Annotated in this window: 42 protein-coding genes, 2 tRNA genes and 1 pseudogene; 28 read left to right on the plus strand and 17 right to left on the minus strand. The window is 56.7% G+C overall.

The window, feature by feature from the left end; genetic code table 11:
• Positions 1-1,263: S41 family peptidase (locus A1355_RS14015; RefSeq protein ID WP_064029178.1), on the plus strand; the 1,263-nt coding region annotated here is incomplete at its 5' end.
• A gap of 109 nt (positions 1,264-1,372) precedes the next feature.
• Here A1355_RS14015 and A1355_RS14020 read toward each other — a convergent pair.
• Both A1355_RS14020 and A1355_RS14025 read right to left on the minus strand, forming a co-directional pair.
• Positions 1,373-1,828, minus strand: coding sequence for a DUF934 domain-containing protein (locus A1355_RS14020; protein ID WP_064029180.1), 456 nt, complete (start codon positions 1,826-1,828; stop codon positions 1,373-1,375).
• Entirely contained in the window at positions 1,815-3,467 is a 1,653-nt protein-coding gene (locus tag A1355_RS14025; RefSeq protein ID WP_064029182.1) for a nitrite/sulfite reductase, read from the minus strand. The genes A1355_RS14020 and A1355_RS14025 overlap by 14 nt, the downstream gene beginning before the upstream one ends.
• 213 nt (positions 3,468-3,680) lie before the next feature.
• Between A1355_RS14025 and nhaD the strand changes: the two genes are divergently transcribed.
• On the plus strand, positions 3,681-4,988 hold the full coding sequence (gene nhaD / locus A1355_RS14030) for a sodium:proton antiporter NhaD (protein WP_175463725.1): 1,308 nt from the start codon (positions 3,681-3,683) through the stop codon (positions 4,986-4,988).
• 41 nt (positions 4,989-5,029) lie between these two features.
• Positions 5,030-6,373 (plus strand): AmpG family muropeptide MFS transporter, encoded by a 1,344-nt coding sequence (locus tag A1355_RS14035; protein ID WP_064029186.1) that lies wholly within the window; start codon positions 5,030-5,032, stop codon positions 6,371-6,373.
• Positions 6,374-6,548: 175 nt separating this feature from the next.
• On the opposite strand, the gene A1355_RS14040 is transcribed toward A1355_RS14035, so the two are convergent.
• The gene (locus A1355_RS14040) at positions 6,549-7,616 is read right to left on the minus strand and encodes a lytic transglycosylase domain-containing protein (protein ID WP_064029188.1); all 1,068 of its coding nucleotides are present in this window, start codon (positions 7,614-7,616) and stop codon (positions 6,549-6,551) included.
• A 279-nt stretch (positions 7,617-7,895) separates the two neighbouring features.
• On the opposite strand from A1355_RS14040, the gene A1355_RS14045 reads away from it, so the two are divergent.
• The 6 genes from A1355_RS14045 to A1355_RS14070 all read left to right on the plus strand — a co-directional run bounded on the left by A1355_RS14045 (position 7,896) and on the right by A1355_RS14070 (position 14,769).
• Positions 7,896-8,906 carry a hydrolase gene (locus A1355_RS14045; protein ID WP_064029191.1) on the plus strand — a complete coding sequence of 337 codons (1,011 nt, stop codon included), beginning with the start codon at positions 7,896-7,898 and terminating at the stop codon, positions 8,904-8,906.
• Positions 8,907-9,024: 118 nt separating this feature from the next.
• Positions 9,025-10,038, plus strand: coding sequence for a GTP 3',8-cyclase MoaA (gene moaA, locus A1355_RS14050; protein WP_064029194.1), 1,014 nt, complete (start codon positions 9,025-9,027; stop codon positions 10,036-10,038).
• A 15-nt stretch (positions 10,039-10,053) separates the two neighbouring features.
• Positions 10,054-10,413, plus strand: coding sequence for a YajD family HNH nuclease (locus tag A1355_RS14055; RefSeq protein WP_064029196.1), 360 nt, complete (start codon positions 10,054-10,056; stop codon positions 10,411-10,413).
• The gene (locus A1355_RS14060; RefSeq protein ID WP_064029198.1) at positions 10,413-10,988 is read left to right on the plus strand and encodes a DNA-3-methyladenine glycosylase I; all 576 of its coding nucleotides are present in this window, start codon (positions 10,413-10,415) and stop codon (positions 10,986-10,988) included. Before A1355_RS14055 ends, A1355_RS14060 begins: the two co-directional genes overlap by 1 nt.
• Positions 10,985-11,458, plus strand: a complete 474-nt coding sequence (locus tag A1355_RS14065; protein WP_064029200.1) for a HugZ family protein — start codon at positions 10,985-10,987, stop codon at positions 11,456-11,458. The genes A1355_RS14060 and A1355_RS14065 overlap by 4 nt, the downstream gene beginning before the upstream one ends.
• A 29-nt stretch (positions 11,459-11,487) precedes the next feature.
• Positions 11,488-14,769 carry an EAL domain-containing protein gene (locus tag A1355_RS14070; RefSeq protein ID WP_064029202.1) on the plus strand — a complete coding sequence of 1,094 codons (3,282 nt, stop codon included), beginning with the start codon at positions 11,488-11,490 and terminating at the stop codon, positions 14,767-14,769.
• Here the strand turns inward: A1355_RS14070 and A1355_RS14075 are convergent.
• Entirely contained in the window at positions 14,762-15,904 is a 1,143-nt protein-coding gene (locus A1355_RS14075) for a hypothetical protein (protein WP_064029204.1), read from the minus strand. The two genes, A1355_RS14070 and A1355_RS14075, sit on opposite strands and share 8 nt — an antisense overlap.
• A 193-nt stretch (positions 15,905-16,097) precedes the next feature.
• Here A1355_RS14075 and A1355_RS14080 point away from each other — a divergent pair, with 193 nt between their 5' ends.
• The 7 genes and pseudogenes from A1355_RS14080 to A1355_RS14100 all read left to right on the plus strand — a co-directional run bounded on the left by A1355_RS14080 (position 16,098) and on the right by A1355_RS14100 (position 20,631).
• Positions 16,098-17,063 carry an ABC transporter substrate-binding protein gene (locus A1355_RS14080; RefSeq protein ID WP_064029206.1) on the plus strand — a complete coding sequence of 322 codons (966 nt, stop codon included), beginning with the start codon at positions 16,098-16,100 and terminating at the stop codon, positions 17,061-17,063.
• Positions 17,064-17,065: 2 nt separating this feature from the next.
• Positions 17,066-17,824 carry an ABC transporter permease gene (locus A1355_RS14085; RefSeq protein ID WP_231883672.1) on the plus strand — a complete coding sequence of 253 codons (759 nt, stop codon included), beginning with the start codon at positions 17,066-17,068 and terminating at the stop codon, positions 17,822-17,824.
• The gene (locus A1355_RS14090) at positions 17,821-18,564 is read left to right on the plus strand and encodes an ABC transporter ATP-binding protein (protein WP_064029208.1); all 744 of its coding nucleotides are present in this window, start codon (positions 17,821-17,823) and stop codon (positions 18,562-18,564) included. Before A1355_RS14085 ends, A1355_RS14090 begins: the two co-directional genes overlap by 4 nt.
• Positions 18,491-18,712, plus strand: a pseudogene (locus A1355_RS26425) (hypothetical protein); the annotation flags it as partial. The gene A1355_RS14090 and the pseudogene A1355_RS26425, both read left to right, overlap by 74 nt.
• Positions 18,713-18,764: 52 nt before the next feature.
• Positions 18,765-19,130 carry an IMPACT family protein gene (locus A1355_RS26430; protein WP_269454759.1) on the plus strand — a complete coding sequence of 122 codons (366 nt, stop codon included), beginning with the start codon at positions 18,765-18,767 and terminating at the stop codon, positions 19,128-19,130.
• Positions 19,131-19,366: 236 nt separating this feature from the next.
• A complete protein-coding gene (locus A1355_RS25745) occupies positions 19,367-19,528 on the plus strand; it encodes a hypothetical protein (RefSeq protein ID WP_168028338.1) in 162 nt (53 codons plus the stop codon).
• Between the two features lie 203 nt (positions 19,529-19,731).
• Positions 19,732-20,631 carry a phosphoribosylaminoimidazolesuccinocarboxamide synthase gene (locus A1355_RS14100; RefSeq protein WP_064029210.1) on the plus strand — a complete coding sequence of 300 codons (900 nt, stop codon included), beginning with the start codon at positions 19,732-19,734 and terminating at the stop codon, positions 20,629-20,631.
• Positions 20,632-21,099: 468 nt separating this feature from the next.
• On the opposite strand, the gene A1355_RS14105 is transcribed toward A1355_RS14100, so the two are convergent.
• A tRNA-Ser gene (locus A1355_RS14105) sits at positions 21,100-21,169 on the minus strand.
• A 261-nt stretch (positions 21,170-21,430) separates the two neighbouring features.
• On the opposite strand from A1355_RS14105, the gene A1355_RS14110 reads away from it, so the two are divergent.
• The 8 genes from A1355_RS14110 to radC all read left to right on the plus strand — a co-directional run bounded on the left by A1355_RS14110 (position 21,431) and on the right by radC (position 28,873).
• Positions 21,431-22,546 (plus strand): site-specific integrase, encoded by a 1,116-nt coding sequence (locus tag A1355_RS14110; RefSeq protein ID WP_064029212.1) that lies wholly within the window; start codon positions 21,431-21,433, stop codon positions 22,544-22,546.
• Entirely contained in the window at positions 22,546-23,226 is a 681-nt protein-coding gene (locus tag A1355_RS14115; RefSeq protein ID WP_064029214.1) for a hypothetical protein, read from the plus strand. The genes A1355_RS14110 and A1355_RS14115 overlap by 1 nt, the downstream gene beginning before the upstream one ends.
• A gap of 135 nt (positions 23,227-23,361) precedes the next feature.
• Positions 23,362-23,634, plus strand: coding sequence for a hypothetical protein (locus A1355_RS14120; protein ID WP_064029216.1), 273 nt, complete (start codon positions 23,362-23,364; stop codon positions 23,632-23,634).
• Positions 23,634-23,954 carry a hypothetical protein gene (locus A1355_RS14125; RefSeq protein ID WP_064029217.1) on the plus strand — a complete coding sequence of 107 codons (321 nt, stop codon included), beginning with the start codon at positions 23,634-23,636 and terminating at the stop codon, positions 23,952-23,954. Before A1355_RS14120 ends, A1355_RS14125 begins: the two co-directional genes overlap by 1 nt.
• Entirely contained in the window at positions 23,951-24,892 is a 942-nt protein-coding gene (locus A1355_RS14130) for a toprim domain-containing protein (RefSeq protein WP_064029219.1), read from the plus strand. Before A1355_RS14125 ends, A1355_RS14130 begins: the two co-directional genes overlap by 4 nt.
• On the plus strand, positions 24,846-26,855 hold the full coding sequence (locus tag A1355_RS14135) for a cell wall-binding protein (RefSeq protein ID WP_231883673.1): 2,010 nt from the start codon (positions 24,846-24,848) through the stop codon (positions 26,853-26,855). Before A1355_RS14130 ends, A1355_RS14135 begins: the two co-directional genes overlap by 47 nt.
• Positions 26,856-28,037: 1,182 nt before the next feature.
• Positions 28,038-28,352, plus strand: coding sequence for a hypothetical protein (locus tag A1355_RS14140; RefSeq protein WP_064029221.1), 315 nt, complete (start codon positions 28,038-28,040; stop codon positions 28,350-28,352).
• Positions 28,349-28,873 (plus strand): RadC family protein, encoded by a 525-nt coding sequence (gene radC / locus A1355_RS14145; protein ID WP_082885551.1) that lies wholly within the window; start codon positions 28,349-28,351, stop codon positions 28,871-28,873. The genes A1355_RS14140 and radC overlap by 4 nt, the downstream gene beginning before the upstream one ends.
• Before the next feature lie 69 nt (positions 28,874-28,942).
• Here radC and A1355_RS14150 read toward each other — a convergent pair whose 3' ends face one another.
• Positions 28,943-29,500, minus strand: a complete 558-nt coding sequence (locus tag A1355_RS14150; protein WP_064029223.1) for a recombinase family protein — start codon at positions 29,498-29,500, stop codon at positions 28,943-28,945.
• 578 nt (positions 29,501-30,078) lie between these two features.
• On the opposite strand from A1355_RS14150, the gene A1355_RS14160 reads away from it, so the two are divergent.
• Complete coding sequence (locus A1355_RS14160; RefSeq protein WP_064029227.1) at positions 30,079-30,960, plus strand: SDH family Clp fold serine proteinase; 882 nt, start codon at positions 30,079-30,081, stop codon at positions 30,958-30,960.
• Between the two features lie 130 nt (positions 30,961-31,090).
• Here the strand turns inward: A1355_RS14160 and A1355_RS14165 are convergent.
• From A1355_RS14165 to moaB, 10 genes are all read right to left on the minus strand, one after another.
• Positions 31,091-31,166: transfer RNA gene (locus tag A1355_RS14165), tRNA-Thr, on the minus strand.
• A 10-nt stretch (positions 31,167-31,176) separates the two neighbouring features.
• The gene (gene hisI / locus A1355_RS14170) at positions 31,177-31,563 is read right to left on the minus strand and encodes a phosphoribosyl-AMP cyclohydrolase (RefSeq protein ID WP_064029229.1); all 387 of its coding nucleotides are present in this window, start codon (positions 31,561-31,563) and stop codon (positions 31,177-31,179) included.
• Complete coding sequence (gene hisF, locus A1355_RS14175) at positions 31,560-32,333, minus strand: imidazole glycerol phosphate synthase subunit HisF (protein ID WP_064029254.1); 774 nt, start codon at positions 32,331-32,333, stop codon at positions 31,560-31,562. Before hisF ends, hisI begins: the two co-directional genes overlap by 4 nt.
• A 10-nt stretch (positions 32,334-32,343) precedes the next feature.
• Positions 32,344-33,090 carry a 1-(5-phosphoribosyl)-5-[(5-phosphoribosylamino)methylideneamino]imidazole-4-carboxamide isomerase gene (gene hisA / locus A1355_RS14180; protein ID WP_064029231.1) on the minus strand — a complete coding sequence of 249 codons (747 nt, stop codon included), beginning with the start codon at positions 33,088-33,090 and terminating at the stop codon, positions 32,344-32,346.
• A gap of 54 nt (positions 33,091-33,144) precedes the next feature.
• Positions 33,145-33,786: an imidazole glycerol phosphate synthase subunit HisH gene (gene hisH, locus A1355_RS14185; protein ID WP_064029234.1), complete on the minus strand. Its 642-nt coding sequence runs from the start codon at positions 33,784-33,786 to the stop codon at positions 33,145-33,147.
• Between the two features lie 46 nt (positions 33,787-33,832).
• On the minus strand, positions 33,833-34,426 hold the full coding sequence (gene hisB, locus A1355_RS14190) for an imidazoleglycerol-phosphate dehydratase HisB (protein WP_064029236.1): 594 nt from the start codon (positions 34,424-34,426) through the stop codon (positions 33,833-33,835).
• Positions 34,427-34,474: 48 nt separating this feature from the next.
• A complete protein-coding gene (gene pepN, locus A1355_RS14195; RefSeq protein ID WP_064029237.1) occupies positions 34,475-37,111 on the minus strand; it encodes an aminopeptidase N in 2,637 nt (878 codons plus the stop codon).
• Between the two features lie 2 nt (positions 37,112-37,113).
• Complete coding sequence (locus A1355_RS14200; RefSeq protein ID WP_064029239.1) at positions 37,114-37,653, minus strand: phosphate-starvation-inducible PsiE family protein; 540 nt, start codon at positions 37,651-37,653, stop codon at positions 37,114-37,116.
• Complete coding sequence (locus A1355_RS14205) at positions 37,646-38,026, minus strand: DUF423 domain-containing protein (protein ID WP_064029241.1); 381 nt, start codon at positions 38,024-38,026, stop codon at positions 37,646-37,648. The genes A1355_RS14200 and A1355_RS14205 overlap by 8 nt, the downstream gene beginning before the upstream one ends.
• On the minus strand, positions 38,023-38,544 hold the full coding sequence (moaB, locus tag A1355_RS14210; protein ID WP_064029256.1) for a molybdenum cofactor biosynthesis protein B: 522 nt from the start codon (positions 38,542-38,544) through the stop codon (positions 38,023-38,025). Before moaB ends, A1355_RS14205 begins: the two co-directional genes overlap by 4 nt.
• 168 nt (positions 38,545-38,712) lie before the next feature.
• On the opposite strand from moaB, the gene A1355_RS14215 reads away from it, so the two are divergent.
• From A1355_RS14215 to trmB, 3 genes are all read left to right on the plus strand, one after another.
• On the plus strand, positions 38,713-39,810 hold the full coding sequence (locus A1355_RS14215; RefSeq protein ID WP_064029243.1) for an AI-2E family transporter: 1,098 nt from the start codon (positions 38,713-38,715) through the stop codon (positions 39,808-39,810).
• An 82-nt stretch (positions 39,811-39,892) separates the two neighbouring features.
• Positions 39,893-40,216, plus strand: coding sequence for a hypothetical protein (locus A1355_RS14220; protein ID WP_064029245.1), 324 nt, complete (start codon positions 39,893-39,895; stop codon positions 40,214-40,216).
• Positions 40,217-40,360: 144 nt separating this feature from the next.
• A complete protein-coding gene (gene trmB / locus A1355_RS14225) occupies positions 40,361-41,050 on the plus strand; it encodes a tRNA (guanosine(46)-N7)-methyltransferase TrmB (protein WP_064029247.1) in 690 nt (229 codons plus the stop codon).
• A 2-nt stretch (positions 41,051-41,052) separates the two neighbouring features.
• On the opposite strand, the gene A1355_RS14230 is transcribed toward trmB, so the two are convergent.
• Positions 41,053-41,541, minus strand: a 489-nt coding sequence (locus tag A1355_RS14230) for an amidohydrolase family protein (protein ID WP_157197892.1), incomplete at its 5' end; no start/stop codon positions are given.

Below are 41,541 nucleotides of genomic sequence, written 5' to 3' on the forward strand. Positions count from 1 at the left end.
GCGCCGGCGGCGGCCAAGGCCGACGACCTGCAATCGTTGCCGTTCGACGAGTTGAGAACCTTTACCGAGATTTTCGGGCGGATTAAACAGGATTACGTCGAACCGGTATCCGATAAAAAGTTACTGGAGGATGCGATTCGCGGCATGTTGTCCGGCCTCGATCCGCATTCGGCTTATCTGGCCAGCGAGGAATATAAAGAGCTGCAAGAGGGTACGACCGGTCAATTCGGTGGGCTGGGCATCGAAGTCGGGATGGAGAACGGATTCGTGAAAGTGGTTTCGCCGATCGACGATACGCCGGCTCAAAAGGCCGGCATCAAGGCTGGCGATTTGATCGTTCGCTTGGATGACAAGCCGGTCAAGGGAATGACGTTGGCGGATGCCGTGAAAGTGATGCGCGGCGAACCGGGCACCGACATCGTGCTAACGGTCATCCGTGAAGGAGAGGAAGCGCCGTTGAAATTTACGCTGACCCGCGACATTATCAAGGTTAAAAGCGTCAAAAACCGTTTGCTGGAGAAAAACTACGGCTACTTGCGGATCAGCAGTTTTCAATCGGGCACCGGCCAAGGCTTGCTGGACGCACTGGACGAATTGAAGAAAGAAAACGAAGGCCCGCTGAAAGGCTTGGTGTTGGATTTGCGCAATAACCCCGGCGGTGTATTGAACGCGGCGGTCGATGTCAGCGATGCCTTTATCGAGTCCGGTCTGATCGTCTATACCGAAGGCCGAATCAAGAATTCGGAAATGCGTTTTAATGCGACGCCGGATGACGTTATTAACGGCGCGCCCATCGTCGTGCTAATTAACGGCGGCTCGGCTTCGGCATCCGAAATTGTTGCAGGAGCGCTGCAAGACCATAAGCGCGCGATCATCATGGGCGAAAAATCGTTCGGCAAGGGTTCCGTGCAAACCATATTGCCTACCAGCAATGGCGCGGCGGTGAAGCTGACAACGGCCCGTTACTTCACGCCTTCGGGTCGGTCCATCCAGGCGGAAGGTATCGAACCCGACGTCACGCTGGCCCGCTTCAAGCTGGAGGCGTTGGATAAGGCCAAATTGGAGTCGATCAAGGAGGCTGATTTGACCCACCATTTGACCAACGGGAATGCGAAACCGGATAAAAAAGCGGATGAGGACGATAAAGAAGACGCCAAGGACGTATTGCAAAAAGACGGTAGCGACACTGAAACCGAAGTGCGTGACTATCCGTTGCATGAGGCGCTGAATTTGCTGAAAGGCATCGCCATCATCAAGAAGTAGGCGGCTGCGTAGTCGCATAAAAAACCCGGCTGGCCGAGAGGTCGCCGGGTTTTTGTTTGTTTACGGCGCGGCGTTTAAACGTCCGCCCCGAGTAGTGGTGTGGGTGGCTTCAACGAGCCGAGGGTTGATAGGTAACGCTAAAATCGTTAAACGCTGCCAAGGCGACTTGGGCTTGCGCTTCATCCGCTAGCGCGAAAGTGTCAACGCCCACGCGGGAAAGGTAAAAAACCTGATCCGCCGAAAATTGGCCGACAGCCCTGATTTCGCTCCTGTACCCGTATTTATCGCGCAACAACCGGACCAGGGAAAAGCCTCGGCCGTCCGTGAAGGTTGGGAAATCCACCTCGATCAGCGACAAATTGGGTAGGTCGCCGGCGAGGTCGCCGATATTGTCATCAGGCTCGATGCGCACGCCGGTTTGACCTGTCCGGCCGGAAAGGACGGCTTTGTCGTTCAGCCAGCGTTGAAGAGTCACGGTGACGTCGCTATCGCCGGGGATCTCGGCATCGTCAGCGAGAAACCGCCAGGCGTCCGTGGTTAATGTACGGTCTTTAATGATTTGCATAAACTTTTGCTTTGAATGGTTCCAGGCCAACGCGGTAGACGGTTTGCAGAAAAGCTTCGTTTTCCTGACGCAGTTGCAAGTAGACATCGAGTATCGTTGTGATCGCGGCCGTGATTTGGGCTTTGGCGATTGCCGGACCCAGGCGTTCGCCGATCGCCGCGTCATTTTCCGACGAGCCGCCGAGCGTGATTTGGTACCACTCTTCGCCATGCTTGTCGACGCCTAGAATGCCGATGTGGCCGACGCTTTGATGGGCGCAGCCGTTCATGCAGCCTGACATGTTGATCTTCAGGTCGCCGACGTCATGGATATAATCGATATCGTCCAGGGCTTCGTTGATTTCCTTGGCCACGCCGATCGATCCGGCGTTGGCCAGCGAGCAAAAGTCCAGTCCGGGGCAGCAGATCATGTCGGTGACGGTGCCGATATTCGGCGTGGCTAGCTTAAGCGCGTCCAATTGCCGCCAGAGTTGGTACAGACTGGCTTGCTCGACATCGGCCAGCACCAGATTTTGCCGGTGCGTGCTTCTGATTTCGCCGAAGCTGAAGCGATCGGCAAGCTCTGCCAATGCGTCTAGTTGTTCCGAGGTAATGTCGCCGGGTGGCGAATCCGGCGCTTTCAACGACACGTAAACCCCGCGATAGCCCGGGATTTTGTGCTCGACGGTATTGTGCTTCACCCACTTCGCAAAACGGCCGTCCTCGGCTTGTTTCGCCGAAAAGCCGGTATCGTCGCCGGTAAAGTCGCGGTAGGGTGGTGGCGCGAATTGGGCCTTGATTTCCTCGATACGCTCGTCGCCGAGCACCAAGGAATCGCGGATTCTGAGCCATTCCTCCTCGACCATCGCCGTAAATTTTTCCAATCCGGTTTCCTTGACCAGGATCTTGATGCGGGCCTTGTATTTGTTGTCGCGCCGACCAAACAAGTTGTAAATCCGCACAATGGCTTCCAGGTAGGACAGCAAATGCTTTTTCTCCAGAAAGCCTTTGACGGTTTGACCGATAATCGGCGTTCTGCCCAAGCCGCCACCCGCCAAAATTCTAAAGCCGGTTTCACCCTGCTCATTTTTTATCAGGTAGACCCCGATATCGTGGAATTGCACGGCGGCGCGATCATGACCGGCGCCGCTGACCGCGATCTTGAATTTACGTGGCAAATACGCGAACTCCGGGTGCAAGGTTGTCCATTGCCGAATAAGTTCGCAATAAGGGCGCGGATCTTCTATCTCGTCCCGGCATATGCCTGCCAAATGATCCGAGGTGGTGTTGCGCAGGCAGTTGCCGCTGGTTTGAATCGCATGCATTTGCACGGTCGCGAGCTCTGCGAGTAAATCGGGTACTCGGGAAAGTTCCGGCCAGTTGTATTGAACGTTTTGGCGTGTCGTAAAATGGCAATAGCCGCGATCATAGTCGCGTGCCACCGACGCAAGTTTGCGTAATTGTCGAGACGACAGTAATCCGTAAGGCACCGCGACACGCAACATTGGCGCGTGCGTTTGGATATAAAGGCCGTTCATTAGGCGTAGCGCGCGGAACTGATCGGGGTCCAATTCTCCGTTCAAAAATCGCTCGGTCTGCCCGCGGAACTGCCGGACTCGCTCTTCGATAAGTGTTTGATCTCTTTGATTGTATTGATACATTTAGGTGGGCGGATCGCTTTACTGACTAATTTGATAGGTAATTGAATATTATACTCGCTGGGATTAAATGACAAAGAATATTGTATGGTGGTACCATGCCCGGTTAGATTTTTCCGCTTTTGATAACGACTAGAACATATAGAGGATAAGGGGGCTATCTTGTTGCGCGCACTGTTGATTTTGGCCGGTTTGTTGTTCCTACCGGAACTCGCCATGGCCGAAGAATTTAAGAATCTGGGGCTGACCGGAACCGAGCGGGGCGTCTATACCGTTCTGATTTTCCTGGTTGCATACGGTTTCGTGATGGCCGAGGAATTTACTCATTTGCGCAAATCGAAACCGGTCATATTCGCGGCGGCGGTCATTTGGGCGCACGTGGCGATTTTGGCTCACGACGCCGGCGTATCCGGCGAAGAGCTGCACAGCGCATTCGAGCACGACCTCAAGGAATATGCCGAATTGATGCTGTTCCTGCTGGTGGCGATGACGTATATCAATACCATGGCCGAGCGCAACGTCTTCGAAGCGTTACGATCCTGGTTGATCAGAAAGCAGTTCGGCTACAAACAGCTGTTCTGGATCACCGGCATCATCACCTTTTTCCTGTCCTCGGTAGCCGACAACCTGACGTCTGCCTTGCTGGTCGGCGCCGTGGTCATGGCGGTCGGCGCGGATAACGAAAAATTCGTCTCTGTCGGTTTCGTCAATTTGGTGATTGCCGCGAATGCCGGCGGCGCGTTTTGCCCATTCGGCGACATTACGACCCTGATGGTTTGGCAAGCCGGTTATGCCGAATTTTTCGACTTCTTCAAGTTGTTCATTCCTTCGGTCGTGAATTTCGTGGTGCCGGCGTTTTTCATGGCGCAAGCGGTTCCAAGCGGGCAGCCTGAAGCAACCAACGAGGCCGCTGTTGAATTGAAGCCCGGTGGTTGGGTGGTGTGCGGTTTGTTTGGCGTTACCATCGGTTTGGCGGTTAGCTTCAAACAGTTTCTGCATTTGCCGCCGTTCATGGGCATGATGGCGGGTTTGTCCATCCTGATGCTATTCATTTATTACGTAAAGGTTCGTTTCTCCGCGGCTGATGAAGTGCGTCTCGATGTCTTTGATCGGGTAAAAGAAGCTGAGTGGGATACGTTGCTGTTTTTCTTCGGCGTGGTTTTCGCTGTCGGCGGTCTGGGTTACATCGGTTATCTGGAGTTGCTGTCTGCCGCGATGTACGACGGCTTGGGCCAAACCACCGCCAACATCCTGGTCGGTGTGATATCCGCCGTCGTCGATAACATTCCGGTGATGTTCGCGGTGCTGAACATGAATCTGGACATGGACTTGTACCAATGGTTGTTGGTGACATTGACGGCTGGCGTCGGCGGTTCGCTGTTTTCGGTCGGATCGGCCGCGGGTGTGGCGCTGATGGGGCAGTCCAATCATAAGTACACCTTCTTCAGTCACTTGAAATGGACGCCGGTTATCGCCGCCGGCTATGCGGCTAGTATTTTGACCCATTATCTGATCAACGGCTAAGCGCCGTCGGTCGGATTGTCGTTGTAAACCAAGGAAAGCGCGTGTCAAATACTTCTGGTAGTTGGCACAGCGCTTTTTTTGTTTATACCCGGCCGAGGGTCGCGGCGATGATCTTTCTGGGTTTTTCGGCCGGCCTGCCTTTTTCGTTGATTTCGACCACGCTCTCCGCTTGGCTGGCCGACGAACACGTCGATTTGTCGGTCATCGGCTACTTCAGCTTGGTCGGCGTCGCTTATTCCGTCAAAGTGTTGTGGGCGCCGGTGGTCGATCGTTTGCCGCTACCACTTTTGGATTCCTGGCTAGGGCGGCGGCGTAGTTGGATGCTGAGCGCGCAACTCGGCATCGCGGTTGGCCTGTGGGCGATCAGCGGTGCGGATGTGGTAGGTCACTTGGCGGATGTCGCATTGCTGGCCGTATTGGTGGCTTTTTGCTCGGCGACCCAGGATATCGCCATCGATGCCTATCGAATCGAGGCGGCCGCTGTCCGCTTTCAAGGCGCGATGGCCGCCATGTATGTATTTGGATATCGCTTGTCGTTATTGGCCGCCGGAGCCGGTGTTTTTTATATCGCCGAATTCGCCAGTTGGCGATTGGCTTACCAAGTCATGGCCGCGTCGATGTTGTTGGGCATCATCACGACGCTGTTGGTCAAAGAGCCGTCTCACAAGCAAGCGGCTGAAGAACGGCAGCTGGAAGCATCGCTTGAATCGGCGCTGGGTATTGCCGATTTGTCTTCGCCCCTCAAGCGCTTGACGGGTTGGCTGTCGGACGCGGTGCTTAGTCCGTTTGTCGAGTTTTTCCAGCGAAACGGCAGAACCGGGTTGCTGATATTGCTGCTGATCGCGGTTTACAAGATGAGCGACATCGCGATGGGCGTGATGGCAAACCCCTTTTATCTGGAACTGGGTTTCAGTAAAAAGGATATTGCCGACGTCAGCAAAATTTTCGGTTTTTTCATGACCATCCTCGGTACTTCGCTGGGTGGGGTTCTGGTGATGAAGTTCGGCATCATGCGACCGCTGTTGCTCGGGGCCGTGATTGTAGCCGCCACCAATTTGCTGTTCGCCGCATTGGCGGTCGTCGAGCCGGATACCCGCTTATTGGCCGGCGTAATCAGTGCCGACAACCTTAGCGGCGGCATTGCCTCGGCGGCTTTCATCGCCTATCTGTCCAGTCTGACCAATACGGCTTACACCGCCACCCAATACGCTTTGTTCAGCTCGTTGATGACCTTGCCGGCCAAATTGATCGGCAGTATATCCGGCGAAGTGGTCGCGCAGTTCGGTTACCATGCTTTTTTCGTGTATTCAGCCGTGATCGGCCTGCCTGGGGTAGTGTTGGTGCTTGTGCTGATGCGCTTGCCGACGGCCAGCCCGGACAAATAACAGCGGATATGGCGACATGCGATACAAGCTAACTTGCCTAACCCAGGTCCAAGATCGGCCAATGAGCGGTTATTGGCAACCCGAGAAATTCGAATATCGTAGATCTTCAAATCCGCGGAGTTTCCGCTGACCCATTTCAGCCGACTTCGCGCGGCTCGCGTTTAAGCCCTCGCGATCAAAACCCCGGTATGCCAAGCTGCTGGATTTTGACGGCATTATCGCCTTCTTCGTAGGCCAACAATTTGCCGTCCCGCTGCCACAGTTTGAAAGCCAGGGCGTAGGACAAAACCCGGATCGGATAATCGCGCGGCAAGGTTTGCAGATAGGGTTGCATCGTCACGAAATCGGTCGCGCCGTATTGCTGCATGATGAAGCGCAAACCACCGTTGCGCGGGCCGATGTTGTAAGCCAGCAAACCCAGAAACAAATCGCCGCGCATTTCCTCAAGATAGTGCTTTAACGTGGCGGCCGCCAGATAAGCGTTATGGCGCGGATCGTTCACTTGCGGCTCCGTCACATCGAGCAAATCGGCGGTTCGACGGGTGATGAACTGGGGGACGGCGGTAATCTGAAACAAGCCTTTACCGCCGTCATGACTGTCGCGCGGTAAAAACGACGATTCGGTGGCGGCTACCCCCAGCAACAGGTACTCGTCGACGCCGATGGCGTCGGCGGCTTCGCGGATCGCCGAACGGTAGGCGTCGGCGCGTTGCAGCAGTTTTTGCAGGCCGCCGATTTCGTGGCGACGGTAAGCGGCGTAAACCTGGTGAGCCAGCGTCACTCGCTCAGCCTCGGACTTGCCGCCAACCAACGTGCGAAAGTGGCCGAATACCGGGGTATAGCCGTCGTGAAACACAAACCACAGCATCCCCAGCGCCAGGCTCAGCGCCAGGCCGGCCGGCAGCTGCGCCAACCGCCGCGCCAATGGCACGCGCAATTGATACCAGCCGACCAACAACAAGGCCGCTGTCACGATCAACGCCACGACGCCGCCGGCAAACGGTAGCAAGCTGCTAAAAAATCCCGAGCCGGATAACCAGCTCGCTGAATAGCCCAGCACCACCATCGTCGCCAACACGGCGGCCAAGCCCAATCCGACGGCTTCGGCCGCCAGCAAACGCCAGTCGGATGGCGGGGCCGGCGGCGGTTTACGCCGAGGTTTGCGAGCGGATGGCCCCGCAGGCTTCGGTTTGCGAGCCGGCGCGGCGAGTTTCTTGGGCTTAACGGCAACGGGTCTGGACATCGTGAGCGAATCGGGTGCGGGTTCTGGCATTGTGGCCGGTAAATCGTCTATGCTCGTCGGTCAACGCAACCAGCTTGAGATGAGATCATGGTAACACCAGGCCGACCGGGCGGCGAATCGGCCGATTACCGAACGAATGTTTCAATGATGTCCTTACATTCCAAACTGACGGCCTCGGTTGAGCGGCTTGGTCCCGATTGGGTTCTTGGCCGCTCGGTTGGCGATTCTCGGGACGCCTCCGAACCGTTTCGCGGTTCGCCTGAAATGCCGCGGTAGTCAATGTCCAACGAATTCCGCCCAGCTTGGTGGCTGAACAACCGCCATTTGCAAACTATCTATCCAGCCTTGCTGCGCCGCGTCGAAGCACCGATCGACTTGCGGCGCGAGCGATTGGAGACGTCGGACGGCGATTTCGTCGATTTGGATTGGCTCTACGACCGGCAACCCACACTGGCGATCTTGCTGCACGGCCTAGCCGGCAGCAGCCGTTCGGGTTATATCGCCGGCGTGCAGCGGCGACTCCGTCAACTCGGCATCGGCAGCGTAGCCCTGAATTTTCGCGGTTGCGGCGGCGAGATGAATCGGCTGGCGCGCTGCTATCATTCCGGCGACACCGAGGATGTGGATTTTCTCTACCGCACGTTGCGTCGGCGCCTGCCGGATACCGCGCTGGCGGCCGTCGGATTTTCGCTGGGTGGCAACGTGTTGCTGAAGTGGTTGGGTGAACGGCACGATTCGATTGAGTTGCGCGGTGCCGTCGCGGTGTCCGTGCCGTTGATGCTGAATTTGTGCGCCGACCGCTTGGATAGCGGCCTATCCAGAATCTATCGAGATTATCTATTGCGCGAGCTAAAACAATACATCGTCGCCAAGCGCCGCCATCTGCACCGCCTGGGCCGTATCGAACAAGCCGGCTTGCTCGACGACTTGGGCGATCTGGCGCCGATCCGTTCGTTTTGGGAATACGACGACCGGGTGGTGGCGCGGCTGCACGGTTTCAGCGACGCGCACGATTACTACCGACGCTCCAGTTCGCGCCAATTTCTGGGACGAATCGAGGTTCCAACCTTGATTCTGCAGGCCGAGGACGACCCGTTCATGACGCCGGCGGTGCTACCGGCCGCCGCCGAGTTGGCGTCCGGCGTGACGTTGCAGGTTTGTGGCGGCGGCGGCCACGTCGGCTTCGTAGGCGGCCGTTTGCCGTGGCGGCCGGCATTTTGGCTGGAGCAACGAATCGGCGATTTTCTGCTCGCGCACTTACCGGAAAGTCGCCGCGAAACCGGTGGATAACTGAACCCATCCCGTCCACCAAGGTCTATCGCCGCACTTTCAGCCGAGCTTGGCCGCCGTAACTGGCCGCCGCGCGACTCTGTGGTAGAATTTTTGCCTCTTTTCCCGGACGATTTCGATGGGCTCCGTACAAGCGATTAGACCCTTCCAACTGACAGACCGCTTCGGGCGGGTCGTCAATTACCTTCGGGTATCGATTACCGACCGTTGCGACTTTCGTTGCGTGTACTGCATGGCCGAAGACATGACGTTTCTGCCGCGCAAGCAAATTCTCAGTCTGGAAGAAATCCAGTTCATTTGCGAAGCCTTCGTCGGCCTTGGCGTGAACAAGATTAGGGTCACCGGCGGCGAGCCGCTGGTGCGTAACGGCGCGTTGGATTTATTACGCAACATCGGCGCCATACCAGGCCTCAACGAATTGGTCTTGACCAGCAATGGCTCGCATCTGGCCGATATGGCCGGCGACTTGCGTGCCGCCGGCGTGAAACGCATCAACATCAGCCTGGACACCCTGGACCCGGTCAAATTCAAAGCCTTGACCCGTACCGGCGAACTTGGCCAAGTGCTGGCCGGCATCGAGGCCGCCCGCTCGGCGGGTTTCGAGCGCATCAAGCTGAATGCGGTCGTCATGAAGGATCGCAACCACGCGGAAGTCGGCGATCTGGTGCAATTCGCGGCCGATCGCGGTTTGGACATCAGTTTTATCGAGGAAATGCCGTTGGGCAAAGTCGATCAACACCGGCGCGGCGACAGTTATTATCCGAGCGAGGCGATCCGCGCCGACTTACGGCCGCGCTTCAAACTCGAAGCCATCGCCGACTCGACCGGCGGCCCGTCGGCGTATTTTCGGGTGGCCGGCAGTACCAGTCGGGTGGGCTTTATCTCGCCGCTTAGCGCCAATTTCTGCGCCGCTTGCAATCGGGTGCGCCTGACCGCCGAAGGCAGGCTATTGCTGTGTCTGGGCAACGAACATTCGGTCGATTTGAAGGCGGTGGTCCGCGAGCATCCGGGCGATTTGGCGGTCTTGCAACAGGCTATCGTCGCGGCGATGCGCATCAAGCCGGAAAAGCACGAATTCAACATCCATGAACAGCCGGTCATTCTGCGGCACATGAGCGCGACCGGCGGCTGACCCAGGAGTATCGACATGTCGGACAACAAAGCCTATCACATTATCGCCGAGGCTCGGCGTTACAAGGAAGAGCGCGAAAAAGGCTACCGCGAGCAAGCGCTGAAATTGTTTCCGTGGATTTGCGGCCGCTGCGCCCGCGAATTCGACCACAAGAACTTGCGCGAGTTGACGGTGCATCACGTCAACCACGATCACGACCACAATCCGCCGGACGGCAGCAACTGGGAATTGCTGTGCTTGTATTGCCACGACAACGAGCATCAACGCTATGAGGAGCAAGTGCGCTACGGTAGCAAGGGCAGCTCGGACGGCAAGTCGCCGACCGCTACCTTCAACCCCTTCGCGGATCTGAAAAAGCTGATGAACAAAGACTGATGGCCGGCAAATGCGTCTGGGCGCTGGCCAGCGCCAACGAAGAGCATTACCACGACCACGAATGGGGCGTGCCGCTACACGACGACCGGCGGCTGTTCGAGTTTTTGATTCTGGAAGGCGCCCAGGCCGGCTTGAGCTGGCGAACGATACTGGACAAGCGGCCGGCTTATCGTAGCGCCTTCGACGACTTCGATCCGCTGAAAATCGCCGCCTACGATCAGGGCAAAATCGACAGCCTGTTGCAAAATCCCGGCATCGTCCGCAACCGCCTGAAAATCCAGGCCGCCGTCGCCAACGCCAACACCTTCTTGGAGGTTAAGCAAGCCTATGGCAGTTTCGACCGCTATATTTGGGGTTTTGTCGATGGCCGGACCGTACAAAATCGCTGGCGCGCTCACGCCGAGATTCCGGCCTACACTGAAGCATCGGCGCGAATGAGCAAGGATCTGCAAAAGCGCGGCTTTAAATTCGTCGGCAAAACCATCTGCTATGCTTATATGCAGGCGGTCGGCATGGTCAACGACCACACCGTCGATTGCTTTCGCCACCCGCAACTTTCGCCCGCCCTTCAATGAATTCACCGCAACCGGACGCCGAATGCCTGGCCTTAATCGCGCGTCTGGATAGCTTGATGCTGGCGACCCGCTCCGAACAACATCACGCTGAAGCCAGTTACGCGCCGTTTCTGTTCGATCGCGGCGCGTTCCACATTTTCGTTAGCGCCTTGGCCAGTCATACCGGTAACCTGCTGACGCATCGTCGGGCCGGCGTTCTGCTGATCGAACCGGAAGCAGACGCCGCGAATCCCTTCGCCCGGCGCCGGGCCAGTTTCGAGTGTCGGGTCGCGGAAGTCGAGGCCGATAGTGGTGAATACGGCAGCGTGCTGGATTCGATGCAGCAACGCTTGGGCGCGACCGTGGCATTGCTGCGAAGCTTGCCCGATTTTCGGTTGCTGGCGCTGACCCCTATCCACGGCCGGTATATCGCCGGCTTTGGCCAGGCTTACGATTTGGATACCCGCCGTTTCGGCGAATCCGCTGATTAGAGGCTTTCGACCTAAACAGCGCCTCTATCATGCCTGCCGCACTGAAACTTATATTGGCGAATTTGACGGTGGCGCTGGCGTATTTCGTTGGCGGTTACCTGGGTGGCCTGCTAACGACGCCGCCCAACTACGCCAGCCCGGTGTGGCCGCCGGCCGGCATCGCCCTGGCCGTGACGCTGGTTTACGGCAAAACCATCCTGCCCGGATTGTTCCTCGGCGCTTTGGCCGCGCAGGTCCACGCCTTTTTAAACCCAACGCTATTCGAAGATAATCTGGCGCCATTGTGGTTGGGCGCTACCGCCGCGCTCGGCGCCTGTGGACAAGCCCTGCTGGGCGCTTTTTCGATCCGGCGCTGGCTAGGGCAATTCAATCCCTTGATGGATAGCCGGCACATCGTCAGTTTTTTTGCATTGGCCATCCTCAGTTGCCTGGTTTCCGCGACGGTCGGCTGTACCTACTTGTTCAGCAGGGGATTGGTCGCGCCGGCCGATCTGGCCTTCAATTGGGGCGTTTGGTGGGTCGGCGATTCGATAGGCACGGTGATTTTCACGCCGCTGTTGTTACCCTTCATTGCCGCGCCGCGCCACGTTTGGCGGCGTCGGCGGGTGTCGGTGGTGATGCCGCTCCTGGTATGCGTCGGTTTGGTCGCCGCCGCCTTCGAGTTTAACCGGCACCAAGAGATTCAACGTCTCCGGGATGGCTTCGGCAAGCAAACCGCATTGCTGAGCGCGACGCTGCGCCAACACATCGCCGATCACCTGTCAGTCAACCGCACGTTGCGGGCGCTATTCGACAGCAACAAATTCATCGGCCGCGAGCAATTCAATGTGTTCGGCAAAGCGCTGCTCGAGGCGCATCCCGAGTTTTTAGCGCTGGAATGGTTGCCGCTGGTGCGCGCCGAAGATCGACTGGGTTTCGAAGGCCAGTATCGCCTAGATGTACTCGAGTATTCCGCCGGCGGCTGGTTGGCCGCCGAACACCGCCCTTACTATTTTCCCCAACTCTATCGGGTCGGCGCCAGCCAGCCCGATGGCTTCGACGCCGCGAGCGAACCCGAGGCCGCCGCCGCGATTCTGGCGGCGGCGGGCAGCGGCGAATCGACATTGGCCCGCCGCGGAGATCGCGCTTGGGCGCTGTATACGCCGGTATACGCCAGCGGCGTCGGTCGGTCCGCGTCCGAACGCCGAGCCGGATTAATCGGTATGCTCGCCAGCGTGTTCACGTTGAGCGACGAAATCGCCCATCCGCGCGCGCTACTACCGGACAGTCGGCTGGTTCTGGCGATCAAGGAGGGCGAGACTCCGCTATTCGACAATCAAACCCAGAACCGCTTCGACAGTCTGCATTTGCCTGCTTTCGAAAAACGAGAAACCATCGCTTTTGCGGACCGTCTTTGGACCTTGATTTATCGGCCGGCGCCAGAGTTCTATGCGCTTCAGCACACCTGGGACGCGCGTTGGCTGCTGCTTGGCGGCTTCGTGTTCTCGGCGTTGACCGCGTTCGGTCTGATGCTGATCACCGGCCGTACCGCCAGGGTAGAGGAACTGGTGGCGCTGAAGACCCGCGACCTGCTACGCAGCAATCAAGCCCTGAACATCGAGATCGAGCGGCGCAAGCAGCAGGAGAACGAACTGCGCGTCGCCGCGACGACGTTTCAGTCCCACGAGGCCATCCTGATTGCCGATCCCCACGGCGCCGTCGTTCGGGTAAACGACGCCTTTACGGATATTACCGGTTATCCGGCCGAGGAAATCGTCGGTCGCCATGCCAGGCTGTTATTGAGCGGCACGCCGGCGCGCAAGATTGGCCGCGGGATTGTTCGCGCCCTGACGGACAAGAACCAATGGCAAGGCGAGTTTTGGAGCCGACATAAGGACGGCAAGCCCTTCCCCGGCTGGCTGACTGTGACCGGCGTCCGCGACGACCAAAACCGCTTGTTGAACTATGTGGCCATATTTTCGGACATCAGCGAACAAAAAGCCGCGGAACGGGAAATTCACGAGCTGGCGTTTTACGACCCGTTAACCGGCTTACCTAACCGCCGTTTGCTACTGGACAGGCTGAAACAAGAAATCGCCGCCGCCAAACGTCAGCAGACCTATGGCGCGCTATTTTTTCTGGATTTGGATCATTTCAAGCATTTGAACGATTCGCTCGGCCATAATGTCGGCGACGACTTGCTGACCCAGGTAGCTCGGCGCTTACGGAACATTATCCGCGAAGAAGATACCGCCTGCCGGCTGGGCGGGGACGAGTTCATCGTGATGGTGCCCGGCCGTTATCACTTGATGGAACAGGTCAGCGACCACGCCGCGATGCTGGCGGAAAAAATTCTGCAGACCATCAATCAACCGTTTCAAGTCTTTGGGGGCGAGCACCATTTTTCGACCAGCATCGGCGTCACGCTATTTCCGGAAGCGACCGACCAACCCGAGGCGGTTATCCAGCAAGCCGACACCGCGATGTACCGCGCCAAGGCCAACGGCCGCAACAGTATTAGCTTTTACCGGCCGTCGATGCAGCAGTCGGCCGATCGGCGCCTGACCTTGGAAAAGGAGTTGCGCCAAGCGTTGAAGTCCCACCAGTTTCTGTTGCATTACCAGCCCCAGGTCGATCACCTGGGCCGGGTGTTGAGCGTCGAGGCGTTGATTCGCTGGCAACATCCGGAAAAAGGCATGATTTCGCCGGCCGAATTCATACCGATCGCCGAGGAAACCCAGCTGATTCTGCCGATCGGCGAATGGGTCATCGAAGAGGCTTGCCGGCAAATCCGCCGCTGGGATCAACAAGCCGTGCCGGTACGCCATATCGCGGTCAATGTCAGCTCCCGGCAATTCCGCCATGCCGGCTTCGTCGCGCGCATTCGCCACATTCTGGCCGAAACCGGCATAGATGCCAGCCGCTTGGTCCTCGAATTGACCGAAGGTTGCGTCATCAGCGACATCGACGATACCGTCGAGAAAATGCGCGACCTGCAAGGCATGGGCATCCTGACCTCGATCGACGATTTCGGGGTAGGCTACTCATCGCTGTACTACCTGAAGAAGTTGCCGATTTCCCAATTGAAAATCGACCAAAGCTTTGTCCGCGACATCGCCGTCGATCCCAACGGCGCGGTGATTGTCGAAACCATCATCAACATGGCCAAGAATCTGGGCTTGAACGTGATTGCCGAAGGCGTCGAAACCCAGGAGCAAATCGAGTTTCTACAGGCCAAGGGCTGCTTGTCCTACCAAGGGTTTTATACCGGAAGACCGGCGTCCGCCGACAGCTTCGGCCGGCGAACGCATCCGGCCGCGCCGCTTACCTGACGCAAGTCGTGGTCGGCTTGGTCCGCAACCAATTGGCCAGGCGATTGGCGGCGCTTTGCATGGCGTCGTCCTTGAAACGCATGCCGCTATAGGCCAAGGCCCGCCAGACTTCGCGGGCATCCACCAATTTGTCGCCGCCCAAAATAGTTTCGCCGCTCCAGCACGTGCGGGTATTGCCGTCCGAGTGCAGCACGCCGTCGTCGCCGACTCGGGCGGCCAGCCACTGTGCGGCCAGCTTCAAGTCGGCTTGCAGGGTCTCAGTATGAACGCCGTCATAGCCCGCCATCAGCAGCTCATTGATCTGATTGATCGCTACGGCTTGATAGTGGGTATCCCAACCGGATTTCTCGATGAAATAGCCGGCGGTACCGTCGAATTTTTCCAAAGCGGTTTCCAAGTAACCTTCAACTAAATTCAGCGCGAATTCGTCTTCGAACAGGGAGCCGCAGGCTTGATAAGCCACGGCATCGAACAGCAAGCGATTTGCCGCGTAAAGGTCGGCGTTGTACAAGGATTCGTCTTGAGACTCCAACCAGGCCAGTGCCCTGGCCAGGGCGGCGCTGACCGCCTTGCGCTCGGCATCGCTTCCGACTTGGACCGCTGTTTCGCTCGGATATTGATTCAGCGCCTTAACCGCCAAACAGGACTCGCCGAGAAAAAAACTGGCCGCTTGAGCAACGATACCCGGCGTGATCGTGTAGCCTCGCATCGATTCGGGCAACTGGAACGGCACGCTGCCGTCGACGCCTATCGAATCGGCTCCCACTTTCATTGCCATGAAAGCCTTGCGGGCGTCGGCCAAGCGTCCGGCCGCCAACAAGGCCCGCGTGGCCTTGCCGCTATACAGTTGCCAACGCGGGCTGAACATGCCGTTCCATTGATAGTTCCGTCCCAGGAAGTAGTTGCCGGTCGGTGGAATACCCGGTGTAATGAAGGAAAGACTGTCTTTTAGGAATTTGCCGTAAACCGCTCCGTCCGAGGTTTTAGGTTCGATCGTCGCGCCGGCTGAAGGCGGCGAAGCTTGATTGAGTTGTTCGACCGATATATCCCATTCCGGTGGCACTAGCAGCCAGGCGATGGCTATCGTTAGAATCGCCAACAAGCCGCTCGCCCAAAGTATCCTAGTTTTATTCATACGTTCTCCTGATGTTTCGTTGTAATTGCATTTGGCTGCCGGGCTACTCCGGCGACGGCTGTCCCGAAACAGCGCGAAATTTAATGTTAGGCGCTCCAAATTCGCGTTTGTTGCATGCCCGCGCAACAAACCTTCTCCAATCGGCGGCGGCTGAGCTAAAATCCGCGCGACACAAAACTTACGACTTAAACCGATGAACGTCAAAAATTGTTTACTCAGCGTAGTGTTTTTATGCATTGGCAATGCGGCGTATGCCGATAAGACGCCCATTCGCCTGGGTACCATGGCGGCCGGTACCCTGAACTGGGAATTGGCGGCGATGCGCGACCAGGGCTTGCTGGAAAAAGCCGGCTTCAGCCTGGAAGCGGTGGCGATCGCCAATCAGCAGGCCGGCAAGGTGGCATTGCAAGCCGGCGCGGTCGACGTCATCGTCTCGGACTGGATTTGGACTTCCGCAATGCGCGCGGAAGGCCACGCCTACAGTTTTTATCCCTATGCCGATACCTCCGGCGTGTTGTTGGTCCCGGCGGATAGCCCGATCAAAACCCTAGCCGATTTGCCCGGTAAAAAACTCGGCGTGGCCGGCGGCGAGCTCGATAAGAACTGGCTGTTACTCCAAGCCTTGGGCAAGCAACAGCAACTCGACTTGAACGCCAGCGTCGAGAAAGTCTACGCCGCTCCGCCGTTGCTCGGCCAGCAATTGCAGAGCAAACGGCTGGACGCCTTGCTGACCTATTGGCAGTTCGCCGCGCATCTGGAGAGCCTCGGTTACCGAGCCTTGCTTAGCGGCGAAGACATCATCGCCAAACTCGGCATTACCGAAACCGTTCCCAGCCTGGGTTACGTGTTCAAACAGGACTGGGCTGATTCGCATAAGACCGATTTCTTGCAGTTTCTGACCTTGAGCCGGCAAGCTCGCGATACTTTGTGCAGCTCCGATGTCGCCTGGCAAAAAATACTACCGCTCACCGACGCCGCGACGCCGACCGAGCAAGACCGCTTGCGTCAGCGCTATTGCCAAGGCCGGGTGGAAGCCTGGGGCGCTCCGCAACAAGACGCTGCTCGGGCCATTTTCACGCTATTGCACGGCTTAAGCGGCAATAAGTTGACCGGCGGCGCCGATCGTCTCCAAGCCGGGACATTCTGGTCGACCGACTGACCGTGGCGGTACCATTTTGCTTGCCCCGCGTTGCGGTGCCTCTGGCCTCGCTGGCGCTCCTGATCGCGCTGTGGAGTCTGGTCGCCACGGCGGCGGCCAATCCCAGCCTACCGCCGCCCAGCCGTGTCGCTGTCACCCTTTACCGGGCAGTAGCTTCCGGCGAATTGCCTTATCACTTAGGCGTCACGCTACTACGCCTTTCGATCAGTTTTACGATCGCGATGTTGTTGGGCTGCGGACTGGGCTTGGTACTCGGTCGGCATAAAAAGCTGGATGCCTTTTTCGACAACTGGTTGGTGTTATTTTTGAACATCCCAGCCCTGGTCACCATCATCCTATGTTACGTCTGGTTCGGTCTGTCCGAATCCGCGGCGATCCTGGCGGTCGTCATCAACAAATTGCCCAACGTGGCGGTGACGATACGCGAGGGCACCCGCGCGCTGGACCGGGATTTATTGGACATGGCCCGCAGCTACGGTTTCAGTCCCGCCAAAACCCTGCGGCACGTCGTCTGGCCGCAACTGCATCCGTTCGTGATGAGCGCGACCCGCTCCGGTCTGGCGCTGATCTGGAAGATCATCCTGGTCGTCGAGTTGCTTGGCCGCGGCAACGGCATGGGCTATCAATTGCATCTGTTTTTCCAGTTGTTCGACGTCGCCAGCTTGTTGGCTTATACGATTGCGTTCGTCGCGGTGATTCAACTCTTGGAATGGCTGGTGCTCAGACCGCTGGATGCCAAGGCGCGACGGTGGCGGCGATGACCGATATAGAAATCAGCGTCCTCGACAAAACTTACCGACCCGAGCATGCCGCCGACCGCCAGCATAAGGCCATCGCCGATTTGCAGCTTCGGGTGGCGCGCGACCAGTTCGTCTGCCTGCTGGGACCGTCCGGCTGCGGCAAAACCACGCTGCTGAACATGATTGCCGGCCTGGACAGCCAGTACCAGGGCCAGATTCGCATCGGCCGCCTCGCGAGCCGGCCGAAAATCGGCTACGTATTTCAGAGTCCCAGATTGCTGCCGTGGTACGACGTGCGCCGCAACATCGAACTGGTCTTTCCCGCCAAACCGCCGACCGAATTGATCGACGCCTTGCTGGACGCGATGCAGCTCGGCGATGTTCAGCACGAATTTCCCGAGCGCCTGTCGCTCGGCATGCAACGTCGGGTGGCGATCATACGCGCCTTCGCGATCGATCCGGACTTGCTGTTGATGGACGAACCCTTCGTGTCGCTGGACGCGCCGAGTGCCCGTCAGGTCCGTAACCTGTTATACACGCTGTGGCAACAGCGCCCGCACACCGTGTTGTTCGTCAGCCACGATTTGCGCGAGGCCATCGCATTGGCCGACAGGCTGATTTTTTTATCCCCATCGCCGATGCGCATCGTCGCCGACATCGTGGTCGACATTCCCCGGCCGCTCCGAAATGACGAAGTTCAAATCGAAACCTTCCGGGGCACTTTGTATAGTCGGCATCCCCAGATCGCCGACCTGCTGTAACGTGAAAACCGTAGCCGCCGAATGGGCGGTCGAAGAACTCATCAAAAAATCGCGTTTCATCGGCGTCGTTTGCCCCTGCTCCCGGGAACGCGATGCGCTGCTGTTTATAGAGCGTTTGCGCGTCCAACATTCCGGCGCCAGTCACGTCGCGTTTGCCTACCGAGTTCTCGGAGCGGACGGACTGATCGGCCGCTGCAACGATGCCGGCGAACCCAGCGGGCACGGCCGGCAAGCCGATTTTTCAACACTTGGACGGCAAGCAATTAATCAACCTGTGCGTCGCGGTGGTGCGTTATTACGGGGGCGTCAAGCTTGGGGCCGGCGGTTTGACCCGCGCCTATGGCAGTCTCGCCAAGCAGGTCATCGACGCCGCGCAAATCGTTGAACATATCGAATTCGCCGAGTGCGAACTATCCCTGGATTACTCGCGTCTCCAAATGCTGGACTACCATTTGAAAAAGCTGGACGGCGTTATTGTCCACCAAGATTTCGCCGATTCGGTGACGTTGCGCGTCAAGCTACCCAAACACCAACTCGCCGCGCTTCAGGCGCTGATTCGGATTTAGCCCGTCAATCAAATGGCCACGCGTGGACGCCGGAATCATACCGGTCGCAACCTAACTTATTCTGTTGCGAATCATCAACATTCAATTTATATCTGGCACAGATGACAACTTGATGGCAACATTGTATCCAAATTTGAAACAAAGCATCTACGGATTGCTGTATTGTAAATAAAACGCTTGGGCCTTATAGTGAAGTCGTGTTCATTGCATTCGACTGTTTCAGTCTAGGAGTCCAAATGAAATCATCCAAAAACCTTTACCGTGACATTCTGACCGGCCTGTTTTTCACGACCGGCGTGTTTGGCTTTATGTCCGGCGAATTCGTGATTTCCACGATGCTGTTTGGAGCCGCCACGATCTCGAGCAACCTCGATTTCAACGGCTCGTTTCGCGCCTAGTTTTTAGTTGTACCTCCTCGTTGTTTTTTAAGCCGTTCGTTCCATAGCTCTGTGCTTGTCCGCTGCCCCTCACTCCGGGGCGGCGGGTCTTTTTCGTTACTCTCCCCACTGGTTTCTCTATTCGCCGCTCCAAGCCGGCGCTGCCTAGCTCCGTCGCTTGATGGTAAAATCTTCGAATATTCACTGCAGACCACGCCAAACCGATGACGACCGCCCCCGCCGCACTTTACGAATCTTACCTGCCTCATCTTAAACTGCTGGGTCGCGGCAAGGTCCGCGATATGTACGAAATCGACGCAGAACATTTGCTAATCGTCACGACCGATCGGATGTCGGCCTTCGATGTGATCATGCCCGACCCGATTCCGGGCAAGGGACAAGTCCTAACTCGGGTGTCCAACTTCTGGTTCGCCCGGATGCGCGACATCATTCCCAACCATTTGAGCGACGATTTGTCACTGGCCGACGTGATTCCGGACCCGGCCTTGCGGGTACCCGTCGAAGGCCGGGCGATCATCGTCAAACGGCTCAAACCATTGCCTATCGAGGCCATCGTCCGAGGCTATCTGATCGGCTCCGGCTGGAAAGACTACCAGCGCACCGGCCAGGTTTGCGGCATCGCGCTCCCTGCCGGCTTGCAACAAGCGCAGCAACTGCCCGAACCGATCTACACGCCCTCGAGCAAGGCCGAGGTCGGCGTTCACGACGAAAACATCAGCTTTGCCGATACCGTTAACCTGGTCGGCCGCGAAGTCGCCGACCAGATTCGCGATGTCAGTATCCGGCTTTACAGCAGCGCCGCCGAATACGCGCTGGCGCGCGGTATTATCATCGCCGACACCAAATTCGAATTTGGCCAGGACGACAGCGGCAAGGTCTATTTGATCGACGAAGCGCTGACGCCAGACTCGTCGCGCTTCTGGCCGGTCGAGCAATACCAAGTCGGTATTAGCCCTCCCAGCTTCGATAAGCAATATTTGCGCGATTACTTGGAAACCCTCGATTGGAACAAAACCGCCCCCGGCCCAAAACTCCCCGAGGAAGTCAGCCGCAAATGCGCCGAAAAGTACCGGGAAGCCGAGTTGAAGTTGGTCGGAATCTAGCAGGCCAATACTGCGGTCGGCGCGGCATATCGACGGGCCGACCGAGGTTTCAGGATTCGAATAGTTTGAGCTAGGGCGCGTATCATACGGATAGTCGAAAAACTACGATACTTCGCCGAAATAGCGCTTACACAACAGGTTACGGGTAAGCCAAGATGCAGCGCGGATTGTAAACCGGTTTTGACGCGGGCAAAAGCTGCCAGAAAGTTGACTGTTCCCATGCAAAAATGCTGGCTGATAACTGTCGATTACAACATTTGGAACTGGATATGTTCTGAAAGCGTTGAAGCAGTGGGGATGCGATGGCGGTCTCCTAATCAATGACGAGCCATTCGTGTGGGGAGTCATAGCCGGGCGGCACGATGGCATTTATTGTCTGTTATTGGGGTGTTTTATTCTGAACTGTCCCGACAATGTCCCAGGACTGATTCTAGCGGGCTCAAAGGCCTTATAACTTATTGACTTAAATGGTGCCGGCAATAGGAATCGAACCTACGACCTTCGCGTTACGAGTGCGATTGTTATAATAGTCGTCGGCAATCTACGGCAAGTATAAGTAATAAAAATCAATACCTTATGCTCTAATTGCTGTCGAGTCTTGCCGAGAAAAAACGACATCTTTTACCGGCTAGTGGATCATCAGTGGATCATTGAAATATAATCAAAGCCCACAAACAAAACGGGCCCGGCGGTGCTACCAACACCAACCAAGCCCTGACCGATTCACTTAACGCGACAGGTTAAGCAATGGCTGAAAGTATCATACCAAAACGCCGGTTGCTATCCCACGAGGGCAGCTATGGCAAGCATCACTAAACGCACCAGTGACGACGGCGACGTTTCCTATTTCGTCCGTGTTCGGCTTAAAGGTTACCCGTTACAAACTGCCACTTTCAAGCGCCTGACCGATGCCAAAAAATGGGCGGCATCCACCGAAAGCGCGATCAGGGAAGGCCGGCACTTCAAAACCAACGAAGCCAAACGGCACACCTTGGCGGAAGCCATCGAACGCTATACCCGCGAAATCCTGCCGACCGAATTTACCAACGTCGAACAAAGCAACCGCCGGCCTATTTTGGAATGGTGGGCTTCACAGATCGGCCATTGTGTTATGGCGGACCTATCCACCGCCACCTTTGCCGACTGCCGCAACACCTTAGCAACCAGCGGCGGACGGAAGGGGCGGCCATTGGCGGCGGCCACCATCAAAAAGCATTTTGTGGTAGCCACCGACGTTTTAAAGCGGTGTGTTAATGAGTGGCATTGGCTGGAGCAATCCCCGTTAAAGGACGGCGGTATAAAGTTGCCCGAGCTGCCGCGCGGAATCGTTCGCTTTTTGGACGATGACGAACTTAACCGGCTGACAGCCGCTTGTAAGGAATCGCCAAACCCTTTGCTGTATCCGGCCTTTGTACTGGCTATCTCAACCGGGATGAGGCAAAGCGAAACCATGAACCTGTATTGGCGGGAACCGGAAACGCCACCCAGCGAAACCGCGTGGGGTGTGGTCAATCTGGCGGAATCCTGCATCATCTTACACGAAACGAAGAACGGCGACCGGCGGCGGGTGCCGTTGGCAAGCCAAGCCCTAGCCGAACTGCAAAAGCTCAACAAGATTAGGCGGCTTGATTCTGCGCTAGTCTTTCCCAGCCCCACCCACCCAAGCCAGCCGATTGAGCTTAAAAAAGCCTGGCTGAACGCCTTGAAACGGGCCGAGGTCAATAACTTTCGCTGGCATGATTTGAGGCATTGCACCGCGTCTTATCTGGCGATGGGCGGCGCTTCAATGGTCGAAATCGCGGCGGTACTGGGCCACAAAACCTTAGACATGGTGAAGCGATATAGCCACCTATCGGACGTTCACATAGCCAACGTGGTCGAACGGATGAATAGCAAACTGTTTGGGGGCGGATAATGGGCATAAATGACAAGTATTTGTCGTTTGAAGAGAGAGTTGAACGAGGCGAAAAACTCGATGAACATTTAAATCTGGTTCAAATTGCAACACTTTGGAGCGGCGACCATAAAGAACGAAAGAAGCTGATGAATATTATGCGTTGGGAATTTATGGACGGGGCTTTAAAAGGCGTAGATATAACCGAACCAACTATCAAAATTGATGAAACATCAGACATGGCCACAAAAGCTTTTTGGGCGTTCGAAAAGCAAAAACTTGACCTACGTTTTTCCTGCTATAAGTTCGATCCTGATTACAGTTATTTAATTATTGAGGTTTCGAAAAACGACTTTTTATCTTGGCTTGAATCTAGCAATGAACCAAAACCTACCGGGTGTTTGTTGGAAAGATGGTGGAACGAAAACCGACCAAGCCACAAAACTATAAATACCTACGACAATGCAACAGATCAAGGCAGGCGGGATCGGCAAATAAAGGCTATCTGCGATAAGGCTAAACTTTTCGGCTATGACGTACTTAATATTCCAGAAGGCGGAAAGAAAGCAATAAGAACAGAATGCTTAAAAATTGAAAATGGACTGTTCACGCCAGACGGATTTAAGAAGGCATGGTCACAAGCCAGCACTAGCGGAAAAATCAGCATGGCAAACAAAGAAAAATATCTTTCAAAACAATAGTGGGCACAGTGGGCAGTAAAAAAAGCCCACATGCCCTGTATTTACTGCATACAGTCTAGGCATTTTCTAATTCACCCCGAGCCACGCCGAAAGAGCGCGGCAAACCTTGTTTAATCACAACAAATAGGGGTGAATATGACGCCAAACAACCAAACCAACACAGCCACGGCAGCCGCTGCGACAACTCAAGGCGAAGCCGTACAATCCGCCCGGCTCTATCTGACCGTTCAGCAATTCAACCAAAAGCACCCAGCCTTTCCGGTTGGCACATTACGCCACCAGATATTCAACGAGGAAACCAACGGCCTGAAAAAGTCCGGGGCCATTGTCCGCAATGGCCGACGGGTTTTAATCAATGAGCCTAAATACTTTGCGTGGCTGGAATCCCAAAACGAGAGGGCCGCGTAATGAATCAGATCATCCCCGCCAACCCCGGATTCAACGCGCTAACGTTCTTCATTAACGAGGCCGGAAAGCCCAGCTATTACCGTGAGGCGGTCATTGCTTGGCAGTTGCGGATTGCTGCCGCCGCGTCTGGCGTTACCGATGCCGATCGAGCAGGCGAAAGGCTTTGCCATTGGGCGACGCCGATTTTGCCGGGTGGAATCGGTAGCTTTGACGAATGGGACGCTATCGAAGACCCTAACGGCACGATTAGCACCAGCGACAATACCTTTCGTAGTATCGGCGACTGTCTGGAGCATTGGGCCAAAGCGAGGCGCCAATGAGTTTTCAGCACATCGAAGACGCCGCCCGCGCGGCGTTGGCCGACTGCGGCTTGGCTCCGCCCAAGCATTTTGCTTACGGCAAGTTTCTTGTTGTCGGCGAAATTGACGGCAAACCAGGCGACAACGCCGGCCGGGTAAAAGTCTTCACCGATGGCCTTGGCGGGTTTGTGCAGAACTGGCGCACCGGCGAAAAGCGGTCGTTTTTTCTGAATGCTGCCGGCGCCGATAGTCAGTTGTCGGAGGCCGAGCGCCAGCGTATCGACCGCGAGCGCAAACGCCGCCAGGCCGAGGAAATGGCGCGGATGGACCGGGCCGCCAAGCGTGCCGTGTCCATCTGGCAAGTGGCCGCACCGGCGCCGGCCGAGCATCCTTATCTGGTCGCCAAGCACATCCAGCCGCATTGCGCCCGTGTAGCAACCTGGCGGCGGGTTATCGATAACGAAGGCGCTAAGCAAACGGTATCGATCGAGAACGCGCTACTGGTGTCCATGATCGACGCAGCCGGCACCATTCGCAGTTTGCAGGCCATATTCCCCACCAATCATCCGTTGTTCGGCAATCGCAACAAAGACTTTTTGCCGGGCGGCGGCTTGGCCGGTCTGTTCGGTTTCATTGGGCGACGCACTGATAAGGTGCTGATTGCCGAGGGTTTCGCTACCGGCGCCACCCTGCACGAAGAAACCGGCTTGCGTGTTTACCTGGCGTTTACGGCCAACAATCTGTTGGCGGTCGGCCGGATCGTGCGAGACAAGCTACCGAATGTCGAGATTGTGTTTGCCGCCGACAACGATACCGAAACCGTCGGCAATCCTGGTCTGACCAAAGCCACCGAGGCGGCGACAGCCGTCGGCGGTTCGGTCATGGTGCCGCCGATTCCGGATAGCGACTTCAATGACTACGCCGCTTATCTGCGACAAGGCGGCGGCCATGTCGGATAAGTCAAAAACGCCGCCCATTCTGGAAGTTGTTGACGGCGCCAAAAAGCCCAAGCCTACAGCCAAAAAGCCGACCGGCAACGGTGGCGGCGGTCATGGTAGCGGCAGCGGCAAAGATGGCCGCTTTGGCGCCTATCGGGTCAATAACGGTGCGTTTTATCAAACCAAGACCAAAGATGACGGCTTCGACGAATGGCCGTTGTGCGACTTCACGTGCAAGATCGTCGAGGAAGTCACCGCCGAAGACGGCTTGAACGACGCCAGTTTCATCCGGATCGAGGGCCGGCGCCGCGACGGTTTGCCGTTGCCGTTGGTCGATGTACCGGCCAAGTCGTTTTTCAGCAATCAAGGCAACTGGATCAACGAAGCGTGGGGCAGCCGCGCGTTTGTCTATCCTGGCCAGTCGAAAAAAGACAATCTGCGTGCCTGCGTTCACCTGTATTCGACCTTGAACGGCGACATTCCGCGCCGCGTGGTTTACAAGTTCATCGGCTGGAAGTGTCTGGACGGCGCCTGGCATTACCTGCACGGCGGCGGCGCGATTGGTTCTGCCGGGCCGGTCGATGGGATTCAAGTCGATTTAGGGCCGGGCCACATGTCGCGCTATCAATTGCCGGCGCCGTTGGCCGGCGATGCCTTAAAGCACGCGGCAGCAGACGCCTTGCAATTGCTGGACGTGGCGCCGTCGCGGCCGCAAGTCGGCGCGGCCTTACTGGCCGCCGTGGCGCGGGCGCCGCTGGGCGAAACTCATTGCACCGACTTTGCGTTGTGGCTGCACGGCTTAACCGGCTCTCGCAAATCGGCGGTTGCCGCCATTGCCTTGGCGTTCTTCGGCGACTTCACCGCCCGCAACTTTCCGGCGAATTGGGCGGATTCGGTCAACGACGTGGAAGCCAAGGCCCACCAAGCCAAGGATGGCGTGTTTGTGGTCGATGACTTCAAACCGTCGGTCAATCGCGTGGAGGCCGAGAAACAGCACGCAATGGCCGAAAGGCTGGTACGCGGCACCGGCAACCAAAGCGGCCGGGGACGGCGTACCGCCAACATGCAGGCGCAAGCGGCGCCGTTTAACCGCTCCATGATGATCGTCACCGCCGAGGATTTGCCGCGCGGTGCGTCGTTGCTGGGCCGGTTGCTGGTTCTGGAAATCGGCCGGGATGACGTGAACAACGCGACCTTGACCAGACTACAGGAAGCCGCCCGCGCCGGCCGCTTCGCCGGCTTGATGGCCGCCTACCTGCAATGGCTGGCGCCGCGAATCGATCAATTCAAGGCGGAGCTACCGGCCGCCGTCGAACAATTCCGCAACGCCGCCCAGCGCGACGGCTTCGCCAGCAGCCACCCAAGGGCCGGCGACATTTACGGCAATCTGTTGGCCGGCGCCGAAACCTTTTTGGAATTTTTGCAGGACGCCGGCGCCGTCAGCAGCGAACAAAGCGACCTGTTGTTGATCGACCTGGAAACCAACCTGCAAGCCGCATTCAAAGAGCAAGGCGCTTACCAATCGGAACAGGACGAAGTGGAGCGTTTCCTTAATCTACTGCGGGCGGCGTTCATTGCCGGCGATTGCCACATAGCCAACCGCCTGGATCAAGGGCCGCCGAAGTCTAGGCCGCATGCTTGGGGCTGGCGCGAGAACGGTACCGATATTAGCGGGGAAAGACTCTACAACCCGCAAGGCGATTGTTGTGGCTGGCATGTAGACGGCAGCACCAACCCGCCGGCCGAAGTGTGGCTGGAACCCAATACCGCGTTCAAGATCGTGCAGGAATTCTCCCGGCGCCAGGGCGATGCCTTCTTATTGTCCGCTGCATCGTTGTGGCGTCGCATGGTCGAACGTGGCTTATTCCTCAAGGTCGAGCCAGATAGCAAGACCGGGCGAGTCAAGACGACAGTTAAGCGTACGGTCGCCGGGCGTTCGGTGCGGGTGTTGGTTTTGTCGGCTGAATTAGTGGAGTCCGGTTAATCCCCCTTCCCCTAGTCGATGACGCCATAGGGTGGCTGGTGGCCGTGTCGTATGGTCGATCAACAAGCCAAGCCGGCAAAACCGACTAAGGGGGTATAGGTAAAAAACTGGGGGAATTGGGGGAGATATAGCTATAAGCCTTATGTACCAAGGCTTTCAGGCTCCCCCAATTTTTTGAACGTTGGGGGAGATTCCCCCAAAATTGGGGGAGCAACGCCGAGTTGCATGGTTTGGTATCGGTCGCCGCCAGCGCGTCAAATCGACCAAACTCCCCCAGACTCCCCCGATAAATTGGGGGAGTTCCCCCGTTTTTCGAAGGTGTGGGGGAGCTTGCAAGCCGCGCCGGCCGTGGCCTGGAGGGCTATCTCCCCCAATTCCCCCAATTTTTTACATAAGGTATAGGGCAGTTATATTTTTATCGAGTTGCCCGGTCGACGTACCACCGCCGGGGGGGGCGGGTTAAAAGTCCACTGACTCTAGCCCCTTTGCGTCGCCCCTTTCTTGTTCATGCGGATCGGAAAATAGATAGGAAAAGCCCCTTGGCTTGAATGGTCAACGATTGCCAGGACCATGCACAGCATTGGGTATTATCCACAGGGGGGGGCGGGTAAAAAGTCTAGCAAGTGGGCCGGCCTTTGCGTCGCCCCAGCTAAATTTTCGCTGGAAGCATTTTTGCAGATCCAAAAAGCCACATAATTTGTTGATAAGTAACGTAAAACTACCCAATCCTGTGGATAACTTGCATCGTTCGAGCGTCCCGCGTTGCCAACCTTCGCGGGTTATCCACCCGCCCGGAACCACGCCCGAAACCGCCGCCCACCCCGTGGCGTATATGATCGGGGCCAGGGGAGGTTGTGTTGTATTCAGGATCGGCACCAGCCCCACCAGCGCCGCTCTGGCCGACGGATCGGCACCAGAAAGCCCCCGGCCTTCGCCGCCACCCACATGGCGTAACCGTTGCGGGCACGGGGGAGCATAAAACAGCTATTGACACCGCCAGCCGATCACGCCCACAATGGCCGCGCCAGTCCGCAGACTGGCCGGGCGTGGAAACCCGTTTGATTGCATCGGCGAGAATCGCCACTTTAGCCAGTGGCTTTTTTATGCCCAAAATTCAGCGCGGCATTGCCGCGTCTTCATTATGGCGGGCTTGTTTGGGCGGTCTTTGGACCGGCCGCACCGATGCGCGGTATTTCCACCCCTTGCAAGCCCGTCGCCAATGCCGTGGAAAGCATGGCGACGGTTTATCTATTCAGTATCGGAGAAACCACCATGCCCAGCGCATCCAATCCCGCTCGAATCGAGCAACAACAAACCCTTACTCGCCCCTTACACTTGGCCTTTGCCAATCTGGCGTTCAGCTACGGCAACACCATCAAGGAAGCCGAACGCGGCGACCTGACCGGCTCGGCGTTGGTCGGCCTACAAAGTGACTGCGAAGAGCTGCTGGCGCTGTCCTTATCGCTACGCGGCCAATTGCGGGAGGTGCAGCCATGAGACCATCAACCAACAAGCCGGCACCGTTAAAACTGCCGTATTTCGTCGCCGACGCGGCCGGCAAATACCGCACCCGCCGAGCACTGACCGAAGAGCAAATCATCAAGGCGGCTTCGGTACTGCTAAACAAGGCTGTTTTTAGGGAATCAGCCATAACTAGCCCGGACATTACCCGCGCCTATCTCAAAGCCCGATTGCGTGGCCTGGAGCATGAAGTATTCGTTTGCTTGTACCTGGACAACCAAAACCGGGCGATTGAGTGCGAAGAGCTTTTTAGAGGCACGATAGACGGCGCGGCGGTCTATCCGCGCGAAGTGGCGAAGCGATGCCTACAGCTTAACGCGGCGGCGGTCATATTCGCCCACAACCACCCGAGCGGCATTAAAGAACCAAGCTCGGCGGATCGAGCAATAACCAAAAAACTTAAAGAATGTTTGGACCTGTTCGATATTCGCACCCTTGACCACTTCATCATTGGCGACGGGGAGCCGCTATCGTTTGCCGAGTGCGGCTGGATTTGATCGAACCCAGGCGCAAAAAAGCCGGCTGGCCTTCGCAGGCCGCCGGCTTCTGTTTTGCCCGATGGTCGTCTATGCCGCCAACAGCTTGTACAACGTCGGCCGGCTAATACCGTAAGCCTTAGCCACCGCGCTTTTCTCTTCGCCGGCTTCGATCCTGGCTTTAATCTCTGCGGCCTGGTCAGCGGTCATTTTGGCCGGCGCCCCAAGCTTCCGGCCTTGGGCTTTGGCGGCTTCGATGCCCTCCCGTTGGCGTTCTTTAATCAAGGTCCGCTCGAATTCGGCGAACGCGCCCAGCATTTGCAACATCAGCGTTTGCATCGGCGACGCGGCGGACGCTTCGAAGGTTAGATGTTCTTTGTAAAACTTCACCGATACGCCTTTGCCGGTCAGTTGCTCGATGATGTTTTGCAGGTCTTTCAGGTTGCGCGCCATGCGATCGATGGAATGCACGTGCAGCACGTCGCCGTCGCGCACGTGGTTAAGGCAGTTTGCCAACTCGGGGCGGTTGGTATCCTTGCCGCTGACTTTCTCAGTGAAGACCCGATCAAGCGCCACGTCCGCCAATTGGCGTTCGGTGTTTTGAGAGACCGAGCTAACCCGAATGTATCCGACGTTTTGACCTTTCATAGCTGCCACCCTGTGTAAATAAATTATTTAGGGATAGCTTAACACTTGTAAATAAAATGTCAAATCAAGATTACTTTACACGGTGGAATGCAGGTTCGCGGGCATGGTCGAGAGTGTAAAAGAATGTATACTTTATTTGCATTGTTGCCGGCCACCGATCCAACACCGTTATCGGTTCTACTTGAAATCAGGAGCGCATATCTAATATAAGCGCTTCATATCCAATTGATTTTATGGTAAAAAATCTTCCAAAAATACAATAAAAAACATAAAAACACAATATGTAGTGTTTGCCAATCAGTTATCACCATATATTTAGTTTTGGAAAAATCAGGCTTTAGTATCAGGAGGCTAACATGACTAATTTCGCGGAACAGTTCCAAATTTTCAATCTGCCAACAACCGCGCCGCATGACTATAAAAGCGCAGAGCAATACGCAGCATCATTTAAGCGCTGTTCAATTCAGAGAAATGAGAGGGTTACCTATTCGTCTGATACAACATGCTTAACTAACAAAGAAACATCAACTATCAACACATCATTTCAGAACGTAGAGCGCAATTAAAAAATTCTATCTATGCCCAATTGGAATCAGGTATTGAGGGAGGTATCAGCCAGCCCTCTAGACAACGCCCGCCGCAAATACTTGCAAGAGCTAAGTGACAGAACATCTAGAAACATCATTTGCTACTACTCCGGATGGCTCCAAAAACCAAACTCTTACAATGCATCGATTCATGACGACGATAAGAATGGGCTAATGGCTGCGGTTCATGGACTGGATAGAAGCAAGGGCCTTGACCTAGTTCTCCATACACCCGGGGGCGATCTAGCTGCCACCGAATCGATCGTGAACTATTTACGAAGCATGTTCGGTACAAACATTAGAGCAATCATTCCGCAAATTGCAATGTCGGCAGGCACGATGATCGCATGTAGCGCGAAAGAAATTTTAATGGGCAAACAATCAAACATTGGCCCGATTGACCCCCAATTTGGCGGCATTCCAGCTCATGGAGTTATTGAGGAATTCAATAAAGCTGTCGAGGAAGTCAAGAAAGACCCAGGATCGATACCAATTTGGCAAACAGTGGTGCAAAAATACCATCCAACGTTTTTAGGTGAATGCGAAAAAGCAATAAAACTTTCATCTGAAATGGTTACAAATTGGTTGGTTACGGGTATGTTCGAAAACGACTCAGCAGCCCAGCAGAAGGCTGGTGCTATCGTCGATGCCTTAAACAATCACGAAGACACAAAGACACATGCGAGGCATATCCATATCGAGCAAGCAATTAGGCTTGGGTTAAAAATAGTTCCCTTAGAAGAAGATCAGGATCTCCAAGACTTAACCCTGACAGTTCATCACGCTTATATGCACACCTTGGCGAACTCAGCCGCGATAAAGATTATTGAAAACCATAAAGGCAACGCCATCATCCAAAATCTAGCAAATTAAATCTCTTTATTCGGGGTATTAAAAGCCGGTGCCGGCAAGCGGTAGCCGGCTTTTTTTGTTTTTAGTGGATCATCAGTGGATCACTGGCTTGGGTATAATACCAAGAATTGTTGTAACCACTTGATTTAAATGGTGCCGGCAATAGGAATCGAACCTACGACCTTCGCGTTACGAGTGCGCTGCTCTACCTGCTGAGCTATGCCGGCGTGTGATGGGTTATTTGTAGATAGTTTTCGGGTCTTTCAGGATCGGATCGACGGTTTGCCATTCGCCGTGTTTCAGGCTTCGGTAAAAGCAGCTCTCCCGGCCGGTGTGGCAGGCGATGCCGCCTTCCTGCTCGATTTTAATCAGGATCACATCCGCATCGCAATCGAGTTGGATATCGAGGACTTTCTGCCGGTGACCCGATTCTTCGCCCTTGCGCCACAAGCGCTGACGAGAACGCGACCAGTATACCGCAAATCCTTCTTGTTCGGTAAGCGCCAGCGATTCCCGATTCATCCAGGCGAACATCAAAATTCGGCCGCTAAGATGGTCTTGGGCAATGACCGGTACCAAGCCGTCCTCGGTCCAGGCGATTTCGTCCAGCCAGGAGCCGCTCACAGTCTGACCTCGATACCGCGCGATTGCATGTGGCGCTTGGCTTGCTCTATCGTGTATTCGGCGAAGTGGAAGATACTGGCGGCCAGCACCGCGTCGGCCTTGCCTTCGATAATGCCGTCGGCCAGATGGTCGAGGTTGCCGACGCCGCCGGAGGCGATCACCGGAATCGGTACCGCTTCGCTGATCGCGCGGGTCAGCGGTAAATCGAAGCCGGACTTGGTGCCGTCGCGGTCCATGCTGGTCAGCAGGATTTCGCCGGCGCCGTAGGTTTGCATTTTGACGGCCCATTCGACCGCGTCGATGCCGGTCGGTTTGCGGCCGCCGTGGGTGAAGATTTCCCAGCGGTCCGCTGCGCCGTCCTGACTGACTTTTTTGGCGTCGATGGCCACAACGATGCATTGCGAGCCGAATTTGTCCGCCGCTTCCTTGACGAATTCCGGCCGGAATACCGCCGCGCTGTTAATGCCGACTTTGTCGGCGCCGGCATTCAACATGCGGCGAATGTCGTCCAGGACGCGAATGCCGCCGCCGACAGTCAGCGGGATGAAGACCTCGCCGGCCACTTTCTCGACGACGTGTACCATCGTCGCCCGGTCGTCGTGGGTGGCGGTGATGTCCAGAAACGTGATTTCGTCGGCGCCCTCGCGGTCGTAGCGGCGGGCGATTTCCACCGGATCGCCGGCGTCGCGGATGTCGACGAATTTGACGCCCTTGACGACACGGCCGTTATCGACGTCCAGGCAAGGAATGATGCGTTTGGCTAGGCTCATGCTGCTTCGATTAAAGATCGGCGCCACTGAAGGATTCGGCCAGTTTCTCGCCTTCGGCGAAATCCAACGTGCCTTCGTAAATCGCTCGACCGGTGATCGCACCCATGATGCCTTCGTGAGCCACCTCGCCGAGCGCGCGAATATCGTCCAGATTGGTAATGCCGCCGGAGGCGATGATCGGGATATTCACGGCGCGAGCTAGTTTCGCGGTGGCTTCGACATTAACGCCTTGCATCATGCCGTCGCGGGAAATATCGGTATAAATGATCGCCGAGACACCGTTGGCTTCGAATTTTTGCGCCAGGTCGATAACATCGTGCCGCGACAGCTTCGACCAGCCGTCGATCGCGACCCGGCCGTCCTTGGCGTCGAGGCCTATGATGATATGTCCCGGAAACTCGATCGCGACGTCGCGGACGAAGTGCGGCTCGCTGACCGCCTTGGTGCCGATGATGACATATTGCACGCCGGCTTCCAGATAGGCTTGAATCGTGTCTTCGTCGCGGATGCCGCCGCCGATTTGCACCGGCACCTCCGGATAGGCTTCGACGATGGCGTGGATGATTTCGGCATTTTTCGGTCGGCCGGCGAAGGCGCCGTCCAGATCCACCAAATGCAAGCGTTTGGCGCCGGCTTCTACCCAGCGTCCGGCCACCGCGACCGGGTCTTCCGAAAATACGGTGTCGTCTTCCATACGACCTTGACGCAAACGCACACACTTCCCTTCTTTCAAGTCAATTGCGGGTATCAGCAACATAGTTCAATCTCGGAGGTTAAATCACTGGGTCTGTAGTTACATCGAGGCTGGAAATTAGGCGGTTCCGTCCCAATGCAAAAAGTTTTGCAACAATTGCAGGCCGACGGTCTGGCTTTTTTCCGGGTGAAATTGCACGGCGAATATCCGGTCCTGGGCCAACGCGCAGGCGAACGGAGTCGGGTAATCGGCCGTTGCCGCCGTCCGCTCGGAGACGTCGGGTACGGCAAAGTAGCTGTGAACGAAATAAAACCGGCTGTCTTGCGGGATGCTTTCCCAAAGTGGATGCGGCTGCTGGCGGACTCGGTTCCAGCCCATATGCGGAATTTTCAGCACTTGGCCGGCGCCGTCGGTTAAATGGTCGGCAAAACGGCGAACACGACCCTGAATCACATCCAAGCAGGCCACGCCATCATTTTCCTCGCTATCGGTCAGCAAGGCTTGCATACCCAGGCAAATACCCAGCAGAGGCTTCTCGGCCGCCGCGCTGGCTATCACATCGGCCAGACCGCTGGTTTTCAAGGCTTGCATGCAATCGCGAATGGCTCCAACGCCTGGAAATACGACGCGGTCGGCATCGGTAATGATCGCCGGGTCGGCGGTCACCCGAATCTCGGTCGCCGGTTCGGCATGCTGAAGCGCTTTGGCGATGGAATGCAGATTACCCATTCCGTAGTCGATAACGGCAACTGTCGACATAATGTGATACAGGTTTTGGGGTCGGGTTGGACTGAGAAAGCCGGAATTATAGACTGCCTTTGGTGGAGGGCATGATGCCGGCCATGCGCTCGTCGTGGCTGATCGCCATTCTGATCGCGCGGCCGAATGCCTTGAACACGGTCTCGGCAATATGGTGGGCGTTGCCGCCTTTAAGGTTGTCGATGTGCAACGTGACACCGGCATGATTGACGAATCCCTGGAAAAACTCCTTGAGCAAATCGACATCGAAGCTGCCGATCAGCGCCCGTTTGAACTCGACTTCGTAAAACAGGCCGGGCCGGCCGGAAAAGTCGACGACGACGCGCGATAGCGATTCGTCCAACGGGCAGTACGCGTGGCCATAGCGGAAAATGCCTTTCTTGTCGCCCAGGGCCTGGGCGAAGGCTTGGCCCAAGGTGATACCGATATCTTCGACGCTGTGATGGGCGTCAATGTGCAAGTCGCCGTGAGATGCGATGTCGAGGTCTATCAAGCCGTGTCTGGCTACCTGATCCAGCATGTGATCCAAAAACGGCAATCCGGTCCGGAATGAGGTCTTGCCGTTTCCGTCGAGATTGACGGCGACTGTGATCTGGGTTTCGAGCGTGTTGCGCTCGACCTGGGCGGTGCGTGGGTTCATGCCTGAAAACCGTGAGTAATTGCCGATTAGTTTACGTGAATAAGACCGCTACGCCAAACTCTTGCTGGCAATTTCGTAAACGTCCTTGGACAGATGCTCGGTTTCGACGATGCGCCGTAATTCGCGTGTCATCAATGCCTGTCTGTCGGTATCGTAACGCCGCCATTGGGCGAAGCCGCCGACCATCCGCGCGGCGATTTGCGGATTCAAGGTATTCAACTCAATGACGCGATCCGCCAAAAACCGGTAGCCGTCGCCGTTTCTGGCATGGAAGTGCAGCGGATTGGATTGGCTGAACGCGCCGACCAGCGAGCGCACCCGGTTGGGCGTTTTCATATCGAAGGCCGGATGTTGCATCAAGCTTTGCACGGTGGCGAAGGTCTCGGGCATATGACAGGTGGCTTGCAAGGTAAACCATTTATCGACGACCAGCGCCTCGCGTTGCCATTGCCGGTAAAAACTATCCAGACAATCGGCCTTGGTCGGATTGCGGCTGTTGACGACCGCCGACAGCGCCGCAATCTGGTCGGTCATGTTGCGGGCGCTACGGAACTGGGTTTCGGCCAGAGCGTAACTATCCGGCTTTTCCAGCGCGGTCAGATAGCTCAGGCAGGCGTTTTTCAGGCGACGCCGTCCGACTGCCGATGCATCGAAACAGCCCGACTCGTCCTGATGGTGTTCGGCGTACACGCGTTGGAATTCGGCGGATAGCGCGGTGGCCAGCGACAGACGCACGAATTCGCGGGCTTGGTGGATGGCTTCGACATCGACCACGGCCATCTGGCCGCCCAAATAACCTTCGTCAGGCAGACTCAGCAACAGGGCGCGGTAGGACAGATCGGCGCCGGCGTCGGCCAGAATCGCTCGGAATGCCTCGGTCAACACCGGGTTGGCCGTCAGCGTCCGGCCGGCCTGAATATCGGCGATCAATCCGAAAATAATCCGCGAAACCAACTGCTGGCCGGCTTCCCAGCGGTTGAAGGTGTCGCTGTCGTAACTGAGCAAAAACGCCAGTTCTTCCGGGTCTCGGTCGATCTTCAAGGTGACCGGCGCGGAGAAGCCGCGCAGCAGCGAGACGATCGGCTTTTCGGTCAAGCTCTCGAACACAAAGCGTTGTTCGGCTTCGGTCAGGCTCACGGTCGCTTCTTCGCAAAATTCGCCTCGGTACTGGAAGCGCGCCGGGCTACCGTCCGCCGCCAAGAAGCCCAGCTTGATCGGCACGTGCAGCGGCAATTTTTCCGGTTGATTAGGCGTCGGCGGACAGCTTTGCTTGACGGTCAACGTCAACCGACCGGCGTCGAACGCTTGCTCGACCTCCAACACCGGCGTGCCTGCTTGCGAATACCAGCGGCGGAATTGGGTCAGCTCGACGCCGTTGGCGTCTTCCATCGCCTTGACGAAATCCTCGCAAGTCACCGCTTGGCCGTCGTGGCGCTTGAAATACAGGTCGCAGCCCTGGCGAAATCCGGCCGCGCCCAGCAGGGTGTGCAGCATCCGCACCACTTCCGCGCCTTTTTCGTAAACGGTCAGCGTGTAGAAATTGTTGATTTCGATATAGGCTTCCGGCCGGATCGGGTGGGCCAGCGGGCCGGCGTCCTCGGCGAACTGGCGGGTACGCAGCATGTTGACGTCTTCGATGCGCTTGACCGCCGGCGACGAACGATCGCCGCTGAATTGCTGGTCGCGGAACACCGTGAAGCCTTCCTTCAGGCTCAACTGAAACCAATCGCGGCAGGTCACCCGGTTCCCGGACCAATTGTGGAAATACTCGTGGCCGATCACGCCCTCGATGTGTTCGTAGTCGCTATCGGTCGCGGTATCCGGCCGGGCCAGCACGAACTTGGTGTTGAATACGTTCAAGCCCTTGTTTTCCATCGCCCCCATATTGAAATGGTCGACGGCGACGATCATGTACAAATCCAGATCGTATTCCAGGCCGTAGGTCTCCTCGTCCCAGCGCATCGCGTTTTTCAGCGATTGCATCGCATGGCCGCATTTGTCGACGTTATGAGCTTCGACGAAGATTTCCAGCGCGATGCGCCGGCCGCTCACCGTCGTAAATTCGTCGGCCACGTATTCCAGTTGTCCGGCGACCAGCGCGAACAAATAGCAGGGTTTGGCGAAGGGGTCTTGCCAAGCCACCCAATGCCGGCCGCCATCCAGATTGCCGGCGCCGATTTTGTTGCCGTTGGACAGCAGCACCGGATACTGGGTCTTGTCGGCGATCAGCTTGGTGGTAAAACGGCTCATCACGTCCGGTCGGTCCAGAAACCAGGTGATCTTGCGGAATCCCTGCGCTTCGCATTGGGTACACAACATGCTGCTGGATAAATACAGGCCTTCCAGCGCGGTGTTGGCTTGCGGATCGATGATGTTTTCGATGTCGATTCGAAACGGCCGATCGCCGGGCACCCGGTGTATCGTCAGCGCTTCGTCGCTCAGCGTGTAGTCGCCGGCGGCCAGCGCTTGGCCGTCCAGCGAGATACCGACCAATAGCAGCTCTTCGCCGAACAGCGTCAGCGCCTCGCTCGCGCTCCGGCTGTCTGGGTTGCGCCGAACGTCGAGGCCGGCGCGAACCAGGGTGCGTTGTTCGTCCAGCTCGAAAACCAATTCGACCTGATCGATCAAATAGTCCGGCGGGGTGTAGTCTTTCAGGTAAACGGTTTGCGGGGTGGCGTCGCGCATGCTTATCGGTCGTCGGTTTTCACCGGTTGGGGTTTAGGAGAAATCAGCCAATAGGTCAAGCCCAGGGCCAGGATCACCGTCGCGATCGCGACGATGTAATGCCATTCGAGTTCCTTGAAGTCCAGCATGATGACCTTCCTGGCCACGGCCATCAACGCGGTAGCGATCACCATTTTGATCGGCAATGCGTCGTGTTTGATGTAAACGGTGATGTTGACGAAGATTTCAATCGCGATCAGCACAGCCATGAACGAGCCGAAAATCACCAGAATGTCGGAGACGGTCAGCATCATGAACGGCGCTTCGACCAGTTTTTGAAACATTACGTAGGCGACGTCGGCGACGCCCCAAAGTATTACCAAAACCATCAACACCGCGAGGATGCGCACCGCGAAATGGATCACCGCGTGCAAGATTTTGATCATCGCGTCCTCTACCGGCGGCGGCAATTTGACTTCGCCGTCGCTATCTCGGGAATTTCGGCCGCCGCTGGTGCGGGGCGCGGGCGCCGGCGCGCTGGGGCGAACGGGCGGTTTATCCATCGGAACCTCCAGAGTATTGTAGTGCTGCTTTGGCGATGGCCGCCCAAGCCAGTAAAAACGCGACGCCGCCGAACGGCGTAATCATGCCCAACCAGCTTAGATTAAAAATCGCCAACAGATACAAACTGCCGGAAAACAAAACGATGCCGATCAATAAGCTCCAGCCCGCCCAGCGCAAATAGCGGTGTTCCGGCATCACACCGACCAGCGCCAAGGCCAGCGTATGCCACATTTGATAGCTTACCGCCGTCTTGTAGATGTCCAAGCCGTGTTCGGACAAAACGTTTTTCAGCCCGTGCGCGCCGAACGCGCCCAGGCCGACGCCGAGGAAACCGCAAATCGCCGCGTAAAACAAAAACCGGCGTTGGTTCATTTCTCCAACAGCCTTGGCATCAATTGCACCAGATTGCAGGGTTTGGTGCGGTAATCCAGTTGGTCTTTGATCAGTGCGTCCCAAGCGGTACGGCAGGCGCCGGACGAGCCGGGCACGCAAAAAATGTAAGTGGCGTTGGCAACGCCGGCCAGTGCCCGCGATTGTACCGTCGAGCTTTTGATGTCCTGATAGGAAATCATTCGGAACACTTCGCCGAAACCGTCCAAGACCTTGTCCAGCAGCGGCTTGACCGCTTCCGGCGTACCGTCGCGGCCGGTGATGCCGGTACCGCCGGTGGTAATCACGGCGTTGACGTCGGCATCCGCGATCCAGTGGCTGATCGCCGCGCGGATTTGATAAATGTCGTCGGGGACGATGCGTTTCTCGTGAAGTTTGTGGCCGGCGGCCAGCAAGCCGTCGACCAAGGTTTTGCCGGACAGGTCGTCCGCTTCGGTGCGGGTGTCGGACACGGTCAATATCGCGATATTGATTGGAATGAATGCTCTGCTGTCGGTCACGGCGCCTGCTCCGGATTGGCAATGGTCCCGCATTCTAAGAAACCCGCGCCGGCACTGCAAGCGACGTTCCCGTGTGCATTTGGCGAATGCCCGGACCTCAAAATCGGCTATGCTGTCGATTCCGCCGATTGACGGCCCTTCCATGCCCTCGCCGCATCCGAGTCCGCCATGCTTCCGCCCAATTCCCGCTACGAAAAACTGGCCAGTCTGGCCGCGTTCTGTCTGTTGTTGTTCGCCTGCTATCAAGTGTTGCGGCCGTTTTTCTTCGACCTGTTGTGGGCGGCTATCCTCTGTTACGTGACCTGGCCGCTGTACAGCCGTTTGCGGGCTTGGAATTTGAGCGCCAACCGCGCCGCGATGGCGATGGTGTTGCCGATAGGGGCGCTGCTGCTGACGCCGTTTGCCGCCGCGGGTTTTACATTTACCGACGACATCAATCGGATGCTGCAATGGCTTAATCAAAGCCCTCACGAATGGCCGGCGCCGCCGGTCTGGCTGCGCGGCTTGCCGTTGATCGGCGACAGTGCGGCCGATAGCTGGCTGGCTTTTGGGGAAGACTCCAGTCGTCTCGTCAATTTTGCCCGCCAATACGCCCTTGGGGCCGGCGGCTGGCTGTTGCAACAGAGCATCGGTCTGGCCGGCGAGTTGATGCATCTGGGTCTGAGCATCCTGGTGTTGTTTTTCTTCTACCGCGACGGCGAGCATGTCGCCGGCCACGTGGTGATCGCGGTCGAGCGTTTGGCCGGCGAGCGCACCCAACGGATTCTGCACATCGTCAGGACCAGTTTGCTGGCCGTGGTCTACGGCATACTCGGCACCGCGCTGGTACAAGCGCTGGCTTCGATGCTCGGCTTTGTCATCGCCGGCGTGCCTTATGCCTTCGTGTTGGGCGTGTTCGCGTTTTTTTTGATGATCATCCCGGCCGCCGGCACCGTGGTTTGGCTGCCGATCTCGTTATGGCTATTGGCGGAAGGCGAAACCGGCTGGGCGGTCTTTATCGCGGTCTGGTTTTTGGCCTTCGTCGGTACCATCGATAACTGGTTGCGGCCGCTACTGATCAGTCGAGATGTCGAACTGCCGTTTGTTTTGATCGTGTTCGGCATCTTCGGCGGTTTGTTGGCATTCGGCTTTATCGGCGTTTTTCTGGGGCCGACGCTATTGGCCACCAGTTATGCTTTGTTGCTGGATTGGTTGATCCGCACGGAACAGGAAACGCTTGCCGAATCCGACAAGCCGCCTTGCGAGGCTGGAGACGACCAGGCTTAAGCCGCGACTGTTCAGATCGGCGTCGGCCCTCTACAATCGCGCTTGCATATCCATTCGACCTGTTTGCCAAAAGACGACGCCCATGGCCTGTCGCGACGATCCGACCGAACCGAAAAAACTCGACCGCCGCGAGCTGATCCGCGTGCAGGAACAATACGGCGAATTGGTCCGCGACCTGATGACCGAAGATCCCGAACGGGTGATTTTAAAACTGGTGGGCCGCGGCAACGCCTATCTGACCGAGCTGGCCGCGTTGCGGGCGCATCACGCCTCGGTCAGGTTAAGAGCGATTGCCTTGTTGGAAAACCCGAGTCGCACCGTGCTGCAACGAATTGCCGTCGATGAAGCGGACAGCGAGTTCGGTAAAGCGGCGCGAGTCAGACTAGAGAAGTTAAGTCTGGACTAGTCTGCGAGTCGAGCATGTCTTTGAGCATTGAGGCAGATTTCCATAGTAAAAGCCACTGCCAAATCGGATAATTACCGCCGCTAATTTTACTTTCCACACATCACCTAGCCCGTGATCGACGCGGCTGACTTTGGTTTTTGACTGATGACCGTTCTCCAAAAAATCGACCCCGCCCACATCAAAAGTTTTATTCGTCGCCAAGGCCGAGCTACCGCCGGCCAAAAGTTGGCCTTGGAAAGCCATTGGGATAAATACTGTCTGTCACCCGATGCGGAATTCAACGCCGAGCAGATCTTTGGCCGGTCCGCGCCGCTGATTGTCGAAATCGGGTTTGGTAATGGCGACAGTTTGGCGGCGATGGCCGAAGCCAATCCCGATTTGAATTATCTTGGTATCGAAGTGCACCGGCCCGGCGTCGGCCATTTGATGATGTTGCTGGAGCAGCGGAGCATCGCGAATGTGCGGATTTATCATCACGATGCGATCGAGATTTTGGAACGGAAGATTCCGGACCGTTGCGTGGCGGGCGTACATCTGTTTTTTCCCGACCCTTGGCATAAACGTCGCCACCATAAGCGGCGTATCGTTCGGCCGAGTTTTTTAGCGTTGCTGAACCGGAAATTGGCGACCGGCGCTTACTTTCACGCCGCGACCGATTGGCGGGAATACGCAAAAGACATGTTGGCGACGCTATCGGCCGATGCCGGATTGAACAATGCCAGCCCGACCGGTGATTATTGTCCGCGCCCGGACTATCGGCCGCTCACCAAGTTCGAGAATCGCGGCCTTCGACTGGGTCACGGGGTTTGGGACTTAATCTTCACCAAAATTTGAGTTTAGTGGGTGTCGCTAAACCGGTCGACCACGAGCTTGCCGCCGGAAATCACCAAATCCGGATATTCCAGCAATTTCAGATTCTCGGTGGGATCGCCGCGCACCGCGATCAAATCGGCCGGTGCCCCCGGCATTAAACTGCCGAGCAAGGCTTGGTTTACATGTAAACCCGCCTTGGAGGTGGCGGTGCGCAGGACTTCCAGTGCATCCATGCCGGCAAGGTGCCGTAAGTACAGCAATTCCTGAGCGTCTATGCCCCAAGGAATGTCGGGATGGGCGATTTCCGCCCCGTACAAAAATTCGCCGCCCAGCGCCGCGAAGCGGCTGGCATTTTTTGCGACACCGGCGCACTGCGCCAAGGTATCTATCGTTGAAACCATCTTGACGCCCTGAGCGACGGCGCGCCTTAGTTGGGCCTCGGGCAGTTCTTCGCAAGGTGTGTGCGCCCATTCGTCGACGCCGGCCTCCAACGCAATTTGCGCGCCGCGCGG

The sequence above is a fragment of the Methylomonas koyamae genome (assembly GCF_001644025.1).
GTDB classification, from domain to species: Bacteria; Pseudomonadota; Gammaproteobacteria; order Methylococcales; family Methylomonadaceae; genus Methylomonas; species Methylomonas koyamae_A.

Coding starts and splice junctions, on each gene's coding strand:
- A1355_RS14020 (WP_064029180.1), bottom strand. CDS start 1,828: ATGCAAATCATTAAAGACCGTACATTAACCACGGACGCCTGGCGGTTT.
- A1355_RS14025 (WP_064029182.1), bottom strand. CDS start 3,467: ATGTATCAATACAATCAAAGAGATCAAACACTTATCGAAGAGCGAGTC.
- nhaD (WP_175463725.1), top strand. CDS start 3,681: ATGGCCGAAGAATTTAAGAATCTGGGGCTGACCGGAACCGAGCGGGGC.
- A1355_RS14040 (WP_064029188.1), bottom strand. CDS start 7,616: ATGTCCAGACCCGTTGCCGTTAAGCCCAAGAAACTCGCCGCGCCGGCT.
- A1355_RS14045 (WP_064029191.1), top strand. CDS start 7,896: ATGTCCAACGAATTCCGCCCAGCTTGGTGGCTGAACAACCGCCATTTG.
- moaA (WP_064029194.1), top strand. CDS start 9,025: ATGGGCTCCGTACAAGCGATTAGACCCTTCCAACTGACAGACCGCTTC.
- A1355_RS14055 (WP_064029196.1), top strand. CDS start 10,054: ATGTCGGACAACAAAGCCTATCACATTATCGCCGAGGCTCGGCGTTAC.
- A1355_RS14060 (WP_064029198.1), top strand. CDS start 10,413: ATGGCCGGCAAATGCGTCTGGGCGCTGGCCAGCGCCAACGAAGAGCAT.
- A1355_RS14065 (WP_064029200.1), top strand. CDS start 10,985: ATGAATTCACCGCAACCGGACGCCGAATGCCTGGCCTTAATCGCGCGT.
- A1355_RS14070 (WP_064029202.1), top strand. CDS start 11,488: ATGCCTGCCGCACTGAAACTTATATTGGCGAATTTGACGGTGGCGCTG.
- A1355_RS14075 (WP_064029204.1), bottom strand. CDS start 15,904: ATGAATAAAACTAGGATACTTTGGGCGAGCGGCTTGTTGGCGATTCTA.
- A1355_RS14080 (WP_064029206.1), top strand. CDS start 16,098: ATGAACGTCAAAAATTGTTTACTCAGCGTAGTGTTTTTATGCATTGGC.
- A1355_RS14090 (WP_064029208.1), top strand. CDS start 17,821: ATGACCGATATAGAAATCAGCGTCCTCGACAAAACTTACCGACCCGAG.
- A1355_RS26430 (WP_269454759.1), top strand. CDS start 18,765: ATGCCGGCGAACCCAGCGGGCACGGCCGGCAAGCCGATTTTTCAACAC.
- A1355_RS25745 (WP_168028338.1), top strand. CDS start 19,367: ATGAAATCATCCAAAAACCTTTACCGTGACATTCTGACCGGCCTGTTT.
- A1355_RS14100 (WP_064029210.1), top strand. CDS start 19,732: ATGACGACCGCCCCCGCCGCACTTTACGAATCTTACCTGCCTCATCTT.
- A1355_RS14110 (WP_064029212.1), top strand. CDS start 21,431: ATGGCAAGCATCACTAAACGCACCAGTGACGACGGCGACGTTTCCTAT.
- A1355_RS14115 (WP_064029214.1), top strand. CDS start 22,546: ATGGGCATAAATGACAAGTATTTGTCGTTTGAAGAGAGAGTTGAACGA.
- A1355_RS14120 (WP_064029216.1), top strand. CDS start 23,362: ATGACGCCAAACAACCAAACCAACACAGCCACGGCAGCCGCTGCGACA.
- A1355_RS14125 (WP_064029217.1), top strand. CDS start 23,634: ATGAATCAGATCATCCCCGCCAACCCCGGATTCAACGCGCTAACGTTC.
- A1355_RS14130 (WP_064029219.1), top strand. CDS start 23,951: ATGAGTTTTCAGCACATCGAAGACGCCGCCCGCGCGGCGTTGGCCGAC.
- A1355_RS14135 (WP_231883673.1), top strand. CDS start 24,846: ATGACTACGCCGCTTATCTGCGACAAGGCGGCGGCCATGTCGGATAAG.
- A1355_RS14140 (WP_064029221.1), top strand. CDS start 28,038: ATGCGCGGTATTTCCACCCCTTGCAAGCCCGTCGCCAATGCCGTGGAA.
- radC (WP_082885551.1), top strand. CDS start 28,349: ATGAGACCATCAACCAACAAGCCGGCACCGTTAAAACTGCCGTATTTC.
- A1355_RS14150 (WP_064029223.1), bottom strand. CDS start 29,500: ATGAAAGGTCAAAACGTCGGATACATTCGGGTTAGCTCGGTCTCTCAA.
- A1355_RS14160 (WP_064029227.1), top strand. CDS start 30,079: ATGCCCAATTGGAATCAGGTATTGAGGGAGGTATCAGCCAGCCCTCTA.
- hisF (WP_064029254.1), bottom strand. CDS start 32,333: ATGAGCCTAGCCAAACGCATCATTCCTTGCCTGGACGTCGATAACGGC.
- hisA (WP_064029231.1), bottom strand. CDS start 33,090: ATGTTGCTGATACCCGCAATTGACTTGAAAGAAGGGAAGTGTGTGCGT.
- hisH (WP_064029234.1), bottom strand. CDS start 33,786: ATGTCGACAGTTGCCGTTATCGACTACGGAATGGGTAATCTGCATTCC.
- hisB (WP_064029236.1), bottom strand. CDS start 34,426: ATGAACCCACGCACCGCCCAGGTCGAGCGCAACACGCTCGAAACCCAG.
- pepN (WP_064029237.1), bottom strand. CDS start 37,111: ATGCGCGACGCCACCCCGCAAACCGTTTACCTGAAAGACTACACCCCG.
- A1355_RS14200 (WP_064029239.1), bottom strand. CDS start 37,653: ATGGATAAACCGCCCGTTCGCCCCAGCGCGCCGGCGCCCGCGCCCCGC.
- A1355_RS14205 (WP_064029241.1), bottom strand. CDS start 38,026: ATGAACCAACGCCGGTTTTTGTTTTACGCGGCGATTTGCGGTTTCCTC.
- A1355_RS14215 (WP_064029243.1), top strand. CDS start 38,713: ATGCTTCCGCCCAATTCCCGCTACGAAAAACTGGCCAGTCTGGCCGCG.
- A1355_RS14220 (WP_064029245.1), top strand. CDS start 39,893: ATGGCCTGTCGCGACGATCCGACCGAACCGAAAAAACTCGACCGCCGC.
- trmB (WP_064029247.1), top strand. CDS start 40,361: ATGACCGTTCTCCAAAAAATCGACCCCGCCCACATCAAAAGTTTTATT.